52 protein-coding genes, 1 pseudogene and 1 riboswitch (1 of these 54 running past the window's edge) are annotated in these 57,671 nt (G+C 48.0%); of the genes and pseudogenes, 26 read left to right on the top strand and 27 right to left on the bottom strand.

From position 1 onward, the window contains the following. The 3 genes from pdxR to ABDZ76_RS15115 all read right to left on the bottom strand — a co-directional run. Positions 1–568, bottom strand: partial view of a MocR-like pyridoxine biosynthesis transcription factor PdxR gene (pdxR, locus tag ABDZ76_RS15125; RefSeq protein WP_343807268.1) — the 5' end (the start) only. The gene continues 872 nt to the left of window position 1, outside the view; 568 of the gene's 1,440 nt are visible here — the first part of the coding sequence; the start codon lies at positions 566–568; the stop codon falls past the left edge of the window. A gap of 73 nt (positions 569–641) precedes the next feature. Further along, positions 642–1,325: an MOSC domain-containing protein gene (locus ABDZ76_RS15120; RefSeq protein WP_343807265.1), complete on the bottom strand. Its 684-nt coding sequence runs from the start codon at positions 1,323–1,325 to the stop codon at positions 642–644. Positions 1,326–1,547: 222 nt separating this feature from the next. Then, complete coding sequence (locus ABDZ76_RS15115) at positions 1,548–2,360, bottom strand: hypothetical protein (RefSeq protein WP_343807262.1); 813 nt, start codon at positions 2,358–2,360, stop codon at positions 1,548–1,550. Positions 2,361–2,808: 448 nt separating this feature from the next. Here ABDZ76_RS15115 and ABDZ76_RS15110 point away from each other — a divergent pair, with 448 nt between their 5' ends. The 4 genes from ABDZ76_RS15110 to ABDZ76_RS15095 are packed head-to-tail and all read left to right on the top strand — an operon-like array spanning position 2,809 to position 7,532. Then, positions 2,809–3,018 (top strand): YtcA family lipoprotein, encoded by a 210-nt coding sequence (locus ABDZ76_RS15110; protein ID WP_343807259.1) that lies wholly within the window; start codon positions 2,809–2,811, stop codon positions 3,016–3,018. Between the two features lie 2 nt (positions 3,019–3,020). Next, positions 3,021–4,073 carry a multidrug transporter subunit MdtN gene (gene mdtN / locus ABDZ76_RS15105; protein ID WP_343807255.1) on the top strand — a complete coding sequence of 351 codons (1,053 nt, stop codon included), beginning with the start codon at positions 3,021–3,023 and terminating at the stop codon, positions 4,071–4,073. Next, positions 4,057–5,967: an FUSC family protein gene (locus ABDZ76_RS15100; protein WP_343807252.1), complete on the top strand. Its 1,911-nt coding sequence runs from the start codon at positions 4,057–4,059 to the stop codon at positions 5,965–5,967. The genes mdtN and ABDZ76_RS15100 overlap by 17 nt, the downstream gene beginning before the upstream one ends. Then, the gene (locus tag ABDZ76_RS15095) at positions 5,964–7,532 is read left to right on the top strand and encodes a TolC family protein (protein ID WP_343807249.1); all 1,569 of its coding nucleotides are present in this window, start codon (positions 5,964–5,966) and stop codon (positions 7,530–7,532) included. Before ABDZ76_RS15100 ends, ABDZ76_RS15095 begins: the two co-directional genes overlap by 4 nt. Positions 7,533–7,538: 6 nt before the next feature. Here the strand turns inward: ABDZ76_RS15095 and ABDZ76_RS15090 are convergent, their stop codons facing one another. The 16 genes from ABDZ76_RS15090 to ABDZ76_RS15015 form a co-directional block, all read right to left on the bottom strand. Beyond that, a complete protein-coding gene (locus ABDZ76_RS15090) occupies positions 7,539–8,732 on the bottom strand; it encodes a GTP-binding protein (protein ID WP_343807246.1) in 1,194 nt (397 codons plus the stop codon). A 104-nt stretch (positions 8,733–8,836) separates the two neighbouring features. Further along, entirely contained in the window at positions 8,837–10,075 is a 1,239-nt protein-coding gene (gene aztD, locus ABDZ76_RS15085) for a zinc metallochaperone AztD (protein ID WP_343807243.1), read from the bottom strand. A 287-nt stretch (positions 10,076–10,362) separates the two neighbouring features. Continuing rightward, positions 10,363–12,000 carry an acyl-CoA synthetase gene (locus ABDZ76_RS15080; protein ID WP_343807240.1) on the bottom strand — a complete coding sequence of 546 codons (1,638 nt, stop codon included), beginning with the start codon at positions 11,998–12,000 and terminating at the stop codon, positions 10,363–10,365. A 65-nt stretch (positions 12,001–12,065) separates the two neighbouring features. Beyond that, positions 12,066–13,061 (bottom strand): MDR family oxidoreductase, encoded by a 996-nt coding sequence (locus ABDZ76_RS15075; RefSeq protein ID WP_343807237.1) that lies wholly within the window; start codon positions 13,059–13,061, stop codon positions 12,066–12,068. 30 nt (positions 13,062–13,091) lie between these two features. Beyond that, positions 13,092–13,670: a peroxidase-related enzyme gene (locus ABDZ76_RS15070; RefSeq protein ID WP_343807234.1), complete on the bottom strand. Its 579-nt coding sequence runs from the start codon at positions 13,668–13,670 to the stop codon at positions 13,092–13,094. Between the two features lie 81 nt (positions 13,671–13,751). Continuing rightward, positions 13,752–14,756 carry a TRAP transporter substrate-binding protein gene (locus tag ABDZ76_RS15065; RefSeq protein WP_343807231.1) on the bottom strand — a complete coding sequence of 335 codons (1,005 nt, stop codon included), beginning with the start codon at positions 14,754–14,756 and terminating at the stop codon, positions 13,752–13,754. Positions 14,757–14,784: 28 nt separating this feature from the next. Then, a complete protein-coding gene (locus ABDZ76_RS15060) occupies positions 14,785–16,221 on the bottom strand; it encodes an NAD-dependent succinate-semialdehyde dehydrogenase (protein ID WP_343807229.1) in 1,437 nt (478 codons plus the stop codon). A gap of 41 nt (positions 16,222–16,262) precedes the next feature. Then, positions 16,263–17,813: an acetolactate synthase large subunit gene (locus ABDZ76_RS15055; RefSeq protein WP_343807377.1), complete on the bottom strand. Its 1,551-nt coding sequence runs from the start codon at positions 17,811–17,813 to the stop codon at positions 16,263–16,265. Positions 17,814–17,914: 101 nt separating this feature from the next. Then, on the bottom strand, positions 17,915–19,177 hold the full coding sequence (locus ABDZ76_RS15050; RefSeq protein WP_343807226.1) for a TRAP transporter large permease: 1,263 nt from the start codon (positions 19,175–19,177) through the stop codon (positions 17,915–17,917). Beyond that, positions 19,174–19,725 carry a TRAP transporter small permease gene (locus ABDZ76_RS15045; protein ID WP_343807223.1) on the bottom strand — a complete coding sequence of 184 codons (552 nt, stop codon included), beginning with the start codon at positions 19,723–19,725 and terminating at the stop codon, positions 19,174–19,176. The genes ABDZ76_RS15050 and ABDZ76_RS15045 overlap by 4 nt, the downstream gene beginning before the upstream one ends. 50 nt (positions 19,726–19,775) lie before the next feature. Further along, positions 19,776–20,435 carry an L-fuculose-phosphate aldolase gene (locus ABDZ76_RS15040; protein ID WP_343807220.1) on the bottom strand — a complete coding sequence of 220 codons (660 nt, stop codon included), beginning with the start codon at positions 20,433–20,435 and terminating at the stop codon, positions 19,776–19,778. Positions 20,436–20,492: 57 nt separating this feature from the next. Beyond that, positions 20,493–21,710, bottom strand: a complete 1,218-nt coding sequence (locus ABDZ76_RS15035) for a CaiB/BaiF CoA transferase family protein (RefSeq protein ID WP_343807217.1) — start codon at positions 21,708–21,710, stop codon at positions 20,493–20,495. Positions 21,711–21,753: 43 nt separating this feature from the next. Then, positions 21,754–22,500, bottom strand: a complete 747-nt coding sequence (locus tag ABDZ76_RS15030; RefSeq protein ID WP_343807215.1) for a CoA-transferase — start codon at positions 22,498–22,500, stop codon at positions 21,754–21,756. After that, a complete protein-coding gene (locus ABDZ76_RS15025; protein WP_343807212.1) occupies positions 22,497–23,315 on the bottom strand; it encodes a CoA transferase subunit A in 819 nt (272 codons plus the stop codon). Before ABDZ76_RS15025 ends, ABDZ76_RS15030 begins: the two co-directional genes overlap by 4 nt. Before the next feature lie 4 nt (positions 23,316–23,319). After that, on the bottom strand, positions 23,320–24,348 hold the full coding sequence (locus ABDZ76_RS15020) for a s-methyl-5-thioribose-1-phosphate isomerase (RefSeq protein WP_343807210.1): 1,029 nt from the start codon (positions 24,346–24,348) through the stop codon (positions 23,320–23,322). Positions 24,349–24,468: 120 nt separating this feature from the next. Continuing rightward, positions 24,469–25,242: a FadR/GntR family transcriptional regulator gene (locus ABDZ76_RS15015; RefSeq protein WP_343807183.1), complete on the bottom strand. Its 774-nt coding sequence runs from the start codon at positions 25,240–25,242 to the stop codon at positions 24,469–24,471. 245 nt (positions 25,243–25,487) lie between these two features. On the opposite strand from ABDZ76_RS15015, the gene mtnK reads away from it, so the two are divergent. The 3 genes from mtnK (at position 25,488) to ABDZ76_RS15000 (ending at position 28,503) form a co-directional block, all read left to right on the top strand. Then, positions 25,488–26,762 (top strand): S-methyl-5-thioribose kinase, encoded by a 1,275-nt coding sequence (gene mtnK, locus ABDZ76_RS15010; RefSeq protein ID WP_343807180.1) that lies wholly within the window; start codon positions 25,488–25,490, stop codon positions 26,760–26,762. Positions 26,763–26,940: 178 nt separating this feature from the next. Then, positions 26,941–27,549 (top strand): L,D-transpeptidase family protein, encoded by a 609-nt coding sequence (locus ABDZ76_RS15005; protein WP_343807177.1) that lies wholly within the window; start codon positions 26,941–26,943, stop codon positions 27,547–27,549. Beyond that, positions 27,550–28,503 (top strand): succinylglutamate desuccinylase/aspartoacylase family protein, encoded by a 954-nt coding sequence (locus ABDZ76_RS15000; protein ID WP_343807174.1) that lies wholly within the window; start codon positions 27,550–27,552, stop codon positions 28,501–28,503. 40 nt (positions 28,504–28,543) lie between these two features. On the opposite strand, the gene ABDZ76_RS14995 is transcribed toward ABDZ76_RS15000, so the two are convergent. Beyond that, complete coding sequence (locus tag ABDZ76_RS14995) at positions 28,544–29,689, bottom strand: calcium:cation antiporter (protein ID WP_343807171.1); 1,146 nt, start codon at positions 29,687–29,689, stop codon at positions 28,544–28,546. 546 nt (positions 29,690–30,235) lie between these two features. On the opposite strand from ABDZ76_RS14995, the gene ABDZ76_RS14990 reads away from it, so the two are divergent. Together ABDZ76_RS14990 and bioB are read left to right on the top strand one after the other, a co-directional pair. Continuing rightward, positions 30,236–30,796 carry a biotin transporter BioY gene (locus ABDZ76_RS14990; protein ID WP_343807168.1) on the top strand — a complete coding sequence of 187 codons (561 nt, stop codon included), beginning with the start codon at positions 30,236–30,238 and terminating at the stop codon, positions 30,794–30,796. Beyond that, entirely contained in the window at positions 30,793–31,770 is a 978-nt protein-coding gene (gene bioB, locus ABDZ76_RS14985; RefSeq protein WP_343807165.1) for a biotin synthase BioB, read from the top strand. Before ABDZ76_RS14990 ends, bioB begins: the two co-directional genes overlap by 4 nt. Before the next feature lie 69 nt (positions 31,771–31,839). Here the strand turns inward: bioB and ABDZ76_RS14980 are convergent, their stop codons facing one another. The 6 genes from ABDZ76_RS14980 to ABDZ76_RS14955 all read right to left on the bottom strand — a co-directional run bounded on the left by ABDZ76_RS14980 (position 31,840) and on the right by ABDZ76_RS14955 (position 37,619). Continuing rightward, positions 31,840–33,195 carry a type II toxin-antitoxin system HipA family toxin gene (locus ABDZ76_RS14980; RefSeq protein WP_343807162.1) on the bottom strand — a complete coding sequence of 452 codons (1,356 nt, stop codon included), beginning with the start codon at positions 33,193–33,195 and terminating at the stop codon, positions 31,840–31,842. After that, entirely contained in the window at positions 33,195–33,449 is a 255-nt protein-coding gene (locus ABDZ76_RS14975; protein ID WP_343807159.1) for a helix-turn-helix domain-containing protein, read from the bottom strand. Before ABDZ76_RS14975 ends, ABDZ76_RS14980 begins: the two co-directional genes overlap by 1 nt. Positions 33,450–33,546: 97 nt before the next feature. After that, complete coding sequence (locus tag ABDZ76_RS14970) at positions 33,547–34,362, bottom strand: ABC transporter permease (RefSeq protein ID WP_343807155.1); 816 nt, start codon at positions 34,360–34,362, stop codon at positions 33,547–33,549. Beyond that, the gene (locus ABDZ76_RS14965) at positions 34,359–35,279 is read right to left on the bottom strand and encodes an ABC transporter permease (RefSeq protein ID WP_343807152.1); all 921 of its coding nucleotides are present in this window, start codon (positions 35,277–35,279) and stop codon (positions 34,359–34,361) included. The genes ABDZ76_RS14970 and ABDZ76_RS14965 overlap by 4 nt, the downstream gene beginning before the upstream one ends. 9 nt (positions 35,280–35,288) lie before the next feature. Then, complete coding sequence (locus tag ABDZ76_RS14960) at positions 35,289–36,779, bottom strand: ABC transporter substrate-binding protein (RefSeq protein WP_343807149.1); 1,491 nt, start codon at positions 36,777–36,779, stop codon at positions 35,289–35,291. Between the two features lie 42 nt (positions 36,780–36,821). Continuing rightward, positions 36,822–37,619 carry a (2Fe-2S) ferredoxin domain-containing protein gene (locus tag ABDZ76_RS14955; protein WP_343807146.1) on the bottom strand — a complete coding sequence of 266 codons (798 nt, stop codon included), beginning with the start codon at positions 37,617–37,619 and terminating at the stop codon, positions 36,822–36,824. Positions 37,620–37,715: 96 nt separating this feature from the next. Beyond that, positions 37,716–37,908: riboswitch (cobalamin riboswitch) on the bottom strand. 276 nt (positions 37,909–38,184) lie between these two features. Between ABDZ76_RS14955 and repA the strand changes: the two genes are divergently transcribed. From repA to ABDZ76_RS14870, 17 genes and pseudogenes are all read left to right on the top strand, one after another. Beyond that, positions 38,185–39,366: a plasmid partitioning protein RepA gene (repA, locus tag ABDZ76_RS14950; RefSeq protein WP_343807143.1), complete on the top strand. Its 1,182-nt coding sequence runs from the start codon at positions 38,185–38,187 to the stop codon at positions 39,364–39,366. Further along, positions 39,363–40,370 carry a plasmid partitioning protein RepB gene (gene repB / locus ABDZ76_RS14945; protein ID WP_343807140.1) on the top strand — a complete coding sequence of 336 codons (1,008 nt, stop codon included), beginning with the start codon at positions 39,363–39,365 and terminating at the stop codon, positions 40,368–40,370. Before repA ends, repB begins: the two co-directional genes overlap by 4 nt. Before the next feature lie 203 nt (positions 40,371–40,573). Further along, complete coding sequence (gene repC / locus ABDZ76_RS14940; RefSeq protein ID WP_343807137.1) at positions 40,574–41,773, top strand: plasmid replication protein RepC; 1,200 nt, start codon at positions 40,574–40,576, stop codon at positions 41,771–41,773. A 370-nt stretch (positions 41,774–42,143) separates the two neighbouring features. Continuing rightward, entirely contained in the window at positions 42,144–43,526 is a 1,383-nt protein-coding gene (locus ABDZ76_RS14935) for an aldehyde dehydrogenase family protein (RefSeq protein WP_343807133.1), read from the top strand. A gap of 31 nt (positions 43,527–43,557) precedes the next feature. Then, positions 43,558–44,628, top strand: coding sequence for a TRAP transporter substrate-binding protein (locus tag ABDZ76_RS14930; RefSeq protein WP_343807130.1), 1,071 nt, complete (start codon positions 43,558–43,560; stop codon positions 44,626–44,628). Between the two features lie 72 nt (positions 44,629–44,700). Continuing rightward, entirely contained in the window at positions 44,701–45,318 is a 618-nt protein-coding gene (locus tag ABDZ76_RS14925; protein ID WP_343807127.1) for a TRAP transporter small permease, read from the top strand. After that, entirely contained in the window at positions 45,315–46,622 is a 1,308-nt protein-coding gene (locus ABDZ76_RS14920) for a TRAP transporter large permease (protein WP_343807124.1), read from the top strand. Before ABDZ76_RS14925 ends, ABDZ76_RS14920 begins: the two co-directional genes overlap by 4 nt. Continuing rightward, positions 46,619–46,855: a UxaA family hydrolase gene (locus tag ABDZ76_RS14915; protein ID WP_343807121.1), complete on the top strand. Its 237-nt coding sequence runs from the start codon at positions 46,619–46,621 to the stop codon at positions 46,853–46,855. The genes ABDZ76_RS14920 and ABDZ76_RS14915 overlap by 4 nt, the downstream gene beginning before the upstream one ends. Beyond that, positions 46,836–48,029 (top strand): UxaA family hydrolase, encoded by a 1,194-nt coding sequence (locus tag ABDZ76_RS14910; protein ID WP_343807118.1) that lies wholly within the window; start codon positions 46,836–46,838, stop codon positions 48,027–48,029. Before ABDZ76_RS14915 ends, ABDZ76_RS14910 begins: the two co-directional genes overlap by 20 nt. A gap of 57 nt (positions 48,030–48,086) precedes the next feature. Further along, positions 48,087–49,748, top strand: a complete 1,662-nt coding sequence (locus ABDZ76_RS14905; RefSeq protein WP_343807115.1) for a GMC family oxidoreductase — start codon at positions 48,087–48,089, stop codon at positions 49,746–49,748. A 151-nt stretch (positions 49,749–49,899) separates the two neighbouring features. Further along, positions 49,900–51,030, top strand: a complete 1,131-nt coding sequence (locus ABDZ76_RS14900; RefSeq protein WP_343807112.1) for a LacI family DNA-binding transcriptional regulator — start codon at positions 49,900–49,902, stop codon at positions 51,028–51,030. A 24-nt stretch (positions 51,031–51,054) separates the two neighbouring features. After that, positions 51,055–52,761 (top strand): SulP family inorganic anion transporter, encoded by a 1,707-nt coding sequence (locus tag ABDZ76_RS14895; RefSeq protein ID WP_343807109.1) that lies wholly within the window; start codon positions 51,055–51,057, stop codon positions 52,759–52,761. 236 nt (positions 52,762–52,997) lie between these two features. Continuing rightward, positions 52,998–53,183, top strand: coding sequence for a ParB N-terminal domain-containing protein (locus ABDZ76_RS14890; protein WP_343807106.1), 186 nt, complete (start codon positions 52,998–53,000; stop codon positions 53,181–53,183). Further along, the gene (locus ABDZ76_RS14885) at positions 53,180–53,284 is read left to right on the top strand and encodes a hypothetical protein (protein ID WP_343807089.1); all 105 of its coding nucleotides are present in this window, start codon (positions 53,180–53,182) and stop codon (positions 53,282–53,284) included. Before ABDZ76_RS14890 ends, ABDZ76_RS14885 begins: the two co-directional genes overlap by 4 nt. Positions 53,285–54,543: 1,259 nt before the next feature. Then, entirely contained in the window at positions 54,544–54,696 is a 153-nt protein-coding gene (locus ABDZ76_RS14880) for a hypothetical protein (protein WP_343807086.1), read from the top strand. A 250-nt stretch (positions 54,697–54,946) separates the two neighbouring features. Next, positions 54,947–55,033 (top strand): annotated as a pseudogene (locus ABDZ76_RS14875) (ParA family partition ATPase); the annotation flags it as partial. A 269-nt stretch (positions 55,034–55,302) separates the two neighbouring features. Then, complete coding sequence (locus ABDZ76_RS14870; RefSeq protein WP_343807083.1) at positions 55,303–56,382, top strand: acyltransferase family protein; 1,080 nt, start codon at positions 55,303–55,305, stop codon at positions 56,380–56,382. Between the two features lie 303 nt (positions 56,383–56,685). Here ABDZ76_RS14870 and ABDZ76_RS17690 read toward each other — a convergent pair whose 3' ends face one another. Continuing rightward, on the bottom strand, positions 56,686–56,934 hold the full coding sequence (locus ABDZ76_RS17690; RefSeq protein ID WP_374844757.1) for an IS3 family transposase: 249 nt from the start codon (positions 56,932–56,934) through the stop codon (positions 56,686–56,688). Positions 56,935–57,671 lie beyond the last annotated feature (737 nt).

Raw genomic sequence — 57,671 nt, 5'->3', positions numbered from 1 at the left:
GCGCCATCTGACTACCGCGTGAAATCAGAATATCCGGCTCTGATGCAATCAGTCCCCGCTCGGCGTTCAAATAGGTTGAAAGGTTCGAGCGCAAATATTCATTGCCATTAGCACTGTCATTAGACTGATTATCCAGAAAACTATTGCTGGTTAAAGCACGGCGAAATGCCTGCCCAAATGGCACAATCGGCAATAGTCGCGCATCCGGCGCACCATCGGAAATATTCCACAAATATTGGCGCGATTTGCGTTTAAGCGGCTTCGCACTTGCATCATTGGCCTGCGAATTTTGTGACTTTAATAAGTCCGGCAGATCATCCGCCACGAAAGTTCCGCGCGAGGCTACAGCATTGAGCCAGCCTTGCATAGTCAGCTCATGATAGGCCGCATCCACCGTGTTGCGGTTTAGTTTGAGGTTTTTGGCAAGCGAGCGTGTGCCCGGCAAAGCGTCCCCTGGTTTCAGGCGGCCGCGTTCAATTTCAGCAATGATTGTGCGTGCCAGCGCCAGAAAAATAGGCTCGCTTTCTTTGACCCTGACTTCAATTGCTAATGTTGTACCTTTTCCCATATCACCGATCAGTTCTTAAAAAATGCAGTCGACGGACATGCTGTTGGTTCGTTTTGGATGTGATTTCAGTCTGTTATGCGTCACCTTGTAGTCGTCGGCTCCAGTCTTCTACTTTACCGGAACCTAAGCGTTTGCTGGCATATTGCCGCCAGCTATCAGCCAGCGGCTCTAATGATGCCATCTGGCTTAAAAGATCATGATTGAGCGTATCGACATAAAGCACATGCCATGTTTTGTGGATCGTCCACTCAGGTGCAAGCCGGTCAGCCAGTTGGAGCGTATCACCGGCCTGTACATAGCCTTGCTGGAGTACCCGATAATACCAGCCGGTACGGCCGGTTTTTTGCAAGCGCAATGCCATATCCTTAGTGTCAAAACGGATATTGAGTTTCCAGCATGGCTGGCGGCCTTGGCTCACCTGAATGACGGCTCCACCAAGCTTGAAAATATCACCGATGGCAATTGTATCTTCGCTGATACCGCGTGTGGTCAGATTTTCACCAAAAGCGCCCGGCTGCCTTAAAATCTCTTTGTCGCCGATTTCTTCGCGCCACAGCTGATAATGATCAAAGTCATAATGATGCACAGCTTTTTCGGGGCCGCCGTGATGTTTGCGGTCACCCTGCTCATCATTGATAAAACCTTCCAGCCCCAGCCAGCACTTTTCTGCAACCGGCGCTTTACCGATAGCGCTTGGCAGGCCACGCGGGCCATAAGGCACCACAGATCCGACTAAAAGCTGATCAATCAAAATCATCTGAAAAGCCTCAATTTTCTTATTTGAGTCCAACTCTCTTATTGGCTCAATAATATATAACCGGATGAGGCAGATGATCCAGATTATTTATATCAAATAGGCCGGTTGATAAAAAACTGAATTATTTTTCGCGGGCCGGATAGACGCAATAATTTGAAAAATAAAAAAGCTGCCTTACGGTTTAGCGTAAGGCAGCTTTTTATTTGAAACAATTAACAATGATTAGAAGCGGTATGTCACGCCAAGCACAGGGCCTTTCAGCGTCGTGTCATAAATATGACCGCCGGATTTATAATCAACACGCAGATATTTATAACCGGCAGAAGCCGAAAGATGCTCAGTGAAGGTATAGTTTAGGGTTGCAAGCCCCTGCCAGGTCTTCTTGGAGCCAACATCAAAGCCACCGCCATCACCCTGCAATTGCAAAGACAGATCAGGGGTGAAATTAATAAAGGCTCTGAAACCAATTATAGGATCAACCCAGCTGAAGCTTTCTTTGTGGGATTCCGAAAAATTCTTGTAACGCAGGGTCACATCATTGGAGATATGCCAGATGCGAACACCGCCCAGCAAATCGAGCGAGACAGTCTCATCATTATAGATGCGATAACCGCCCTTTAAAGTGGCAGTAAACTGTGCGGAATCGACCGTTGCGCTTAAACCCTGAACATTGCCGATAACTGGCAATTTGCCAATATTTTCAACGTCCGTGGTGTTAATATACATCAGATCGCCGGCGAAAATGAAATCTTCATAACGGCCTCTGAAATCAACAAAACCACCAAAATTCAGATCTTTAACGATATCGCTGAAAGATTTTTCAACTTCCATGCTCGGCGCACGTTTGAACGGCGAAATATTGCCCTTCAAACCTGATGCCCACATATAAGGCGTAATTTGCAGAGACCAGTTTTTAGGCGCTGGCAGCACAATATCTTCAGCCGGCTGATTGTCGACGACAATAGCATCAGCTGCAAAAACATGTGTGCTTGAAATAGTTGCAAGCAAAGTAGCTGCAAGGAGTTTCTTCTGCATTTTGTCTCTCTCAAATCACCAATTGATTTTTTATAATAAATTCCGGCTGTTTATGGAACTCAATCTCTGCATGAATATTGTGTACAGAGATTTTTTATCGAGAATAGTTCGGATATTAATGATGAAAAGGCAATTAGCAATCGTTGGAAACTAATCATTAGCTCACCGCATGGTTAAAATGCGCAGTTTTTATTCCTGCCATATGTTCTTATCAATATATCTGGCTTTTGCCTCAATGAAGCTCGGCCACGTTTTGATATTTCGTGATTATTCTTTCTGATTATTTTGGTTGTTAAGCTTGTTCTGCAATTCTTATGTGCAGTTCCCACGCTTTGCCTCTTAGAGGGTGGACTTTAACTGAAATTGTTGGAATAAACTTTGCCAGTGCAAAAGCTCTTTATGAATAGTTTTGCCAGATGAAATCGTACAATGGCTGAAAGCGAGCATAATGGTGCAAGGCCCGACATTCTATATGGTAGGTGCATTTTTTCCCTCCTGGATGGTTTGTCTGGCCGGAGCGATTGTGATTGTGCTGATTTTACGGTTGATATTTATTCGCACCGGTCTTGATGATCTGCTCACATTTCGTCTGATGACTTACACCGCCATGGTTGTGGCGATTGCTTTTGCGCTTGCACTTCTGATTTACGGTCGTTGAAGATGGAAACAAACAGTTACGCTAAAAAATCAGTTAATGCCGTCGGCCTGATCATCTTCGTGCTGGCAGTAGCAGCCGCTTTTTTCATGACATGGATTTATATGCGCCAGTCGCATGAAAATCCTTATTCAGAAGATGCGGTCATTGGCGCTAATCTGGTCAATATTTCATCAACTGTTCCGGGGCGCATTATCGAAATTAATGTGCGCGAAAATGACCGCGTTAAAAAAGGTGATCTGTTATTTTCCATTGATCCAAAGCCTTTAAGCCTCATCGTTGAGCAGACCAGTGCTGATTTACAAATGGCACAAGCCACGATGGAAGCGCAAGGCCGCGCTTTAAAAGCAGAAACCCAAAATGCATTAATTGCCGACCAGCAAGTGGTGCGCGCCCGTACCAATCTGGATCTGGCTGAAACAACATTAAAACGCCTGGAAGCCTTAAGCCCTAAAGGCTATGTTACCAAGCAGCAGGTGGATGACGCCAGAACATTGCGCAATGATGCGCGCATTAGTTTAACCCAAGCTACACAGCAAGCTGATGCCGCCAATGCACTTGTCGGCAATCTGGACAACACCGTGGCTTTAGTACGCGCCCGTCAGGCAGCGCTGGCGCTTGCCCAGCATAATCTCGATAATAGTAAAACCTATGCCCCGCATGACGGGCTGGTGGTTGGGCTGCACAACTCCAGCGGCCAGATCATCATTTCCGGCCAATCGGTTTTCACCCTCATCGACACTTCCGAATGGTTTGCATCCGCCACCTTCCCCGAAACGGAACTTGATAATATTCGCATTGGTGACTGTGCCAGCGTGCGTATTCTGGCCAATAATAATATGGTGGTGAAAGGCAAGGTTGACAGTATCGGCTGGGGTGTCAGCTCCGAAGATATGATCAATATCCCGCGTAACCTGCCTTTTATCCCTAAGAACCTGAATTGGGTGCGCATTGCGCAGCGTTTTCCGGTGCGGATTAAACTGATTGATCCGCCAGCCGAATTGACACGCGCCGGTGCCTCCGCTGTTGTGACAGTGCATAATGGCAACGCGTGCTGAAGCCTCGCTGTCAGCGGCGATCAGACAGACATTAGCGGATCTCGCACCCTTTCCGGGACGCGCCGCCGCCACATGGCGGGTGGCTTTTGTCTGCGCGCTTGTCAGCGGCATTGCCATGCTGTTTCATATTCCCGAAGCCGCTATCAGTGTCTATCTCGTCATTTTTCTGATGAAGCCGGATGGGGCTGAAAACACGCTTGTAGCGTCCGCAGCCGTTATCGCCATCACCCTGCTTGTGGTGTTGATGATACCGCTGCTGCAATCAACCGTTGAATCCGCATTTGTGCGCATTCTGGTGATGATTGTTGCTTCTTTTATTTTCATTTTTATTGGTGCTGCCAGCAAGCTTGGCGAAGGCGGCAGCATCATCGCCCTCATTATCGCATTTTTATTGACGCTGATCAGCATGGTTCCGGTCAATGGCGTTATTTCTCTGGCACTGCGTTATGCTTGGGAAATGGCAATTTTGCCAATGTTCTGCATTGCTGTTTTCAGTTTGTTTTTCGGCCAATGGAGTGTGCGGTTGTTGCGCAAACAATTGCGCGAACGGCTCTGCCTCGCTTATCAATTATTAAGCGGTCAAAATGCTGAAACCAATGAAAAACTGGATGAGTTTTTAAGTGAAGGCAATGAAGCGGCAGAAAAAAAGCTAAAACTTAGCCAAATTTTGCATCAGACGTCCAAAGACAAAATCGCACAGATCAATGTTGATATTCCGGCTTCTTATCAGCTTGTTTATGCCTCTGCGGCTCTGGCGCATGAAGGTGAACCGCATGAGCGTTTGCAGTATGCTGAAACTATCGCCACAATGATTGATGCGCTTGATAATGGCGCGCCTTTATCTGCAAATCTGCCAGCCGATAAGACACAGACACAAAGTCCGAAAAGCTCTGCAATCAGCCAAGCCATTCATGCAATCAGCGGCATTGTAAAACCCGACTACAGCAAAAGCGGCAATGACGGCTTTTTCAAACCGGATGCTTTTACCAATCCGATCTACCAGCAATTTGCGCTCAAAACCACGCTCGCCGCGATTTTGTGTTACATGTTCTATGCAGCGCTTAATTGGGACGGCATCCACACTGCGATGGTCACCTGTTATGTGGCGTCGCTTGGCACTGCCGGTGACACGGTACATAAGCTTGCGCTGCGTATCACCGGTTGTCTGATCGGCGCTTTGATGGGGGTAATTTCCATCGTCTATTTGCTGCCGCATCTGGAAACCGTCGGTGGCTTGATGCTGCTGGTTTTTGCTGCCACTTGGGTAGCAGGCTGGGTTGCCGCCGGTAGCCGTAAAATTTCATATGCGGGTGTGCAAATTGGTCTGGCTTATACATTGAGCGTCTTGCAAGGTTTTGGCCCTACCACCGATCTTGATACCGCACGCGACCGCGTCATCGGTATTCTCATCGGCAATGTGGCGGTTTATCTGGTGTCGGTTTTCTTATGGCCAAAACCGGTCAGCCAGACAGCCCGTGATAATCTGATTAAAGCAACCCACAAACTGGCTGATCTGGCGCTTGTACCGGCAAGTGAGCGCGCGCAAAATGTTGCACAAGTAGCTCAGATCGAGCGCATTTTGGCCGATATACGCTATTGCTATTATTTGCTGCCTTTCGAGCCGCATCATCTGCGCCCCTCACCGCAAATGGCAGAGGCCGGAAATCAATATATCAAGGCGCTCGCTGAAATTACTAAAGGCGTTTATTTTAGCAAAACAGCAATGCCGGAAGTGGCCGGTCGTTTGAAACGGTTGGCAAATCATCTTGAGACCTATAATTTGAACAATGCAAAGCCGACACCACCGGCAGAAACCGTCGGTCATTATCCGAACCAGCATGTAGCGGCACAGCTTAGCAATCTGGAAATTTTAGTAACAGGCAGCAGTTTATGACCGGCAGACGTTTTTCAACTTTTCCATACTTGCCGGTTTGTGCATTATTTTCGCTTGGCATAACACTTAGCGGCTGCGCAACCGATGCGCTGGAACTGGCACCAAGCGCGCCGGACAAGCCTTGGGTTGCGGGCGAAAAAGACGCAAAAAACAAAACCGTGGCAACGGATGCCACGGCCAAAAGCGGCGCGGCTGATTTTGGTGTGGCTTCAAATCCGGAACTGGCGCTGATCAGCACACCGGTTGAGGTGGATAATCGCCGCTCTTATGATCTTCCGGCTTTGATTGATCTGGCACAGCGCAGCAACCCTACCACCCGCAATGCGTGGGAGCGCGCCAAACAGGCAGCGCTCGCCGTTGGCATGACGGAAGCCGTTTCGCTGCCGATGATTTCAGCCAATGTGATCGGCGGTTATCAAAAATCCAAACGCCCTGTTGATGTGCCGATTGTCGGTGACAAAGACATCGACAGCACCGTTAAAGGTGTCGTACCCGCATTGGCGCTCAAATGGCTGGTATTTGATTTTGGCCAGCGTGCCGCCTTGCGTGATGCCGCGCGTGAAGTTTCCTTTGCGGCTAATGTCACCTTTAACGCCTTGCATCAAAAGGTTATTTTTGATGTCACGCGCCGTTATTATGAACATTCGGCGGCCGTCACCGGCCATCAGATTGCCCAGCAAACATTGCGAAATTCCAAAGCAGTGCTTGCTGCCGTTCAGGCAAAGCTCAATGAAGGACGCGCCACAACAATTGAGCTGGCTCTTGCCCGCCAGCAAGTGGCACAAGCAGAATTACGCATTGTACGTGCCAATGGCCAAGAGCAAAATACCTATCAATTGCTGCTCGCCGGTATGGGTGTAAACGCAACGCTTGATCTGAAAATCAAGGGCGCGCTTGACCGCAAAATTCCAAGCCGCTTTGATGGTGTGACGCAGGAAGTGATCGAAGCAGCCCTGTCGCGTCGCCCCGATATTCAGGCAGGCTATGCCGCCATGCAGGCCAGTCAGGCTGGCATCCGCGTGGCACAAGCCGAATTTATGCCGAAGGTCTTTATCGCGGCTACCTTGTCAAAACCATCGGGCGATTTCAATATTGGTGCATTGCCGGATCTCAACAGCCAATCCTCGTCAAAAGGTGTGATTGTCGGCGCATCCATGCCGATTTTTGACGGCGGTTTGCGGGCAGCACAGCTTAAAAATGCGCAAAGCGTTGCCAATGTTGCCTCCGAAACATTCCGCAAGATGCAGCTTGATGCCGTGGCAGAAATTGTGCTGGCCTCCAATGCGCTGAAAACCGCGCTTGCCGCCAATAATGCCGCCAACACTTTGGTGCAAACTTCGAATGTCGCATTTGATGCGTCATTGGAAGCTTATAAAAACGGGCTTGGCACAATCACTATGGTCAATGAAACCAATAATGCCCTGCTGGATGCACGGCTTGCTCAAGCCGATGCAAAAGCAGCGGCTTTCATCGCCGCTGCCAATCTTGCATTCTTTGCCGGTGCGCTCACCTCATCCGATCAGGCGACCAATCTTTCGCAATTGCCCGGCGTTGCCACACCCTGACAAAGGCTAATTCCAATTGCTGAATGAGTCAGACAGATCACGCCAAAGTTCAGGTGTGAAACTGTCTGTCTCCAGCAAACAGGCATCCAGTGCCGCACTGATTTTTGCTTCATCCATCGGATCGGTGCCGATAAAAACAATTTCCTGCCGCCGGTCACCCCATACGGGATGCAAGTAAGGCTGCATTAATTGCTCAAATGCCGGATCATTTGGCCAGCGCTCCCGCGGCACACTTGCCCACCAAAGCCCCAATTTCGATGTACGCACCAATGCACCCGCCTGACTGATTTCACCCACCCGATTGGGTTGTGTCGCCAGCCAGAAAAAACCTTTGGCACGCACCACGCCCGCCCAAGGCTCATTGATAAAAGCCTGAAACAGCATCGGATCAAAAGGCCGCTTGGCACGATAGACAAAAGAACGGATGCCATATTCTTCCGTTTCCGGAATATGGTCTTTAAAGCCATGCAGTTCTTTAAACCATAGCGGGTTTTGCTCAGCCTTGGCAAAATCAAACAGGCCGGTTCCCAGCACATCTTTGACTGCAACACGGCCGAAATCCGTCTCAATCATACGCGCATCAGGATTAAGAGCGACAATAATTTTACGTGCTGCATCCAATTGCTGAGGTGAAGCAAGCCCCGCTTTATTGAGCACAATCACATTGGCAAATTCGATCTGCTCAACCAGCAGATCAACCAAAGTACGCTCATCCCCCTCGCCTGCCGTTTCGCCACGATCACTTAAAAAATCGGCAGAGCTGTAATCTTTCAAAAGATTGGCAGCATCAACCACCGTCACCATAGTGTCGAGTTCTGCCACATCAGAAAGACTAAAACCGTTTTCATCACGAAAATCAAACGTAGCCGCAACAGGCAAAGGCTCTGCAATGCCGGTAGATTCAATCAGCAGATAATCAAACCGGTTTTGTTCAGCCAGAGAACGCACTTCAGTTAAAAGATCATCACGCAAAGTGCAGCAAATACAGCCATTGGTCATTTCCACCAATTGCTCCTGCGTACGGGAGAGATTGGCCTCGCCATTGCGCACAAGGGAAGCATCAATATTCACTTCGCTCATATCATTGACAATGAGCGCAATGCGGATGCCTTCCCGATTGGCTAAAATATGGTTGAGCAAAGTGGTTTTTCCGGCGCCTAAAAAGCCGGAAAGGACAGTTACGGGTAATTTTTTGGCCATTTCAAATCTTCAATCTGTCAAAGACAAACATGCTTGATGCAAAAGCAAGATTGCGCGCTCACCACCGGGATCAGCCGTGGTGAGCGCAAATTTTCATTGTATAATCAGTGCGATGCGCCGGAGCCGCCCACTGCCACGATGGAAAAAGGCATGCCCTCCACGGCAATAGTGCGGGTTTCTTTCAAGCTTTCCGGATCAACCACACGCACTAAAGAATGGCGAGGATCAGTGATGGCAATTTCACCATCGGCTACCGCCAGACGCGGACGCGGATCACGCCAATGGCCGTCTTTGCTGTATGGTTCCGTCACTTTCGCGGAGCGTGAAATTACACCCTTCAACACATCCAGCACATGAAGATTGCCATCTTCTGTCAGGATATAAGCGTTTTTCGGGTTAGCCGGATCAAGAATAAAATCCACTCGACGTGTTGGCAATTCCACCAGACGGTAAGGATTTGCATCTTCCGGATCAATCAGCACCAGCTTGTCTTCGCCGTAATTACCGAGGAAAAACTGCATGGTTTTACCACCCAGCAATGTGCCGGTATAGCCAGCCGGAAAATCTTTCGGATAGGCAAGCATCTGTAATTGCGGCGCATCTGAACCGTTTGGCTTGGCAATCAGTACACCTTCTTTACAGCCGAAAGCCGCGAGACGCGCAGACATTGCCTCACCATGCAGATCGGTGCATTTTTCTATACCGCCAACCTGCTGGTTGTTTTCATCCAAAATCCGCACCCCCACGCGCGGTGGCAGTGCATCCGGTTTTGTTTCCACTTCTGTATCAGGCACCGACATTAAAATATGGCGACCCATTGTAACGGCAACACCGTGATGCGGTTTGAGCGTATCCAGCTCTCGCACATCTGCCTTATCTTCCAGCAATGCGGCTTCATTGATAATCTCGGCTTTGCCGCCACGATCATAAAATAAAATTGCATGATCGCCATGCGGCACAACATGGAATGGCCGCTTACCTTCAAAAGTGACGCCCGACAATTTAACATCAGACACATCCAGATCACGATGGTCACCGTGATCGGAAAACTTAATGCCGGACTGGATAATATTGACAAAATCATCATCTGATTGTGTGGCATAGATGATCTGTCCTGAAGCGCTTGCCGTCAGGCTGGCAGGGCCTTTGGTTTCAAAACTGCCCAGCTCTTTACCAGTGCTGAAATCAATCGCGCGGACAACCGGCTTGGTATGATCAGCAATGAACAAACGCCATGCTTCATTAGTGTCATGGCTTTCATGTGCCTGCGCATGAGGAGCGGCAAAAAGAATAACGGATGCTGCTGCTGCCAGCAGATGTTTGCGAATGAGGGGCACGCCCATATGCGGGTTCTCCATAATTTATTGTCACAGATCGTCATCGATCAAACCTTAATGATACGTGCTAACATTACATATTTATTGATAAACCACGCCTCCAGACACGATTTTCCGATCACATAAACAGATTTAACTGCCGATGTGCCATCAATATATAATGTTATTACGTTACATTTAACGGCGTTACAATATTACATCAGGCATTGTTGTCAAGGCAGAATTACTCTTGCAAAAACGAAAAAGCCCGCGTTGAAAAACGCGAGCTTTCATCTAACTAAAATTGCTTTTCTTTATTGCTGCGCAATAAAAGCGCGTAGCTGGAATTTTTGAATTTTGCCGGTAGAGGTTTTTGGAATCTCCATAAAGAAAATTTCTTTCGGCCGTTTAAACGGTGCCAGCAATTCAGCCATATGGCTTAAAAGTTCAGCTTCCGTCGCGCTCACACCTGCTTTTAGTTCAACAAAAGCAACCGGCACTTCGCCCCATTTTTCATGAGGCTTGGCCACCACACCACAAAGGCTGATGGCTGGATGTTTATAGAGTGCTTCTTCCACTTCCACGGAAGAAATATTCTCGCCGCCGGAGATAATAATATCTTTCGAGCGGTCTTTCAGCTGCACATAGCCATCCTTATGCATCACACCCAGATCACCGGTATGATACCAGCCACCTTTAAAGGCCTCTTGTGTCGCTTTAGGGTTTTTCAAATAACCCTTCATCACTACATTGCCGCGCAACATGATCTCGCCCAATGTTTCGCCATCTGCCGGCACAACTTCCATTGTTTCAGGATCACGCACTGACAAAGCATCCAACACTGGTGAGCGCACACCCTGACGCGCTTTCAAACTGGCACGCTCCGGCGACGTCAGATGATCCCAATCCTGATGCCATTCGTTTACGACACTTGGCCCATAGGTTTCAGTTAAGCCATAAATGTGGGTGACGTTAAAACCAGCCTCGCTCATGCGGGTCAGCACGGTTTCCGGCGGTGGAGCCGCAGCAGTGTTGAAAATAACCGTATGGTCAAAGCGGGTTCGTTCCTCATCCTTGGCATTGATGAGAATGGACATCACCACCGGAGCGCCACATAAATGCGTCACTTTATAAGTGGCAATCGCTTCATAAATCGGCTTTGCCCGCACCCAACGCAAACAAATATGCGTGCCCGCCTGCAACGCAATCGTCCACGGAAATGACCAGCCATTGCAATGGAACATCGGCAATGTCCAAAGATAAACCGGATGCCGTGGCATATTGGTGTTAAGCGTATTGCCAAAACACATCAGCGCTGCACCACGATGATGATAGACAACGCCTTTCGGGTCGCCGGTCGTGCCGGAACTATAGTTTAACGACAGCGCATCCCATTCATCATCCGGCTGCAACCAGATGAAATCCGGATCCCCTGCACTGACAAAAGCCTCATAATCGAGCGTGCCGATTTTTGCCCCTTTTGGCTGCGGCGCATCCTCAGGATATTCCGTATCATCATAATCGATGACAATTGGCTTAATCTTCGCCAAAGACAAAGCCTTTGCCGTGACATCGGCAAATTCGCGATCAACGATGAGGATTTTTGTTTCCGCATGGTCGAGCTGAAAAGCAATAGAGGCGGCATCAAGTCTGGTATTGATTGAGTGCAGCACCGCCTTTGCCATTGGCACACCGTAATGTGCCTCCAGCATTGGCGGCGTGTTGGAGAGCATGACCGAAACCGTATCGCCTTTGCCCAATCCTTGATGATTGAGCGCAGCCGCTAACTGTTTGCAGCGTTTCCAGAAACTGCGATAAGTGTGTTTAATATTGCCATGCACCACGGCGAGCTGATCCGGAAAGGTCGTTGCCGCCCGTTCAAGATAGCCGATCGGGCTCAGAGGCTGATAATTGGCAGCACACTTATCCAAATTCATTTCAAACGCGTTCATTCATACTCTCCCCGGCCTCCCCAGGCCCGCACAAGCCATGCTCCCGATCAGATTGAGATTATAAACTAACCATCAATTTTGATCACTACACGTCCTTGCGTTTTACCGGCCAAAATATCATCAGCCAAACGCGGCAGCGCAGACATTGGTTCAACCGTTGTCATATCGGCCAAGAGCTTATGATCGAGGCTTTCCGCCAGCAGCTTCCACGCGCGTTCACGTTTATTGGCCGGAGCCATCACGGAATCCACACCCAAAAGTGCTACATTGCGCAGGATATGCGGCAGAACCGTTGCCGGTAAATCGGCACCACCGGCAAGGCCGCAGGCTGCAACACCGCCACCATAAACGGTTTGTGCCAAGACATTGGCAAGAGTTGTGGAGCCAACGGAATCCACCGCACCGCCCCAACGCTCTTTCTGCAAAGGCCCTGCTTTTTCTGAAAGTGACGCACGATCAACAAAAGCAGAAGCACCAAGCTTGCTCAAATAATCATGGCTTTCAGGACGGCCTGTTGAAGCAGTCACATTATAGCCACGCGCAGCAAGAAGTGCGACCGATACCGAACCCACACCACCGGCAGCGCCGGTTACCAGCACTTCACGGCCTTGCTTTTCAATCATGCCCCAGTCTTCCAAAGCATTGACGCACAAAGCAGCAGTATAACCGGCAGTGCCGATCGCCATCGCCTGTTCCGGTGTGAACGCATCCGGCAAACGGGTCAGATGTTCCGGCTTGATACGCTGAAAGCGCGAATAACCGCCCCATTCTGTTTCCGACAGACCCCAGCCATTGACCACAACGCGGTCACCGGTTTTCCAGAGGTCAGAACGGCTTTCCACCACGGTTCCTGCCAGATCAATGCCACCAACCATAGGCAGACGACGTGCAATGCGTCCCTTACCGGAAATTGCCAAACCATCTTTATAATTGAGGCTGGAATGGGAAATTTCTACCAGCACATCGTGATCGGGCAGGTCGTTAAGGCTCAATGTTTTGATGCTGGCGCGCGGCTTGCCATCAACATCCTCAATAACCATCGCATTGAATGAATTTGTCATATCGTACTCTTCCGTCTTAATGCTACAGGCTTATTTCTGGGTGCGGCCAAGCATGTAAAATTCGTCATTCGGGCGCATGCTGGTGACATTGGCAATACGGTTTGACATGCCAAAGAATGCGGTAATCGCGGTCATGTCCCAGATGTCTTCTTCGGTGAAGCCATGAGATTTCAGTGTATCGAAATCATCTTCCCCTACTTCATAAGCGCGTGCCGACACTTTCGAAGCAAATTCGAGCATCGCTTTCTGGCGCGGCGTAATATCGGCTTTGCGGAAATTCAGTGCAACCTGATCGGCAATCAGCGGGTTTTTCGCACGGATACGCAAAATCGCCCCATGAGCAACAACGCAATATTGGCACTGATTGACGGTGCTGGTGGCAACCACAATCATCTCACGCTCAGCAATGGTGAGATTACTAGGGCGTTCCATCAAAGCATCATGATAAGCCATAAACGCTCTGAATTCATCAGGACGATGTGCTAGCACCAAAAACACATTCGGGATAAAACCGGATTTATCGCTCACATCTTTGATGCGTGCAGCAATATCTTCCGGCAGATCTTTTAATTCAGGCACAGGAAAGCGGCTGATAGGCTTATCAGTCATAACAGGCTCCATAAATGGCTCGTTTAAAGGCTTTAAGACCCATGTTTGCGGGTGGAATAACCACCCGCAAATGAGGGCTATTTACTTATTCTTCTCGGCATATTGGCGCTTGCCGTCCTGCACCGCTTCATAAAGCGTGGTGGCAGCAGCAGGCAGATCTTTCAAAAGGGCTGAATGAGTATCACCCACCTTGTCAGCCCAGACTTTTTGCTGCTCTTCGCTCAATGTTACAAACTTGCCGCCATCAGCTTCAAACTTGCTGACCTGTGCCTTTTCATCATCATCCTGACGCTGGCGCATTTCATCAGTTGAAGGCATCGAGCTTTTCAGCAGTGCCTGAATTTCGGCAGGCAAACCGTCATAGAAGCGCTTATTGACGAAGAAAATCTGCTCATGATGATATTGATGGGTCTGCGTATAGGTTTTAGCAAACTGCGCCGCAGGCGTGGTGACATAGAAGGTAAATGGCAGATCGCCGCCTTCAACCATGCCCTGCTCCAAACCGGTGAAGAAATCCGGCAATGAGAGCTGTACGCCGTTCACACCGACATTTTGCCAGAAAGCACGCGCCGATGCTGCCGGTGGAATGCGGAAACGCTGACCGGCAATATCATCCGGTGTCGAGCAAGTGGTTTTACAGAACATGTTTGACCAGCCTGCATCACCAAGACCGATCACCACCAGTCCGTTTTCTTCAAAGATTTTTTCCAGAGCCGGACGCACGACATTGTCAGTTGCCCAACGGCGCTGCGCGTCATTGTCCCACAAATAAGGCATCGAAAGTACAGCAGCCGGCGGAATAGAAACAGCCGAACCGGCAAGACCGGTAGTGCCGATTTCCAAGCGACCACGGATTACCTGCTGGGTCATTTCCTGATCATTGGCAACCAGCTGATATTCAATTTTATAATCATCACCGGCTTGCTTGTTGAAGTTGGTGATGAAGGTCTGGATAATGCCATCCATCATCGAGCCCGGTCGCAGCGAACCTGCAATACGCATGGTTTCTGCGGCCTGCACAGTGCCGCTGAACGACACTGTGGCTGCAAGCGCCGAGAACACGGCCAGAGTTGTTAGTTTTTTCATGCTAGTCCCTCCCAAACTATTATGGTTTTTATTCAAATTGCGTGATGAATTTAGTGATCAGATAGCCGTCGAAAGCTTCCGAACCGCCTTCGCTGCCATAGCCACTATCTTTAATGCCCCCGAACGGTGTTTCCGGCAGTGCAAGGCCTAAGTGATTGATTGTCACCATGCCGCTTTCCAATCCGTCCGACACTTGCGTGACGGTCTTGCTGGATTGGGTGAAGACATAAGACGCCAGACCAAATGGCAGGCTGTTGGCACGGCGCAGCACATCATCGGTATCTTTAAATGAGGTCACCGCTGCAATCGGGCCAAACGGCTCTTCGGTCATCAATCGTGAATCTTCCGGCGGGTTAAACACCACTGTCGGCGCATAGAAATGGCCGCGATTGCCGATGCGCTCGCCGCCGCACATGATCTTGGAACCATTGCCGCGTGCTTCCTGCACAAAACCATCAATCGCTTCAACGCGACGCGCATTGACCAATGGCCCCATCTGGCTGTCGGCATCCAGACCATTCCCAACTTTTACCTTGGCAATATTGGCGCTGAAGCGTTCCAAAAACTGCTCCTGCACTTTTTCATGCACATAAAACCTTGTCGGTGAAACACAAACCTGACCGGCATTTCTGACCTTTGAAGCAGCCATAATATCGGCAGCGCGTTCCACATCCGCATCAGGGAAAATCAGCACCGGCGCATGGCCGCCAAGTTCCATTGTCGAGCGCTTCATATGGAGTGATGCTAAGGAAGCCAGCTGCTTGCCAACCGGCACCGAACCGGTGAAGCTCACTTTAGCGGTGATCGGCGAGGCAATCAGATAGCTGGAAATTTCTGCCGGTACACCCCAGACCAGATTGAGACAACCATCCGGCAGACCTGCATCCTGCATAGCGCGCGCCAGCGCCACCACTGCACTTGGTGTTTCTTCAGGGCCTTTGAGAATAAGCGTACAACCGGAACCAATGGCGGCTGCAATTTTGCGGATTGCCTGATTGGCCGGAAAATTCCACGGCGTGAAAGCCACACAAACGCCGATCGGCTCACGCACAACAAGCTGACGTACATTTTCAGCACGAGCCGGAATGACACGACCATAAATGCGGCGGCCTTCTTCTGCATGCCAGTCAAGCAAATCGGCACAAGCCATGATCTCGCCACGCGCTTCCACAAATGGCTTGCCCTGATCAAGTGTCATATTACGGGCAATTTCATCAGCACGTTCACGGATCAGATCACCGGCACGGCGCATGATTTTGGAGCGCTCCATCGGCGAGCTTTTCTTCCAGCTGCGGAATGCTTTCTGCGCCGCATCCAAAGCCGCATCCAGATCATCGCGGGTCGCATGCGGCAGACGTGCCAGCACCTGTTCGTCAGCAGGGTTGAAAACATCTTCACCCTTGCGACCACCTTCTTCACCAATCCAACGGCCATTGATCAGAAGTTGCAGTTTTTCAGAATACATTTTCATCTCCACTCAATTTCAAGAGCATTTCCAGCAAAAAATCAGATAAAGGCTTCAATCAGGAACGGGCCTTTGCGCGAACAAGCATGAGCAAACAGATCGGCAAATTCCTCAGCCGTGGAAGCGCGTGCACCTTCCACACCCATGCCTTTGGCAAGGCTCACCCAATCCAATGTCGGGTTCACCAGATCAAGCATATGCGTTGCATTGCGTCCGGCAACACCGGCACCAACATTTTTCAACTCATGATGCAGGATCGCATAACGCTGATTGGCAAAAATAACGGTGACAATATCCAGCTCTTCACGCGCGTGCGACCACAGCGCCTGAAGCGTATACATGCCGCTGCCATCAGCTTGCAAAGCCACCACTTTGCGATCTGGGCAGGCAATTGCCGCACCCGTTGCCAATGGCAAACCGATACCGATTGCACCACCGGTTAATTGCAGAAAATCATGCGGTGCCGATGAATGGGTGAAGTTAAAAAAATCACGCCCTGAACTGATGGATTCGTCCACCACAACCGCATTTTCCGGCATCAACGCACCAATAACGGTGGCGATCTTGTTAGAATTTAACTGACCTGTCGGCAAAATAGCTTTTTCACGCTTGTTGAGCGTTACCGGTGCATTGGCAGGAATGCCCAATTCATCTGCCAGCCATTGCAGTGCATGGATCAGATCGCATGTATTATCCGCATAAGGAATAACCGTTGCTTCCGGCTTTAAAAATGTGCTCGGCTTGCCCGGATAAGCAAAAAACGCCACCGGTTCTTTCGCGCCAATCAGGATCATCTGATCGACATCGGCAAGATCGGCTGTTGCATCTTCTGCTCGATATTTAACACGGTCAATCGCCACACGGCCAGCACCGCGCTGCATACGGCCATTGGATTGCTGGGCAAGAATGCGCACACCTGTGCTTTCCGCAATGCGGCCTGCAATTACCAAGCCTTCTTCACGCAGTGCCATGCCGGAAAGCAACAACATTGTGCGCTTACCATTGCGGATAGCACTTGCTGCTTCGCGCACCGCTTCCTCGCTCACCTGCTGAGGTTTTGGTTTGGCACGTGGTGTCACCTTGCCATTCTGCACTTCATTCCATGCCGCATCGGCAGGCAAAATGAGTGTCGCAATTTGGCCGGGCTTAGCACTTGCCACTTCAATCGCATCACTGGCATCATTGATCACATCATCAGAGGATTTGGTGGTGCGCACCCATGCCGAAACCGGCTTGGCAATACCTTCAATGTCACTGGTCAGCGGTGCGTCATATTGCAAATGGTAGGTCGCGTGATCACCGACAATATTGACCATCGGTGTAAAAGCACGTCGTGCATTGTGCAAATTCGCAATACCATTGCCAAGGCCGGAGCCCAAATGAAGCAGCGTTGCCGCAGGCTTATCGGCCATGCGGGCATAGCCGTCTGCCGCGCCCGTCACCACGCCTTCAAACAGGCCGAGAACGCAGCGCATTTCCGGTTTCCGGTCGAGAGCTGCCACAAAATGCATTTCCGATGTACCCGGATTTGCAAAACAGACATCAATCTCATGCGCAAGCAGCGTATCGCAAAGGGCGTCAGCACCGTTCATTTTCATCTTTTGTCCTAACTTACCAAGGCAGATATTTCTTACTGTTTAAGTGACATGCCGCAAAGCACATGCGACATGTCCGGTTGAGAAACGCGATCCGCTTACGGGACAAACATGAACACGAGTTGCGGAACAAAGGTTGTAATAAGCAACGGGATCAGCATCAGCAGCACAAAAGGCCAGACCCCGCGCACAATGGTGGTAAAGCTTTCTTTAAAGACACTCATCGCCACGAATAGATTGATACCGACAGGCGGGGTGATGTAGCCAATCTCAAGATTGACTGTAGTGATCACACCCACATGCACCGGATCAAAACCATGTGCCTGCATCAATGGAAGCAGCAATGGCGAGAGGATCAGAATGGCTGAACCCACATCCATGAAGCAACCGGCAATCAGCAAGATCACGTTCATTGTCAGACCAGCCGTTACCGGATTGGTGATCCACTGGCTGAGCCACTCAACCAGCATTTTCGGAATGCCTTCATAGTCGAGAATGGTGTTGAAACTACCTGCAATCGCCAAAAGCGGCAGCAGGGTTCCGAACAAACGCACGGACTCGCCCAACATAGCGGTAAAGTCTTTCATTGTCAGATCGCGATAGATCAGACCTTCAACCGCCAAGGCATAAACAAGCGATACAACAGCGGCTTCCGTTGCGGTGAAATAGCCAGTGTAAATACCGCCAAGCAACAGAACCGGCAAGAACATGGCAGGCCCGCCGCGTCGCATAGCAGTCAGCAAGCGACGGAAAGAGAATTGACCGCGTGCTCTGATCGGCGCAACAATCACACAATAAACAACGAAGAAAACTGTCATCAACAGGCCGGGACCAATGCCGCCCATGAACAATTTTACAATCGAAGTATCAGTGATAATGCCATAAAGCATCATCGGAATAGATGGCGGAATGAGAATGCCAAGCGTACCGCCAGAGCACAAAAGCCCCAAAGCCAAATGCTTGGAATAGCCTTCACGCAACAAAGCCGGATACATAATTGAGCCGATAGCTGCCAGTGTCACAATGGACGAGCCGGAGATAGCTGCAAAAACCGCACAAGCCAGAATGGTTGCAACCGCCAAACCGCCACGAATATTGGCGGTCAGCTCAATCATAATATCAATGAGGCGCTGTGCAATCACACCGCGGCTCATAATATTACCAGCCAGAATAAACATCGGAATTGGCAACAGCACGTCACGATCGACGGTGAACCATAAATCCTGAATGAAAAATTCGACCGATGAATTGCGCGCCACAAACTGGTGAACACACATGACCGCAAAGGCCAGCACAAGCACCATTGGCTGACGCAAAACTACGAGTAAGAGACTGCTCGCTGTAATCAGAAAACCGGTCATATGTCACCTCCGCCGTCCCGTGGACGCAGAGCCGGAACCACTACAAACATCAAAAATTTGATCGCTGCAAAACCAAAGGCAAAAATCAGCACGCTCTGAATGGCCCAGATATTCACGGGCAGCGTCATATCGCGCTCGCCGATCGAATAAGTGCTGTAGATGAAAAGATAGCTCGCATAAGCAAGACCGAGGCACAAAAGGCAGGACAGAAAATCTGCCAAACGCGCGGCAAGGGCATCAAATTTTTCTGGCACCAATTTGTCGAGCACTGTCGGGCGCAAATGGCCACCATGCGAAATTACGTAAGAAAAGCCCATGATACCGGCAACAGCCATGCAATAAACGGCCACGCGCTGCGCACCAAAAACACCTTGCCCCAGCACTTCACGGCCAAAAATGTCGACCACAAGCGCCACAGTGCCTGCAATAAAGAAGACGTAACAAACGACAGTTTCGATTTTGACGATCAGATTATAAAGGCAGCGTAATACAGGTGAAACCTGCCCGCTTGCCTCGCTCACTGATGATAGATTTTCTGTTTTTTCCATCGCTCAATCTCATATTTTGCGGAAAATATATTGGCTATATTTTGCGCGGCTCACATTTTGCGTGGTTGCTGTCCGTAGGTGCGGAATTTTTGCAAAACAGTAGTGATCTCTTCGTCACTCAACACCGGCGGTTCGCCGAGCGGCAGGCAAAGCAGATATTGCGTTGCCAGTTCTTCTACTGTCACTGCCAATGCCAAGGCACGGGCAATCGAAACATGCCCCGCCAGCACACCGTGATGTGCCATCAGGCAGGCACGGCGGCCTTCCATCGCGATGAGAAGTTCATCAGCCAGTTCTTGCGTGCCGAAGGTTGCATAACCGGAGCAGCGGATGTCTTTGCCGCCGGCAGCTGCAATCATATAATGGATGGCAGGAATGGACTTCTTCATCACCGACAAAGCGGATGCATGGGTGGAATGGGTGTGAACCAGAGCATTGAGATCGTCGCGCGCTTGTAAAACGTCACGATGAAAACGCCATTCGCTGCTTGGCAGAATGTCGCCTTCAAAATTCCCTTCCCAGTCCAGCTGCACAATATGTTCAGGTTTCAACTGTTCATAAGGAATGCCAGTGGGCGAAATCAGCAAACCATTGCCGTTGCGCACACTGATATTGCCTGACGTTCCCCGATTGATGCCAAGCTTGTTCATATTGCAACAAGCATCAATCAGTTCTTGTCTGAGTGCTCTCTCCTCCGGCGAAAATGACATTTTCGCACCCCCCTTTAGTGTCTGTGTTTGAAACGCGCTTAAACTCCCGCGCGCGTTTCAGGTGGTAATCTCGCGTGGCAAAACAGCAGCGTAGTCTTTTAACTCCAGCCCTGCTTCAGCCAATAATTCTTCCGTATGTTCAGCAAAAGCTGGTGGTTTCATCCGGTAGCTTGCCGGTGTGCGTGACAATTTCACCGGACTGCCCGTACCACGATAATCCTCAATATCAACAATCATGCCGCGCGCATGAGTGTGCGGATCATTGACAACTTCATCAATGCTGCGCACGGCACCGCATGGCACACCGGATGTCACCAAGGTTTCAGCAATCACCGCACATTCATGGTCAACCAATGCGGCTTCCAACTCGACCTTCAAGGCATCACGATTTTTATTGCGCTCCGCATTGCTGACAAAACGCGGATCCTCTGCCACATGCGAAATATTTAAAATTTTGCACAAAGTGGCGAACTGGCGATTATTGCCAACGGCCAAAAACAGAGCACCGGTTTTGGTGGCATAAGTGTCGTAAGGCGAAATATTCGGATGCGCATTGCCGGAAGGCTTTGCCACTTTGCCGTTGAGATAAAAATTCGGCAAATGCGGATGCAGTAATGAAACACCACAATCATAAAGTGCCGCTTCAACAAACTGGCCTTTGCCGCTTGTGTTGCGCTCTTGCAATGCCAGCAAAACGCCAATCGCAGCATTAAGACCCGTCACCATATCAACAACCGGCAGTCCAACGCGCAATGGTTCGCCGCCACGCTCGCCATTCACACTCATAATACCGCTGAGCGCCTGAATGGCCGCGTCATAGCCCGGACGTCCACCATAAGGACCATCCGCTCCAAAGCCCGAAACACGGCAATGCACTAAACGCGGGAAGCGTTGCGCCAGCATCTCCTGCCCGATGCCCCATTTTTCCAATGTGCCGACTTTAAAATTTTCAACGAAAACATCAGCCGTTTCAAGCATGTGCAAGAGCAGTTCACGTCCCGCTTCTTGCGAGAAATCAACCGACATGCCTTTTTTGTTGCGGTTCAGCCCCAGAAAATAACTGGCCGCATCGCCCAGAAACGGCGGCCCCCAGCCACGGGTTTCATCACCCTGCGGCGGCTCGATTTTAATCACTTCCGCGCCGTGGTCAGCCAGAATTTGCGTGCAGTAAGGCGCACCTAAAACACGGCTGACATCAATCACCCGCAAGCCTGCCAACGCACCCTGCGCGTGGTTTTGGTGTTGCCCTTGATTATGATTGTCCGAATTTGTCATTATGCCCCCTCACATTTCTTTCAAAATCGCCGAACCAAAACCGCTATTGAAGATCAGCGGTCATCAATTCTGCAAATTGCGGATAGGTTTCAGCCAGCTCCTCCAGCACCTCCCCGCGTAACAATTTCAAAGTCTCGGTGTCAGGATCAGGCGTTGCGCCCAAATCATCAGCCACATCAAAAGCAAAGCCGGTCGCTTCACGAATATTATCCAATGTTTGCCCCGGATGGATGCTTTTGAGCACGAAGCACGCTTTCTTTTTATCAAAATGAAACAAGGCACGGCTGGTCAGCAATGCATGCGGCCCGCCATTACGCTCGACATTCGGCGCGGATGTGCCCGGCGCACTGATAAAATCCACCTTCTCCACCAGCACACGCGGGCTATGCTCCTCCCGAAACAAAATGACGCGCGGCACCTGAAAATAGAGAAAGCTGGAGCCAAAAGATCCAGGCCAGCGCACTTTGCTCTGCGGATATTCGCCCACACCCACCAGATTAATATTGCCTTGGCCGTCAATCTGCCCGCCGCCCAAGAAAAACGCATCAATGCGTCCCTGCGCTGCGCAATCAAACAATTCCACACTGCCATTAGTGAAGAAATTATGTTTGACCGAACCAAGAATAGAAATGCGAACAGGCAGATTACCGGCCGCTTTTTCACGCGCACGCAACAACATGGAAGCTGCCGCCGGAATGGGAGATGACGCCCCCACCGCCACATGGCGCACTCCTTGCAAAAGACCAGCAATGGTTACAATCAAACGCTCACGATCAGTTACGGGTTTCATGCGCCTTGCTCCTGCATCCATGAAGCAGTTGCCAGATAATCGGCAAAGCCTTCTTCTGTCTGTGCGGCCTTGGCGTAAACAGCTATTTCTTGAGCATCCGCCGGATATTCACCCCAAACACCATAAGGTGTGGCACCATTTGGCACATGGGCGACAGCATCCACATAAAGCGCCGGCAAAACACCAGCCGCTATCACTTCATCATCAAGCAGATTATCCTGGCTAATTTTTTCAACCGTAATCAATGTGTGTTTGGCCGCATAAGCCATCGTTGCCAATTCACGCCGCCGTCCAATCCAGATATTGCCGTATTTGTCGGCCAGCGGCGCATGAAAGAGCGCATAATCCGGCTGAATGGCAGGGATCAGTACAAGCGGATCATTTTCCCCGAACGGATTGTCGATCAGTTTCCAATCCTTGCGGTTCTTAAAAACGTCAGAGCCAATAAGTCCACGGATCGGTAAAAACGGCACGCCTTTTTGTGCAGCGATCAATCCCGCATGAATGGCCGGACATGTGGCATCCATCAGTTTAATCGAGCCTTGTTTAACCGCACGGTTGAAACATGGCGCCCCGCCTGCCTCACCAAGACTGACAGCACTGGTTTCCACGCAAGCAACCAGACCTGCACCCACCAACATATCCACCTGCATGCCGCCGGTCGGCACACAAATAAGATGCAAACCACCAATATTTTGACGGATGATTTCGGCAGTGCCCGCCATTGAAACACCAGCATAATCCACCGGCACTGCCAGTTTTGCTCCGCTCGGGATACGCGCAACCAGTTCTGACAGATTAACACGCTCTGTCATGGCTTTATGCCTTATCCGTATTGAAATAATTGCCTAAATCAAAAGCGGAGAAAATACCGCGACTGGTGACAACGCCCGACACCAAATGCGGCGGTGTCACGTCAAAAGCCGGATACCAGCCCTTAGCTAATGGAGAAGCAGTGCGCAGGCCTAAGCAATGCAAGCTTTCCTGCGGGTCGCGATCTTCCATCGGCACATCAGCAGCCGTTTTTGCTGATTTATCCGGTGTCTGCACCATGGCGAAATAAGGCAGGCCAAAATGATTAGCCGAAAGCGCATGTTGCAAAGTACCAACCTTGTTGATGACATGGCCGGACATCGAAACACGATCAGCAGCGGTCATCAAACGGCTGATTTTACCAAGGCTCATAGCATGGGCGCCCATATTGTCGGTAATAACCGTTACCTCAATGCCCATTTCAGCCAGACTATGAGCGGTCAAACGAGCACCCTGCAAATAGGGGCGCGTTTCCGAGCAATAAAACTGAAATTTTTTGCCCATCCGCAGGGCAGCGGCGGCAGTTTCAACAATGGTGGATTCTGCCCAGCAATGGGTCAAAACCGTATCACCATCCTCAATCACACGGCCACCATATTCACCCAAATTACGTGCGGTCTGGCGCTTGGCAGCCCAGATTTCCTGCACACGAGCTTCAAAGTCACTCAAAAACCGATCACCATCCAGCACAAGGCTTTTCGCATCTTTCAAAAGCTGCGCAATGACGTGGGCAATGTGATTATTGGTGGCGCGGGTCGCAACCAAGCGCGCCCCGTCTTTTTGCATTGAACCCAAACGCTCACTAGCAGACTTCAATTTCGCAGCTTCACGCGCTGCCAATACCATACCCGCACTGGCCGCATAAAAAGGGCCGCCGCTTTGTGTCACCATCTCCTCGATGGCAACCGCAACATCTTCAACTGTCTTGCAGGTGACAAATGTTGTTTCAAACGGGAAAACGCGTCGGTCGAGAATACGGACGCAATCCGGCTCAAGCAAAACGCTTTCGCGCATAATGGTAGGCATGGTGATCATTTGCATAATTTCCTCCAAGCAGGCTCATATCGCTCCCAATATGTTATTTGCCCGCTTGAAAGATATTATCATATCAAAATTTAATAATTGCAATATTTAAATTTTTTATACCAAAAAAGACTATTTTACAGCCTCATGACTGGAGCGCCAGTCCTGTGCTTCCGCATATTTAACCCGTAAATAGTCCATTAATTCAATAAAGGCCTCTTCGGCAGCACGATTATTCCGGCTATAGATCGCCATCAGAATACGACGATGCAGTCCGCAAATAATCATCCGGTCGCGGAATTTGAACATCACCATATTGGCAGGTGGAATCAATACTTCCAGCAATCCTTGCAGGAAGAAGCTATAAACACCATTGCCGGTGGCAGCCGCAATTGCCTGATGAAAACCAACATCAGCCGCGCAAAATTCCACGTCGCTGATCGAGGCATCTTCTTGCTGTAACAGCAATTTTTCCATATTGATCAGGTCTTCATCGGTGCGTCTTTGCACGGCATAAGACAAGCAAATAAGCCCGGTATCGTGGCGAAATTCAGCAATATCAACCAGAGAAAACGAGCCGAGACTGCTCAGCAACATCATGATGCCGACCATGTTTTCGCGCGCTTGTTCAAAGCTTGGGCGATTGACGAAAGTACCACCTCCAGGCCCGCGCTTGGAGCGCACCAAATGCTGGGCAGCCAAACGCTTCAGCACTTCACGGATGGTTGGCCCCGAAACACCATAATGCTCCGCCAGCTCCTCTTCCGTCAGCAAGCGTTCACCGATTTTGAGATCACCGTTCAAGATACTATCACGGATGTCATCAGCGATCTGGCGCGTGATATTGCGCGGTGTTGTCGTATCCGCAGAATTTTCAACCGTCAGGTCGTTTTTCAAATCACTCATAGCTACCTTCTTCACTCCCACCCTTGCAGCATGCCGTAATCTGCGCTCTATAACAATAGATATTGACAGCGAAATTCTAAATTGTGATATGATAATTAAACGAATGCGTAGAATAATATGATCTGATTAATGGGAGAATAGTCAGATCATGCTCATTTTGCCCCTGTTTTGAGAAAACCATTTGGAGGAAACTCAAACACATCTGCAAAATGTCTGACAGAATCTCTTCCGGAAACTGAGGCATTATGACGGACGCAGCCAACCAGCCATTGGCGAAAGCTTTTAATGAAGAGACGCTAAAGCGTTACATCGCATCGCAGCCCCATCTTCATCAAATATTCGGCAATGATTTAAGCGATGTGCGCGTTGATGAAATTGGCGACGGCAATTTAAACTTTGTTTTCTTCGTCACCAATAAGCAAGCGGCACTCGCTTTCAAACAGGCGCTGCCATATTCACGCATGTCAGGCGGTGCACGCGCCTTAACCTGCGAGCGACTGGCATTTGAAACCGCAGCTTTGCGCGAATTTGCACGCCTTGCACCGGATTACATTCCGCATATCCATCATTTTGACACCGAGCAGTCTTTGATGGTGATGGAGTTTTTGTCCCCCCATATCATCATGCGCAAAGGCATGATTGATGGCGTGGAATATCCAAAATTTGCCGATCATATTTCAACATATCTGGCCAAATGTCTTTATGGCACCTCGGATTTTGCACTCGATCCGTCAAAAAAGCGCGAAATGGTGGCCTATTTCGCCCGTAATGTTGAATTATGCGAGATTACCGAACGCTTGATTTTCAACGAGCCATTTATGGCTTCCGACAGCAATCGCTGGACAAGCCCGGCTTTGGACGAAACAGTCCATGCCATCCAAAATAATCTGGCGCTGAAATTACGCGTGGCCGATCTCAAATACAAATTTCTCACCCGCTCTGAAGCTCTGCTTCATGCCGATCTTCATTCCGGCTCAATCATGCTGACTGAGGATGAAACCAAAGTCATTGATCCTGAATTTGCGGTTTTCGGGCCGATGGCGTTTGATATCGGCATTCTGATCGGCAATTTGCTGATCAATTATTATGCACAGGAAGCCTATGCAACAGCGGAGAATGACCGCGCCGCTTATCGCCTTTCTGTGCTGAAAATGATCGAAGATATCTGGTCAGGTTTCATAGAAAAATTCAGCCATCTTTGGCACGAAGGCCGGACAGGGGGCGCTTATAGTGATCAAGGTTTTGCGCAAACCAATGGCGCAACTGTTACAGCGCTTGACACCGTGCTGCATGATTATCTCGACAATCTTTTGCAGGACAGTATCGGCTATGCTGCCACAGAAATGATCCGCCGCACCGTTGGCCGCGCCCATGTCATTGATGTTGATATGATTAAAGATGATGAAAATCGTGCGGGCATTGAGAAAAAAATCCTGCAATTTGCAGCACAAATCCTGCAAAGCCCGAAGAAATATAAATCTATTGCTGAATTTCTGGAGCCTGCAAAACAGGCAAAATAGATCATCTTTGAAGCAAAACTAATGAGAAGCCGGCGGCGTCAAAATTTTTCTGATGCAACCGGCTTTTTGCCTTTTAAAAGTCGCCATCATCTCGTTCTCTTACATTATTGGTTTTTTAGTCAAACCATGTAATTGTCTCATCAGTTTAGTTGCCCTTTAACGTGTAAGATTTGCTTTGATGACAACGCACTCAGAAAACGCCTCCACGCTCTCGCAACCGGTTATTATTGTGCGCACCGGACAGGACGCACAAAATCCTCATATCGGCATTTTAACCATCGGCGACTGGAGCGTGAAATGCTCCACCGGCCGCAATGGTCTGGTAAATGCTGCTGATAAGCGCGAAGGGGACGCCAAAACGCCGATTGGCCGCTATCCGCTGCGTTATGGATTTTATGATCCTACAGTTTTCAGTGATGCTTTCCGCAGCTTTGATTTTCCGTTTTTGCCAAAGCCGGAAAATTATCGCTGGAGCGAAGATTCGAACAGTGAATTTTACAATCAACTCGTTTTTGAAACCGATGAAAACCAGCCTTCGCGCCGTGGTGAAAGACTGTTTGATGTCTTTATTCCGGTCGGCTGGAATGATGCCGTGCCGGTTAAAGGTACAGGTTCTGCAATTTTCATCCATGCGGCGCGCCCTGATTATAGCGGCACAGCCGGTTGTGTGGTTGTAGCGCATGAGCATTTGGAAGAACTTGCCCGCCGTTTGAAGCCAGGCATGATGATTGATATTCAATCAGCAAGTGCCACAAATGATAATCTTGGCGATAAGACGGGCAAATAAATGCAAAGCAATCTCACTTCGATCGAAACAGTCAGTTTTTACGGACTGCATAAAGGCCCGCGCCTGATTGTTACCGGCTCCGTGCATGGCAATGAGCCCGCTGGCCCCTTGGCAATTGCTCGTCTCATGGAAGAATTCCGCTCCGGCAAACGGCAATTATTGCGCGGTCAGGTGACATTCGTGCCGGTCGTTAATGGGCTGGCGCGTCATAATAATACTCGTATCGGCGACCGTAATCTCAATCGCAACTTAGCCGAAAGCGCCATTCCGCAGGATAATGAAGACCGTGTGGCCAATGTCCTGTGCCCGCTTTTTCGTAGTGCTGATGTGCTGATTGACCTCCATTCATTTAATTCACAAGGCCACGCTTTTGCGCTTATCGGCCCGCATGACAATGATGGTGAACTTGAGCCTTTCAAATATGCGAAAGCTGAAGAAAAACTGGTCAAATCCTTCGGCCTGCCGATGGTCGTTTATGGCTGGCTTCCTGCCCATGAAAAAGCGCTCGAAATGAAGCGCCAAGCGGGTGTGACCGAAGATCTTGCCTCATTGCATGGTGTCGGAACCACTGAATATATGCGCTTTTCCGGCGGCTATGCCATTACGGTTGAGTGTGGCCAGCACCTTGACCCCCAAGGGCCGCAGGTCGGTTATGATTGTGTCGTCAACGGCATGCTGACACTGGGAATGATTAAAGGCATACAGCCAAAAGTGCCCGCCCCGCGCACTTTAGAAATCTGCGATCCGATTTTAAGCCAGCATCCTGATGATCGTCTGGTCAAACATTTTACCGCCGGTGAAGCGGTCAAAGCAGGCGAGATTATCGGCAAACGTGCTGACGGGCGTGATATTGTCATGCCTTATGACGGCGCCATTATCTTTGCCTCGCTTTCAGCCGATTTGCATGAGGAGCTTTGTTTCCTCTGCAAAGACAGCGATCGCTTAAAAAGCTAATATTAAAAAGGCAGCATTTTCAAATGCTGCCTTTTTTATTTTATGCAGTGAGCAATGTCAGCGTGTAAACCGCGAACAGCACCAGATGCAAAAGCCCCTGAATAGCGGTGGTTTTCTGCCCCAGATAGGTAAAAGCGCTCAAACCGATCGTCAGTGCAAAAAGCACGGTTTCAATGGCTGAAATACCAAAGATCACGGTTTTTCCGGTCAATAGGCCAATTGCCAGCACCGCCGGAACCGTCAGGCCGACCGTCGAAACAAATGCCCCAAGACATAGATTAACCGCGCGCTGCGTTTCATTATTCAGCGCTGCTTTAACCGCCGTGATAGATTCCGGCGTGAAAACAATGATAGCAATCAACAAACCGCCAAGCGCAATCGGCGCGCCGGTTGTTGCCACGCCATAATCAATGATGATTGCCAGATATTTGGACAACAAAACAATCGGCACCATGAAAGCGACAAGCTTGATGGCATGGCCAATGTTTTTGCGCATATCAAGCCGCACTTTTTCAACCTGTTCGCCCTCAGCGCTTTCAACGCGGGCAATCGACATCGCCCCCATTGGCGGCTGCTGAAAGTGCGTTTTATATTGCCCCATCTGGAAATATAGAAAACTCGCATAAATCAGGATCGTTAGGCTGGCGATAACCACTGCCTGTATGGCAGAAAAGCCACCTAAATTTTGCAGCAATGTATTGGGCAGCAAAAATGCCATGCCTGCCAGCACGATAATCATCGACACATAAGACAATGCGCCTTGAGCATTATACTCCTGCTCGCCATGGCGCAATGCTCCGGCCAGCAAACAAAGGCCGGTGACCAAATTCATGATGATCATCATCACCGCAAAAATTGAATCACGCCCGATAGTTGGCGCCTCACCCGGCCCCAACAGCACCGAAACAATCAAAATCACTTCGATTAAGACGATCGATAAGGTCAGGATAAGCGTCCCGTAAGGCTCGCCCAATTGTTGCGCCAATTCATCCGCTTCATGCACCACACCAAAAGATGCGGCCAAAATCGTCGTAAACAAAATTGCAAAGCCGATGAGTGCCGTGCCAAGCGACATTTCTGCACTGAACCAATTTGAGCCAAACAGTAAAAATACAGCCACCACGCACCAGATGGTGATGAGTTTGAAAGCGGTGACAAGCTGGGGGGAATGTGTCAGTCGGGACATTTTTAAACAACCACTTTTGGGGTCGTCCCCGCCTGAATTACACTGTTCGGGTCGTCCCGAATGCGGCTTCATAAAAAAGCAGTGATCTCTTATCTCATCGAGATAATGTACATGCCGGATTAATCGTCCGGCTTGCTTTTGCCTTATATATAAAAATCACCGCAGTTTCAAACAAGGTTTTGCAGGCTTAATCTCTTTCTTATGTCGATCAATTTCCCCCTTCGCCGATCTGCGAATGAATGCTGCATCTTCGCGTTTATTCTGCGACTCAAATTATAGATAAAATTGTAAAACTGTTTCTAAAAAATCTGCTCGCCTCCCATTTAAAATCGTAGAAATCAGGAAATATATGCCCTTCCTCTAAATTCCTCTAATTTCAATCGGCTAAAATTTCAAATTTTACATAATAATTATAATGACTTATTTAAATTATCTATAATTATTACCAGCAATCCTTCTCACTTAAAAAATAATAGATTATTTAGCTTGCATTTTTAAAGTTCGATCACTTATTATAGATAATTCAGAATAATCGGAGATTATAATATGCTGGTAACGGCAAAACAAAGCCTCGCTCCTTCCACTTTGGTCAAAAAATTTGGCCTTGTGCTGTGCGCAGCAACTCTCATTACCATCGCTGCAAAGGTGCAAATCCCATTCTGGCCGGTTCCAATGACCTTACACACATTGGCAGTCCTGACATTATCGGTCGCTCTCGGGCCACGTCTCGGTTTTGCGGCAATGGCCACTTATCTCGCCGCTGGCCTAAGCGGTTTACCGGTTTTTTCCGGCTCACCTGAGCGTGGCATCGGTTTTGCCTATGCGATGGGGCCAACGGGCGGCTATTTGATCGGTTATTTGCTCGCCAGCTGGCTGACACCAACTTTGGCTGCTTCAGGCAATCTCCTGCGCACAGGTGCTGCCATGCTGATCGGGTTGGCTGTGACCTATATTTGCGGCCTGCTCTGGCTGACAGCATTTGTACCCGCCAGCAATCTGGTGGCCACCGGTCTCACCCCATTCTTATTTGGCGATCTGGTTAAAGTCGCTTTAAGCGTTGCGCTTATTTGTGGCTGGCAAAGCTTTGCTAAGGGAAGAAACCCATGATCCGCACCGACTGGAGCATGGAAGAAGCGCGTATTATTCACGCGCTGCCCTTCCCCGATCTCATGCACCGTGCACAAGACATTCATCGTCACTATTTCGACCCTACAGTGATTGAAACAGCAAGCCTTTTATCAATTAAAACCGGTGGTTGCCCGGAAGATTGCGGCTATTGCTCACAAAGCGCCCACCATGACACCGGCGTCAAAGCCACCAAGCTGATGGATGTCGATGATGTGCTAAAGGCCGCGCGGCGTGCCAAAACATCAGGTGCGCAACGCTTTTGCATGGGTGCTGCATGGCGTAGCCCGAAAAACCGTGACATGGACAAGCTTTGCGCCATGGTCAAAGGTGTGCGCGAAATGGGTTTGGAAACCTGTATGACGCTTGGCATGTTATCGCCGGAACAAGTTGCGCAACTCAAAGCCGCAGGGCTCGATTTTTATAATCATAATATTGATACATCGCCTGAATATTACCGCGAAATTGCAACCACCCGAACCATGGAAGACCGCTTGGAAACAGTGGAGCATGTGCGCAAAGGCGGTATTAAAGTCTGTTGCGGCGGCATTTTGGGTATGGGCGAAAAGCTCGAAGACCGCATTTCCATGCTTGTGACACTGGCCACATTGCCCGCCCACCCCGATAGCGTGCCGATTAATCTCTGGAACGAGATCGACAAAACACCGGTTCAGCAGCGTGCGCAACCAGTTGATCCCTTTGCACTGGTAAGAACCATCGCTTTAGCGCGCATTTTAATGCCGCAAAGTGTGGTGCGCCTTTCCGCCGGCCGCACGGGCATGAGTGAAGAATTGCAGGCTTTATGCTTTTTAGCCGGTGCCAATTCTATTTTTGTCGGCGATGTTTTGCTCACCACCGGCAATCCGGCTGCCTGGCAGGACCAATCCATGATTGATCGCCTTGGCATGCGCTTCGCACCAGCCAATATGGCACAGTGCACAGAAGCAGCTGAATAGAATTTAAACGGCAATCGTCAATGATTTCAAGCTTTTAAGATTGCCGTTTATACTTATAAACCCAAAGAACTAAAGCTCTTGGCAATATTGCTCAATCAGTTTTCGTTTTTCATCGGCAGAAGCTTTGACCAGTTCATGCAATGAAAACGGAAAATCATCCGGCAAAACTTGCACGACATTTTCAAATGCTTGATCAAAATGGGCAACTATATATTCAAACGCATCCCGCACCACATTTTTGGCAATACCGGCTTTGGTGGCGCTTTGCATAAAATGGCGCGGCTGAATTTCGTGACACAGATAATGCTTGTTCTGCCCCACCGACATTGCAAGCTTCATCTGTCTGCGATTGATTTCTTTTTGCGCCAGATTTGGCAATACCGTCAAAATATCATAAAAAGGCGTCATTTTAAAACCACCGCCTGGCAGCATAAAAATACTGAAATTTTTCGCATGTCCGTCGGTAGCGCCAATCATCCAAAACAAAATCTGCGCAATCATAAACCGCGTTTGATCGCTTTGCGGGTCATCTCCCGCTTTTAAAAGGTTAAGCACCTGCACAATGCCAGGGCCACCATCAGCCTGATATTTAAGGCTAGGCGGGCAGGATAGAGCCTGACACATGTCTTCCTGCGGCAGTCGCAACAAGCGCTCCCCTCTTCTCCCCTCCCCTCCCCTCTTATTTTGGGCATTTTCCCGCCAGACGCGGTCGAAGCGCTCAATCACCAAGGCTTTTGTCTGACCAAAAATCTGCATTTCCACATTGGCAACCAGCAGCCCAAAGGCTTTGAACAGGCTCATGCAGTAAAATTCATTTTCAACACTATTGGTCAGATCAATGCCATTGGGCAAAGTGCCAATCTGCGTCTTAAAAATATGTGTCGTCGGTGTCGTGCCAAAAGGTTTCAGCCATTGGCCCTGATATTGCAAAAGAGCCGTTTTCTCCTGTGCGCCAGCCACAGAAATGCGAAAATCACTATCCCGCCCCAGCCCCAAAGGTGCCAAGGCCAGATTGTTTAAAATGGCTTCAATCTGATTATCATCCACCACCTCGCCTTCGATCTTATGCTCAAGGCTATGATCGTCTTCATCATCCAAAAACTGCAAGGCACCGACACAATCACGGCCAATGGCTTGCAAGAGCCCGTAGGCATCAGCACTGCGCGCGCCGGTTTTCTCGGCAACCAAACGACGCAAATGCGGTGAATCCGGCAAGAGATTGTCAAAAACCGCACTCACCACCTCCCCCCGATAAGCATCTTCGCGCAAAGGCAGCGACAACGAAATCGGAAAGCTGTTGGGACGCTCAAGCCATGAGACATCATATTGAAACTCAATGGCATTGCTTGGAAATTTCCGCAAAAACCCAACCAAGCGATTGTTTAACAGCACCTGTAACGGGCGATATTGCGCGCGCCTTGCCATTAATCCAGCCAATCTTCCAGATCACTGAGGCTTGACTGGCTGCGGGTGCCGATGTTCATATCCAGATCAAGCGCCACCAAAACACTGAGCAAATTATCCAGCCGAATGGCCGGATTACCGCTTTCCAGCAGTGAAATACTCGCTTGGCGCAACCCTGCCCGCTCGCCAAGCTCTGCCTGACTAAGCCCCTGCTTTTTACGGGCGCGGCGAATAAGATTGCCTATCTGCTCTGGACTGCGGGCTAATTGTTTCATAGGGTTTTTATAGTCTATAGACTATAAACAGGCAATATACGATTGAGCGTATAATTTCAAAATATACGGATTGCCGTATAATCTTATTTTATTCTATTTAACGTATAGATTGTTCTGCCTTCAAGCTGCTTTCAGCCTCAGTTTCCGGATCAAAAATCCAGTTAAGCAGACCTGTTGTCACCGCAATCGCCATGCCAGGCCAGATCATCAGCATCGGATAATCAAAGATAAACATCCGATATTCAAACAACATCGAGCCCCAATCAGGCTTGGAAGGGTCAGCACCCAGACCAATAAAAGCCAGTGAAGCATAAGCTACCACCGCCATGCCAGCCTGACTGCCAACATATGTCAGCATCACCGGCAAACTATTGGGCAAAATATGCCGTAATATCAGCCTTATGTGCCCTACTCCCAACGCATGTGCTGCCTGCACAAACGGACGCCCTAAAATGCGCCGCGTGAGTGTATGCGCCAGCAAAGCATGCGGCCCAACACCTGCAAGCCCCAGTGCCAAACTCGCGCTTAAAGGTGTAAGGCCAAAAATGGCGGCTGCTGTCAGAGCGATAATCAATGTCGGGATCACAATTGACATTTCGCACAGGCGCAAAATGGCCGATCCGCGCCAGTCATTTAAAACGGCAGCCATTGTGCCAAACAATGCCCCGCCCGAAAAACCAACGAGCATCACACAGACAATCACACTCCCCGTGCGCCAGCCGCCCACCATAATGCGCGAAAGTAAATCGCGCCCCAGATGATCTGTGCCAAGCCAATGGGAGAATGACGATGAGGCATAACGATTGCCCAGATCAACCATGTCGGGATCATAAGGCTGCCAGAAAAATCCGAGCACGAAAAACAGACTTAACAGACCGAGCAGACAATAAGGGATAAGACGTGATATTCTCATGCGGCACGCGGATCCAAACGGCTTAATATCGTGAGGATTATTGCATTGAGCACCATCATCCACAGAGCTACCACCATCACATAAGCAATCAAAACCATATGATCGCGCGCCGAAATACTCTGTACCAAAAACTGGCTGATGCCGGGCAAGTTAAACAAAATCTCCATCGTTGCTGTGCTGCCGATCACCCATCCCGCTTCCGATCGCACAGCACTCAACATCGCATAAAGGGCTGAGCGATGGCCGTGATGCCAGCAAGCCTGGCGTATGGATAGGCCTTTAGCCAGTGCCGTGGTGAAATAAGCCTGTTCACGCGTATGCAATAAATCGCGGCGATAAACCCGCGTCAGCACACCAAGCGAATGCAGGCTGATGATAATAATCGGCAAAATATAAGCGCTGTAACTGCCAGAAAACGGACGCAGTATTTTAAAATAAACGCCGAAGAACCATAACAAAATAAGCGCTAACCAGAAGCCCGGCATTGTCTGCACAAAGATCGATAAAAAGCGGCTGGCACGATCAATGACGCCTTTGGGCTTCAGAGCTGCAAAAAAGCCAAACGGAATAGCCAGTAAAATTGCCAGTGTCAGACCGCTTAAACCAAGCGCTAATGACACGGGCAGGCGGCGCAAAAATTCAGTTAAAACCGGCTCGCCTGTGCGAAAAGAGCGCCCCCAATCGCCACTGACAAAACCTTTCAGCCATACCAGATAACGCTCCCACAATGGCAGGTCGAGCCCCCATTGTGTGCGCAGTGCTGCCACCGTTTCATCAGTGGCAGCAAGATTCCATGCACGAATGGCAATCATCACCGGATCGGCAGGCATTGAAGCTATAATGCAAAATGCCAATAGCGATATGAGCAAAAGGCTCAAAGCGCTGCGCGTCACACGTTGAATGATTGCCTGCATCATAATGCTATTTTACTCGCCCATATCCGCGCGCAGCACATGATAATCCGAGCCCCATGGCTGGTAATTTTCCAACCGCTTGGAAAGGCCAACCGTCCAAACCGGAGAAACAAGGAAGGAGGCCGGAACATCTTCAAACAGTTTTTCCTGCGCCAGACGTGCAATGTCTACACGTTTTGCCATATCGGTTTCACTGGCAAAACCATCAATGATCGTGTCAAACGCGCTACTTGCATAACGACTGAAATTAAGCGATGCACCAGTGCGCAACATCGAATTGAGGAAGAAAGCCGGATCACCTGTTGGTGCGGTATGCTGTGCCCATAAGAAGACATCAAAATCGCCTTCAGCACCATATTCATTACCATTTTCAACGATTTTTGTTTCTACCTGCGCACCCATCGCCATCAGCGCTGATTTCATCACCGGAATCATGGTCACAAAATCGGCACGCTGCGAGTAGGTAGCAACCAGCAAGGACAATGGCTTGCCGTCTTTTTCACGAATACCAGACGCGTTCTTCACCCAACCGGCATTATCGAGAATTTTCTCAGCCTCGGCTAAGTCTGTGACACGCGGCTCTTTCATCGCAAACGGGAAATAAGCGGCATAAGCGCCAGTGGCAATATTGCCGGCATTGATCGACTGAATAAGTTGTGTGCGGTCAAGTGCCAGATCAATGGCGCGGCGCACCTGCACATCTTGCAGGGCAGGGCGGCTTGTATTGAGGAAAGCAAAATACTGATAGCCGACATCAAAAGATTTTAACACCAGATCAGAATTGTTTTTCAAACGCGGCAGAGTTTCGGATGGCAGGCCAAAGGCCAGATCCAGCTCGCCGGATTCAAACGCCAATGCCAGACTTTGACTGTCGCCGAATTTTTGCAAATGAACAGGTGAGCGTTTTTCTGCACCTTCAAAATGCGGATTGGCAATCAGTTCAAGCGATGTATCAGCCTTAAAAGCGCTGATCGCATATGGACCTGTATAGACCGCCTCGCCCTTGTCGTTAAGCTTATAAACAATGAGCGGCCATTCGGCAAAAAGCGCCTGAATGAGTGCCACCGGTTTTTCGGTGTTGACCATCAGTGTCAAATCATCCGGCGTTTCAAACTTAATCAGACCACCGGTTGCGTGCGCCGCTTTATTGAGTGCAAATGTATTATCAAAACCGGAAGCAATCGCTTTCGCCGTCACGGGCGTACCATCTGAAAATGAGCGATCTTTTTTGAGCGTGATTTTCCAGTTAAGATCATCAATGCGCTCGGCCGTCTGCGCCAGTTCCGGCACCAGTTCACCAGCCTGATTAACCGTGTACAGATTTTCACCAACACCATGACTTGCCAGCGCCCAGCCGTTAGAGCCTTTCGCCGGATCAAGTCCATTGGTCATAAAGCTTTGCCCGATGCGCAAAATTTCAGCGCTGTGCGCAATTGAGGCAACACCCACCAATCCCGATACAACAATGAGGGAAGCCAGCCATTTCTTTAAAATTGGACGCATGATAATCTCCGTTGAGGATGCGACATAAGACACTTAGAAATTTTAAACTTTGCGCAAGCGCTGCTTTTTACCGCTAGCGCTATAGGCATAATCTTCCACCGGCTGACCACCCAGCAGATGCTCAGTGATGATGCGATCAATCGCTTTTTCAGTGACACCGCCATACCAAGTCCCATCAGGAAAAACCTGCACGACCGGCGCCAGATTGCACGGGCCCAGACAGCTGGTTTGCGCACTCATCATACCGTCTCCGACGATGCGTAATTTTTGCCGCTCCTGCTCATTGCGCAAGTGGCACCAAATCGCATCAGCCCCTGCCGCCTGACAGGCACGACCTTCACACACCAACATGCGATATTTTTGCGCCGGTATCAGCGAACCTTCATTAAACGGTTTTTCCAGCGGGGGGAGGGGAATGGATTGTACTGTCTGCTGCAACAGGTTTTTGAGAAGCTCCGCCCAATGCGGGCTTTTATCAAGCGTCGCGCCCAGCTTAATTTCCGGCCATGATTTGTCACTTTCCTGCTGCCAGCGGCGCAGCGCTTTAGTGATCCATAGCTGAAAGCTCGGCTCCATCGGCAAGACAAGCGGCAGCACCAAAATCTGATCAAATGACTGCTCTGTAAGTTCCAGCAAAGCCTGTTTGAAAGACGGGCGCCCTTGCTCACTAAAGGCATAGATAATGTGAGCCTGCGGATATTGCACGGCTGCAAGCTCGGCAAGCTTTTGCATATCCTGATGAGGCGCTGCGGCAAAGGCAGATTTAGCAAGCAAGATCACAGCCTCTCGTGTGGCTGCTGCCACAGGCACTTGATCTTCTAAAGCTCCAAACTGATCCATATTGACCTCCACCTCAAATCCAAATGAGGCGGAAAGAAAATGCGCATATGGTTTAATAACACCCATTGGCGCATTCTTGCGGCACACCCCGACCACAGAATTCATCGCGTCAGGGCAGGTCTCCTGGCTCACGGGTCAGTGCTTTCAAGCCGCCTTCCCGACAGTTTCCTGTCAGTGACATATTAGCTTTCAGCTCGCCGTTCACAGTTGCGGGTCAGCTCCGGTCTTGCACCGGATTCCCTCTTAAGCTTCCGGCGTCAACCGGAAGACCATGACGGTGCAAAACTATAGTGAGGCGTTGATAAGTCAAGCGGGATTGAGGCACTTTCCAAACTGTTCCCAACAGGGAACTATCAAGCACTGAGATACGAATTGAAGCGTCAATTTTAAAAGTTCCCAGCTGGGAACTCGTGTAAAAATGGGCATTTGCACTTAACTACAGAATCGGACATATTGAAGCTACGCTAAATTGTCGTATTTCGGAAAGTTTGCGTATTTTGAAGGTCGTTAACTGCTTGTTAACCATATGTGGTCTAGAGCAATATACGGTTTAAGGAGAAATCGGTTGTCTCGTCATTTAAGCAGTTTGCATTTTATGAACACCTTTTCGAGCAAGCTCGACAAGGCGCTGAATAATTTATCCCTTGCACAATATCCGCCGGATGCTTTCCGCACCATGCGCAAATTCACCTCCACTGAGGTCGCAGGCTTATTGGGCGTGACCGAAGCTTACATTCGTCAGGTCTCGTTAAAAGGGCAGGGGCCTGAACCGGAAACACTGGCCAATGGTCGCCGTCTTTATACACTGGAACAAGTGTTGGAGCTGCGGATGTATCTGGCCGAAAACGGCCGCAAAAAATGGATTAATCCGCGCCGCGTTGAAGGCGAGGAATGCCAGATCATTGCCGTCACCAACTTTAAGGGCGGCTCGTCCAAAACATCCACCACCATTCATTTAGGTCATTGGTTGGCTTTGCGCGGCTATCGTGTGCTGGCCGTTGATATGGATCCGCAGGCATCTTTAACCTCGCTGCATGGTGCTTTGCCTGATTTTGATTATCGCGACGGGGATACGCTCTATTCCTCCATCCGCTTTGATGATCCGATCCCAACACAGCAGATTGTACGCAAAACCCATATTGCCGGTTTTGATGTTATCTGTGCCGGTTTGGAACTGACCGAGTTTGAAACCTCCGTAGCGCTTGAAATGCGTAAAAGCGGTGGCACCGGTTTCTTGCTGCGTGTTTCGCAAGCGCTTGAACAAGTGGCCGATGATTATGATGTTATCCTGCTGGACTGTGCGCCATCACTCAACTTCCTCACGCTTTCATCGCTGACGGCTGCAACCGGCGTTCTCATTCCGGTGCCGGCGCAAATGCTGGATGTGGATTCCACCGCCAAGTTTTTGGAGCTTGCTGCATCTTACATGCAAATCCTTGATGAAGCCGGGGCAGGGGCACAATGGGACTTTGCTAAATTCCTGATTACCAAATTTGAAGCCAATGATCATCCGCAAGCCAATATGCAGGCTTTGATGCGTCAGGTCTTTGGTGAAGATTTGCTGCTTAATGCCGTTTCCAAATCAACTGCTGTTTCTGATGCTCTTACTTGGAAGCAAAGCCTTTATGAAGTGCAGCGCGCGCGTTTCTCTGCACCTAAAACCTATGACCGCGCAATTGAATCCATCAATGCTGCAAATGCAGAAATTGAAAACCTCATTGTAACTGCATGGGGACGTGAATTATGAGCCGTAAAGATTCAAGAGGCATGTTTGCTGCCGTTCTCGGCAAATTGGATGAAGAAGCGACAACCGAACAAGCAACCGCGCGTTCGGCTTCGCCACATCTGATGAAAGTCGCTGCCGGTGTACGCCATATGCAAGAACGCAGCGAGCTGGCCGAACGTTTATTGAAAAACGCCGATCAGATTGTCGAGCTGGAGCCGGAACTTATTCTGCCCTCCACAATTGATGATCGCTTTGACAGCGCTTATGATGATGCCGCCATTGCTGAAATTGTTGCCTCCATTGAAGAGCGCGGCCAGATCGTTCCGGGTCTTGTGCGTCCGCTTGAAAATGAACCAGGCAAATTTCAGATCGTTTATGGCCGTAGACGTTTGGCAGCCGCCAAACAATTGGGCATCAAATTTAAAACTGCCATTCGCAGTTTAAGCGATGAAGAAGCGGTAATCTTTCAGGGTGAGGAAAACACCGCCCGTGAAGATCTCTCCTTCATTGAAAAATGTCTGTTTGCTGTGGCGCAGGAAGAGGCCGGTTTCAAGCGTGAAACCATTTGTGCTTCCCTTTCTACCGGCAAGTCACATATTTCCGAAATGATCCGCATTGGGCAATCCCTGCCAAAGTCAGTTCTTTATGCGATTGGCAAAGCGCCCGGCATTGGTCGCGGTCGTTGGGAAGAATTTGCCAAATTATGGCAACAAAATACACCAGATCACGCCATCGAAACCCTGCTTTCGCATACTGATTTTAAAGCATTAAGCTCTGATGAGCGCTTTCTCAAAATCCTGAGCAAGCTAACCTCTCGTCAAAAAGCACAGGCTCAGCCTACACAAAAGCCGAAAAACTTATCCAACAGCACCCAATGGAATGCTATAGATAGGGCAGTGAATGTGTCGGTGAAGAGGAGCCAGAAGAAAACGACATTATCGATTGAAGCTGCTGACAGTACAAAATTCGCTGATTTTATTACCAATCAGCTGGATGAGTTATACGCAGCCTTCAAGAGACAATAGGGCGGTGAAAATCGTCCGATGATAAAAATTTAACCAGGAGCGCAACCGCAAAAGAAAAAGGCCACCAAAACGTTTCCGTCATGGAAGCCCTTCTCAAACCTTAAGCACGTTTAGAATCGCATTTCCATGAATCCCTGTCAAGCCTTTGGAACGTCTTTTGGGCGAACAAATTTCTTTTGCCTGAATTTAGAGGGTGAAGAACCATGGATGTGCAGTTTGCAACGACCCCTTTCGGGGGGCGAACGATATCGCTTGACCTTTTGTCAGCGCAACATCTTGCCCGTAAATCCGATATAAAAGATAAAAAAGCTGATAAATGGCAGCTTTATAAAGCCCTTTGTGAAGGTCGTTCGCACTTCAATGTCAGCGATCGTTCCTTAGCTGTGCTCAGCGCTCTCTTGTCTTTTTATCCTGAAACAGTGCTGAATGAAGAAAGCGGTCTTGTTGTCTTTCCTTCCAACAAGCAATTGTCACTACGTGCCCATGGCATGCCTGACACAACCTTGCGTCGTCATTTAGCCGCGCTGATTAGTGCCGGTCTTATCATTCGTCGTGATAGCCCCAACGGCAAGCGCTATGCCCATAAAGACAAACAGGGTGCTGTACAGGAAGCCTTTGGCTTTTCGCTCGCTCCGCTGCTCGTGCGTTATGATGAAATTATTCAGGCAGCAGACCAAGTTGCGCAAGCTAATCTCAAACTAAAACGCACCAGAGAACGCATTACCCTTCAGCGTCGTGACATTGCTAAACTTATCGATGTGGCTCTCACTGAGCAAATGTCAGGTGATTGGACTGTGCTTTATGCAGGTTTTAGAGCCATTGTTGATGCTCTGCCGCGCCGTGCCACACTCAATCAGCTTGAAACCATTTTAGCTGCACTCAATGCTTTACGTACGGAAGTTGATAAAACACTGAAATTAAATGAAAATACCAAGAAAATGAGCGGCAATGACTGCCAAAATGAGCGGCAGCATAATGAATCTAATACTAATTATTTATTTGAATCTGAACCAGCTTTAGAAAAGATTGAAACAGATTTTTCGGCCAATGTTGAAGTTCAAACAAAACATCCGTCTCTCACGCTCAGTCTTGTTTTAAAAGCCTGTCCCGAAATTACAGATTATGCAATCAACGGAATTGAAAACTGGCGCGATCTGATAATCACGACAGCACAATTGCGTCGCTATCTTGATATTTCCACCTCAGCCTATCAGGATGCGCTTGATCAGCTGGGACAAGAAAATACAGCGATTGCAATTGCTTGTATTTTACAACGTTCCAACCATATCCAGTCAGCTGGCGGCTATTTGCGAACGCTTACAAATAAAGCACGGGCAGGGGAGTTGTCTATTCCGGCAATGGTTATGGCCAGCCTTAAAACAATCAATAAGTATAAATTATAGATCATATTTCGTATGATAATTTTTATGATTAATACTATATCTGTAACAGAGGTGCTTTAGTGTAAGTCTCATTGCAAAATTTAGACAGTATTGAAACGCTGCATTGTAAATAAGAATGAACATTGATGCGTTCTTGACTTATATGAAATGCTATCAAGCTGCTGACGAAAATTGAGAACAAATTAATGCTCACAAGGGACAACCTCTGCGGCTCAAGATGCGCATGAAACAATTATAACAACACGTTGCGCTACTTCATGCTTGCTGTGCAGTCCATCTTTAAAACTTAATGCTATTATCATTTAACGAATTAAATTGACTAATGTAAACGCTTACATTAAATATGTAATCGCTTACATGGGGAATCATAATGATTGCAATAAACGTTTATAATCCGGCGAAGCCTTCAGAAGTTGTCTGGACAGGAAATGAAACTGGGATAGAAACCATTCCAACAATGCTCAGTAAAGCAAAAGCTGCACAAAAAAGCTTTGCGCATCTTTCTGGGCGTCAACGGTATACAATCATTAGTAATTTTCTTGATGCTTTAGAAAAACGCAGCAGCGATATCGCGGAAAGAATGATTTTAGAACAGGGTAAACTTGCAGGGGAGGCTGCAGGTGAAGTTGCCAAGTCGTTGACAGAAGCGCGCTGGATGCTCGGCCGTTGCCTTGAGCAGGTGGGTGAAGTGATGGCATCAATGCGCCCCGATGTTAAGGCGATGAAACTCCGGCGCCCGCGTGGAGTTATTCTAGCAATTACCCCGTGGAATTTTCCAATTTTAACGCCACTACGCAAAGTTATTCCAGCTTTAGTTTTCGGTAATGCTATCGTCTTAAAGCCATCAAGTGATGCTCCGGGGGCCGCCACTATTCTTTATGACGTGGCTTGCGAAACATTACCAGCTCATCTTGTCACAATACTTTATGGTGGCAGCAAAGTGGCTAATGCCGCAATTTTATCAGAAGATATTGCGGCAGTGACTTTTACTGGCTCGACTGATGTAGGTAAGCTAGTGATGGCCAGTGCAGCTCAGGGTTTGAAAGAAGTTTCCTTAGAACTCGGTGGAAAAAACGCTGTTATTGTGCACGATCCGGAAAATCTTGATGCTGCATTAGAGCATATCGTGCGATCGGCATTTGCCAATGCAGGACAGCGCTGTACTGCGGTTAGTCGTGTTCTGGCGCATGAAAAAATACGTCATGACGTTATTGAGGGACTGAAGCGCAGAATTGCGACATTGCGACCAGGTGCTGGTCATGATGCACGCTCAACCTTGGCTCCCTTATCAACCAAAGGGCAATTCGAAAAAGTCGCCTCAGTCGTTTCAGATCTCCAGCCAGCTCAAGCTTCTATTTTGATCGGTGGCAAGCCTGCTAAAAATGACAATGGCGGCTATTTTTTCGAACCGACATTGGTGGAAGTTCATGAAAAAGATTGTTTCCTGAATACGGAAGAGGTTTTTGGTCCTTTGTTGGGTCTTGAGTTTTACCAAGATGTGCAGGAGGCAATCGAGCGTGTGAATGATACGCCTTACGGCCTTTCTGCATCCGTTTTTGCATCATCTTTAAGTGTTGTACGTGCGTTTGAAGAAGGTATCGAAACAGGAATGCTGCACATAAACCATGGTACTTTTCCGGATGAAAATATGCCGTTTGGTGGTTGGAAAGCCTCTGGTATCGGTGCAGCAAGTGTGGGGGCAGAAGCTGCACAATTTTTCACGCGTGTGCAGGCTGTTTATGAAGGATTATAAGGTCTAAAAATAATTTTAGTGGGAGGAATGAATGAAAATTTTACGGACAATGGCAGCAGCTTCTTTGCTGACTGCTTTGATGGCTGGGACGGCTGTTAATGCTGCTGAGAACCCGATCGATTGGCGCAGTGTACAACATGCTAAAGTAGACAAGCAACAAGTCATGCGCATCGGTCATTCGGTAAATATGGAATGGTCATCACATACGGCCGTTTTAAAGCGTTTTGCTGAGCTGGTTGCTGTCTATTCAGGTAATGAAATTCGTGCAGAACTCTATCCCGGTTCACAGCTTGGTGGTGAAGTGGAGATGTTACAGCAAGCGCGTCAGGGTGCTTTGCAAGTGTCTTTACCGGCGATCAATAATTTGGCAACTTTAGCGCCGATCACCAATATATTTGTGCTGCCATATATTGCGACCAGCACTGCTGAAGTGAATAAGCTTCAAGACGAGCTGACACCACTGATTAATGATACGGTTGTTAAGCAAGCAGGAATTCGCATTGTCGGCTGGGAAAACAGTGGATGGCGTGTATTTTTCTATAAAGGCAAAAAAGCTTTCGAAAAGCCTGAAGATCTCGCTGCATTGAAATTGCGTGTACCGCCTAATGCGATCATGAATGCGACATATAAAGCGTGGGGTGGTAATGCAACACCACTGGCATGGAACGAACTCTATAGCGCTTTGGAACAAGGTGTCGTTGATGGTGGTGACAGCCCAATTACTGATGTGATTGGTATGAATTTCCATGAAGTCATTAATAAAGTAACACCACTTCATTACACGATCTTGAGTCACCCGATTGTGGTGAGTGAACGTTGGTTTCAGGGCTTGAGTGAAAAACAGCAAAAGGCTGTTCTACGTGCTGGACAAGAGGCAACAGACTATATTCGTTGGTGGCAGCCTATGGACGAACAAGGCTGGTGGGATCGGGCGCAAAAAGCTGGCGTTGAAGTATTGCCTTTAGCTGACGAAACACTCTGGATGGAAACTGCCCGTCAGGTCTGGCCGCAGTTTTATGACGCCATTGCACCGAATGGTGAAGGTGAAGCGCTCGTTAATAAAACGCAGCAAATTCTCGAGGATTTCCGTAAGTCTCAATGACAATTCGGAGCGGATTGGATTTTAAAATCCATCCGCTCCGGATCAAGGGTTCTTACTTAACAAGAAATTCCAGTGATTGTGCAGTATTTTTCAGGGTCATGTTTGTGCGTGGCCTTGAGATTTCCGGCTGCAGCTATCTTGAAAGAAACGATCATGACACATGCCTCTTCGGTGCGGCGGGTTGTGCTGCTTAGCCTTTCCCGTGTGCAGGTGTTGATATGCCATGCGCTATTAACATTGATGATTTTGGCAATTACTGCGCAAATTGTTGGTCGCAGTATTGGATTTAGTATTGATGTAACCGAAGAGGTTGCGCGGTTTAGTTTTATTGCCGTGGTTTTTGTGGCCGCTGGATATACGTCAATGCACGGGGATCATCTGGCGATCACTTTTGCACTTGATAAAGCTGGTGAAGGCACGTTTCTGCGCAAACTATTAAATACACTAATCTTTGTATTCACAGTCGGCTTTGATGCAGTGTTTTTATACCTTTGCATTTATGGTCTGCTGGATGGTTTTGCATGGCCGAATGTCAGTCCTGTTTTGGGTATGAATGTCGCCTATCTTTATTTGGCGCCGGTTATTGGTTTTTCATGTTCCATTGTTGCGCGTTTGTTGACTTTTGCACCTATTCAAAAATCAACAATTGATGATGATGTGCATGCAGCAGAGCAGGAGGCAGGCCTATGAGCATGCTTAATCTGCTATTGATTTTTGGCTTGCCTGTACTTTTGCTCATCGGTGTGCCGATCTATGCCGCTCTCGGGGTGGTTGGTCTGGGTGCAGTTTACTTACAGGGCACACCAATTCTTTTTTCTGCGCAAAGCGTCTTGAACGGGGTCGACAACTTTCCATTGCTTGCCATTCCTGCATTTGTTCTTGCTGGTAAAATTCTTGAAAAAAGCGGTGTCGTTCAAGATCTCTTAAAGGTATTTCAAGTCACGCTGGGCAATTTACCAGGCGGTTTGGGCGTTGTAACAATTGTTACATGTATGTTCTTTGCGGCTATTTCCGGCTCCGGTCCGGGTACCGTGGCAGCGGTTGGCGGATTGATGATACCTGCCATGTTGCGCGCCGGATATTCACCAGGTTATGCAGGTGCAGTGTCTGCCTCAGGTGGGACACTTGGTGTGTTAATTCCACCATCAAACCCGATGATTGTTTATGCGATTATCGCGAATGTTTCTGTCTCGAAATTATTTATTGCTGGTGCATTGCCCGGTTTGCTCTTTGGTATTGGCTTGGCTTTTACCGCTTATCTGACAGCACGTTTCCGTGAAAAAGAAGCACTGAAAATCGGACGTGAGATGACAGGATCTGGTGTTCCGATGTCTCGCCAGCTCGGTAGAGCGCTTTGGGGGGCAAAGTGGGGACTGATGATGCCGATCATTGTGCTCGGCGGTATTTATAGTGGTCTGTTTACGCCTGTTGAAGCATCAATCATTGCAGTGCTTTATTCGTTGTTTGTGGCGGTTATTGTTTATCGAGGCTTATCAATAAAAAGCTTAGGTGAAGCATATTCAGAGACGCATCTTTTATCTGGTGCACTCATGCTGATCGTTGGTGTTTCAACCTTGTTCGCACGCGTGATTACACTTGAGCAGGTGCCACAGCAATTAGCTGAACTTATTCAGGTGATCGCACCAAATGCTTTGATCCTATTGTTGCTGATTAATTTGCTCTTGCTGTTTTTAGGCGCGTTTCTTGAAACCATGGCGGCGATTATCATTTTGTCTCCTATTCTGGTGCCGATTGTAAAAGCCTATGGGATCGACCCGATCCACTTCGGTATCATTTTGATCATCAATGTGCAGATCGCGTTCCTGACACCACCATTAGGGGTCAATCTTTTCGTTGCAGCTAATGTAGCCAAAACACCGGTTGAAAAAATTGTTCGAGCAATTCTGCCATTCCTTCTGGTGCTGCTCATTATGCTTGCTGTCGCGACACTTGTGCCGGGTCTAAGCCTCTGGTTACCGGAGTTACTATCATGACAACAGATACTTATAAAAACGTCGCCGGCGTTGTGATTGCACATGATGACGACAATGTCGCAAGCATTTTGTCAGATGCTGCCAGTAAGATTATGGGCGTTCCCTTCGGACATAAGATAGCGCTGAAACCCATAGTTAAGGGAGCGGAAATCTATAAATATGGCGTTGTGATTGCGCATGCCACAGCGGATATTGAACAAGGAGAGCACGTTCATGTTCACAACTGTGCCTGAGATGCCTGAAACAATCATGGGCTATCTTCGCAGTGACGGCCGTGCCGGATTGCGTAATCATTTAGTGGTTCTTTCAACTGTTGCACTGACAAACCGATGGGCAGAGTTGATTGTGGCAGGTTTTTCGTCAACCGCAGGGGATGCACCTGTTCTGATTTCAGGAGATTATTGGCGAGGCCTTCGCGGCGCTGATGTTCAGTTACAGCATGACACGTTAGCTGCGATGATGGCACATCCCAATACCGGTGCTTGCTTGGTGCTGGTGCATGACACTGTTTCTGCAAATAAGTGGCGTGAGGCAGCGCAAAAGCTTGATCGTCCTGTAACTGTTCTTGCCTTGATGGATATGAGTGGAATGCAGCATGCCGTCGGGCAAGGAAAGTCTGCACTTTCTGCTTTGGAAATTGCGCGTCAGCAGTTTGTTCAAACGCCATGTGGCTGGTCAAAATTTACCATCGGTCTGGAGTGTGGAGGGTCAGACCCAACAAGTGGTGTAGCGGGTAATCCTGCTGTCGGTATATTTGTTGACATGATGCTGGCAGCCGGCGGCACAATTATTGTCTCTGAAACGGCGGAGTTTTTAGGCGCGGAAGCTGTCGTTCAAAAACGGACACCGGGCGCACAAAACTGGGCTCGTATAAATGGTTACTTTGAAGCATGTGAGCGTCGTTTTTCAGAGGATGGTGAATCCTATCGCGGTGTTAATCCTACTGCCGAGAATATTGAAGGTGGGCTTTCAACACTAACTGAAAAATCGATGGGGGCTGTTTGCAAAACGGGTTCTGCACCTTTCGCAGGTGGTTTGGATTTTGGTGAGAAAGTGACCGGAGCCGGGCTTTGGTTTATGGACACCCCGTTTTTTAGTCCGGCCTCTTTGAATGGTATGGTCGCCGGCGGTGCAGTCGCCGTTTTGTTTGTGATTGGTGTTTTTAATCCTTGCGGGCATGAGCTGGCACCAACCTTAAAGATTTGTGCCAATGCGCGTACAACAGACCGTTGGTCAGATGCAGTTGATGTGAATTTAAGCTCTGTCATTACGGGTCACATGTCGCTTGAGGAAGCCGGACAGCATATTAGCGATGCACTACGTCAGGTGTCACTTGGCCAGCAAACTGCCGCTGAAAAACATGGCGAGCGCTCCACAATAATCCCTTATGGCCAATGGCCGCTTTAATCACTGGAAACCTGTGCGGTTTAAAGCCGGTTCCGGTTGTAAAAGGACGAATTGAGTATGTTGAAGCAAGTGAATGATGGCGCAGAGATTTTCGATGAGATTGTGACCGTCAATTACGTTGTGATTGGATCCGGTTCATCTGGTAGCGTTGTTGCAGCACGTTTGAGCGAAGATCCGAAAGTGCGGGTTTTACTATTAGAGGCTGGCGGTGCGGATCGTTCTTTTTGGACAAGGGTGCCGATCGGATACGGTAAAACCGTTTATGATCCAAACTTGACCTGGCAATATAGTACACAACCACAGGCCGGGCTTGATGGGAAAGTAGTGCAATGGCCACGCGGGCGTATTGTTGGTGGTAGCAGTGCGATTAATGGCCTTGTTTATACGCGCGGTCAGCCCGAGGACTATGACGAATGGGAAGCCTTAGGCAATAAAGGGTGGGCATTTCGCGATGTATTACCGTTTTTTAAACTGTCAGAAAAAAACGAGATGGGTGGTGATGCCTATCACGGAGCTGATGGACCTTTAACGGTTAGCAATTTACGCGTCAAAAATGCATTATGTCACGAATATACCCGTTCTGCTATCAATGCGGGTATTCCTTTCAATAAGGATTTTAACGGAGCTACACAAGAAGGTGTGGGGCCATATCAGCTGACAGTATCAGGGCGATTACGGATGTCGGTTGCTCGTGCTTATCTGACATCAGCTGTACGCCGCCGTGATAACTTTGATCTTTGGACGCATTGTTATGCTGAGCGCGTAATTGTTAAAAATGGTCAGTGTGTTGGAGTGGCTGTTCAGCGCGACGGTCGAAAAATTCTGGTAAAGTGTGAGGGTGGCGACGTTATTTTAAGTGCTGGTGCGCTTGAAAGTCCGGCACTTTTACAGCGCTCTGGTATTGGTGCGTCAACAGATCTTCATGCTGCAGGCATTGACGTTGTACATGAGAGTGTTGGCGTTGGCTACAACTTGCAGGATCATTTGCAAAGCCGTGTGATTTTTAAATGTAACGGCAAAGATAGCCTTAACGATATTATGCGCAATCCTTTACGCATTGGTTTCATTGGTCTCGATTGGATATTGAGAGGGCGGGGGCCTTTGACATCTGCTGCTGGTCAAGTAGGGCTTTTTGCAAATGTTATGGAAGGAAAAGGGCGCCCTGATACTCAGTTCCACATAATGCCATGGAGTGCACAAAAACCGGGTGAACCTTTACATGATTATTCTGGTTTTACAGTTTCTGTTTGCCAATTGCGCCCCTTTAGTCGTGGTAGTCTTGTCCCAGTTCGTAATGAAAAAGGAGAGCTGAGTTTGCGTGTTGATCCTTGTTATTTACAGGATGAACGTGATCGTGAAATTTTGCGAAAAGGTATGCATCTGGCACTTAATATTGCCAAAGAAAGGCCGTTTGCTGATCGTGTTATTGATGAGCCAACTGGGTTCAGACAGGCGGAAAAACAAGGGCAAAGTGCGTTTGATGCAATAATGCACCGCAATGCGTCGACGATTTTTCATCCGGTTGGTACATGTCGGATGGGTAATGAAGCTGATCCTGCATCAGTTGTTGGCGCAGATTTACGCGTACATGGTATTCGTAACTTACGGGTGGTAGATGTCTCTGTAATGCCGACACTTGTTTCAGGCAACACAAATGCTCCTGCAATCATGATTGCAGAAAAAGCGGTGGCTATGATTAAAGAGCAATGTCAGCGGTGATAACTGCTGACATCAATCAAAAAAGAAGATTGCTTATAAAGGCTTTACCATATTGTTTTTATTGAGATCAGTGTGATTGTAACAGAAGTATTATCTCCAATCATGTATCTTAACTTTATAAGCAGACGACACATAAAATCAGGGGGCTTTGATGCGTGAGCGCGCAGCAACTATTCAGGATGTAGCACAACGGGCAGGGGTCTCAACGGCGTCTGTTTCGCGCTATGTGCATGCGCCTCAAAGCGTTTCTCCGGCGACAGGACAGCGTATTGAGGATGCGATTGTCAGTTTGAATTATATACCAAACTTTGCGGCACGATCGCTGACCGGAGCCTCTAGCCAAGCTGTTTATTTAATTGTTCCTAATCTTTCCAACCCCGTTTTTGCGGAGGCATTTAACGCCACACGAGAAATCTTGCGCGCTCAAGGGCATAGCTTGTTTGTGTCAGAAAGTAATTTTTCTGCTGAAATAGAAAGCCAGCTCATAGAAACTTTAGTTCAACGTCGCGCTGAAGCTGTAATTTTGCTTGGTTGCCAGCACGATCCGCGGGCTATTGAGCTTTTACAATCTCGCAATGTCGTTGTTGTTGAGACATGGTCAATCTCACAAGACAGTACATTTCTAAATGTGGGTTTTGATAACCGTGCTGCTGGTTATGCTATCGCCAACCATTTGTTGGAAAAGGGATGTAAGAAAATTTGTTTCATCGCTCCTGACCTGAAAGGTAGCGATCGAATGACCCATCGTTATGAAGGCTTTTGTGATGCTTTGCGTAATCATAATATTCCGCTTGAAGACGGAAATTATTATGAGGCATCAGGTCTACACTTCGGCGAAGGTGCGCGCATTTTTGAGCACATCATCAGTGATGCACCGGACATTGATGGCTGTGTTTTTGCCAGTGATGTGTTGGCAGCAGGTGCTATTTTGGCGGCGTCTCATTTAAATATCAGAATACCTCAGGACATGCGGGTTGTCGGCATCGATAATATGGAAATTTCCAGATTGGTGAAGCCAATGCTCACAACGGTTCAAATAGAGGGAGAGCGGTTGGGTGAGTGGGTTGGACGTTTAATCCTGCAGCGTCTTGGCCAACTACCTGAAGCTGACCAAAAGCAATTAGAACAGTCTATCTCCAGTGCAAAAACTCATGAGCAGCAAAACGCCGTTATACTTGATAGCGGTGATGTTTTACGTTTTTCGGGGCCTGAACGCTCAGCAGCTGCAATTCGTCAAGTTGAGCTAGGTTTTCGATTGATTGAGCGTGACAGCAGCCGTTAATAGGCAAAAGAAAAGCTATTCATTATGAAGAAAATTACATCTTATTTGCCTATTCTGGAATGGAGCAAAGGCTATAACCGTTTGACATTAACGAGCGATCTAATCGCTGCCGTTATTGTAACAATCATGTTGATCCCTCAATCATTAGCCTATGCAATGTTGGCAGGCTTGCCGCCTGAAATTGGTTTATATGCGTCTATTTTGCCTCTGATTGCTTATGCTATTTTTGGAACTAGCCGGACTTTGGCTGTTGGGCCTGTTGCGGTCGTGTCTTTGATGACTGCCTCGGCGATTTCGCAGTATGGCGGAACAGATGCTCTGACTGCTGCTGTCACACTTGCACTTTTATCCGGGTTTATTTTGTTGCTGATGGGTATCTTGAAGCTTGGCTTTATAGCTAATTTTCTCAGTCAGCCTGTCATTTCCGGTTTCATTACTGCATCAGGCCTATTGATTGCTGCTAGCCAGCTGAAAAATATTTTCGGCGTTTCTATCCATGGCGATACCATGATCGACATTATGTCCGGTTTATGGTCACAAATCCATGCAGTTAACTGGATTACTCTGGCTCTTGGTGCCGGTTCTGTTGTTTTTTTATATTTTTCACGGTTACGTTTGAAGTCATGCCTGCAGGCTATTGGTGTTAATGGACGCAGTGCAGATATACTTACGCGCGCCGCACCAATTTTAACTGTGGCAATAACCATTTGGCTAACCACAGCATTTGATTTAGGTAATGAAGGCGTATCTTTGGTTGGCGCTATTCCGCAAGGACTACCAGCACCTAAACTCCCTATGGTTGATTTCGAACTCATTAAGATTTTAATCGCACCAGCTTTTTTGATTAGCCTTATCGGGTTTGTTGAATCTGTTTCAGTAGCTGAAACGTTAGCTGCGAAGCGCCGTCAGCGTATTGTGCCTGATCAGGAACTTATCGGCTTGGGTGCCGCTAATATTGCCTCGGCAATATCATCGGGTTATCCGGTCACCGGCGGTTTTGCACGTTCCGTTGTTAACTATGATGCAGGTGCTGAGACGCCTGCTGCCAGCATATTTACTGCTCTTGGTATTGCTGTAGCGACATTACTTTTAACACCTTTGCTGGCAAATTTACCGCAAGCCACTTTGTCTGCAACGATAATCGTCGCGGTTTTGTCACTGGTCGATTTCAGATCCGTGGCTCGTGTTTATAAATATTCAAAGTCAGACTTTTCAGCCATGGCAGCAACTATTTTAGTGACTTTAGGATTTGGCGTTGAGCCTGGCGTGGTGTCAGGTGTTTTATTATCATTGATCTTGCATCTATACCGAACCAGTAAGCCGCATATGGCAGTCATAGGGCAAATACCAGACACTGAGCATTTTCGTAATATAGAACGTCACGACGTACTAACTGATGATAGCATTTTATCATTGCGGATTGATGAGAGCCTTTATTTTGCCAACAGACGTTTTTTAGAAAACCGTATTGAAGAATTAGTTGCAAAAAATGCTTCTATAAAACATCTGGTTTTAGTGTGTCCTGCAGTAAATCTGATTGATGCGAGTGCAGTGGAGAGTTTGGAAATGATCAGTCACCGACTTAATAATTTAGGTATTCAGTTGCATTTATCAGAGGTCAAAGGCCCAGTCATGGATCGTTTGCAAAGAACAGATTTTTTGAAAAACTTTAAAGGCAGCGTGTTTTTGAGGCAGTATGAAGCAGTAATGACTTTGCAAAAGAAAGCATAAACGTGAGCCGTATGATGGCCTTATATCATAATAATCAGAATGTTAGATTATACTAAAATGACGTTAGTATTAATTTTCGAGCAGCCTATCTAACTTAAGTCTGAAATTTTTTATATAAGATCAGATTAACCAGTCCAAAGCGTTGGGGAGTATGAAGAACTTAAAATTGCGATCAGGGATAACGGGCAGATAGTCCATTTTTAGTGCGTCCACATCTAGCAATCAGTGGATGTTACATGGTTGTGTTCGGTCATCGCGGTACGCTCGTTGCGCGTGAACTCGGCATAAAAGTTAAGGCTGTTGTGAAGCAGCTTGATGATGTTTCTTCGGCGGTTGCTCAAGGACAGAAAATTCATCGCGCTCTAATCTATTTTTTAGTGAGCGCGCATATTTCGTCAAGAACTTACTGGATAGGGGGGTGACCAAAGAGGTCATTAAAGCAGTAATCAGCGTTGACGATGCTATGCTTTCCAAGATGTTAAGCGTTGCTGAAATTATACCTAATGAGTTTATGACTGTTTAGGGGCTAGCTAAAAAATCGGCCGTGATAAATGGCTGAGTCAGCCCGGGGGACATTTGCGGGCGCTGATTGAAAAGGCACGGGTAGGAGAGTATTCTGTGTGGTTGATTTTAATGGCAGCGGCAAATTGTATATCTTGTGGCGACAGTGCGAACTGATGAGTGCAATAGCAGGTGATGAAAATACTGTCTGCGACATCACACAAAGGCTTCGGACAGAAGATTCCAAACCATGGATTGGCTTTCTATAAAAGAGGTTGCACTCTTATTCGCCGATAGCTACTTTGCCTGGTGGGTGCTGGTGCTCACGCGATCGAGCAGTTTGTCGGTTCTGTTTTTCGTTATCATGACGACATTGATTTTCTGATCCTAAGTCGAGGTGCCGCTGTCGCACGAAATTTATTAGGTAACTGGGATATGTGGATGGCAGTTCCATTTTGATAATTGCGCCCTTGGCATAGAAAAGAGATTCTTCTCGATTCCGTGTCGGACGTATGGTGTCGAAAACATGCCGACGATCCTTGATGCTTCCAGTTAATGCTGGACGAAGCAGATGGTCCGAGATAGAAATCGCGTTGTTCGTCGGAAGTTTCGATGCCTGTCATTTTCTCGGCTGTTACAATCAAGAAGGTGTTCCCTTTCTCTCGCCAGAGGTCCAATTGTTCTGCAAGGCAAAGTCTCCCCGACCCCACGATGGCACGTCAGCGCAAGCTTGTTCTGCCCTGGCCCGAAGATGAAATGGAATTTGCGGCAATCACTGTAGCGGAGCCTACAATTGAACCGATAGCACCACCAGCTTTTCGCGTTGAGAGATTCTGCGGATCGGCTCAAGCTTATCTACTGGGATGGAACGGGTAACCAGCACGCTTACAGCAATCGTTAATGGGCATAAATATAGTCATATCAACCAACTCTTTCCGTGGAAATTTCTGGGGGAGGTGGCGGCTTAAAACCCCAGTTAGGATTTTAAAAGTCATATGCCAAGAAGTTGGTAAATACTTAGCTGCTTATATCATTATAATGACGGCGCATTGTCGTGATTGTCATATCAGCGTATGATTTACGCAATTCACTAAAGATTCGACGGAAGTTGATTACGGCCACAAAAAAACGGAACGGGGCCGGATCTTCGGATCGGGACTAACAGGATTGGCATCCTGCTATTTATTCAAAAATCGAATGAGTTTCATCTAGTTTTTTGTGTTTATTTTTTGGGGAAACAAAAAACGTGATGATACATACTCTATCTTTGGGGTTACAGCCATGCAGCACCAAGCCATAAGGCTTATGGGTCAGATGGAGATTATTGCCCAAGTTGATCACGTTTTTGAGTTGGTTAGCAAGCTTATATCTATGCCTGAGGATCTCGATCCGGTTAGCGGTGCGCTTTATGAAACCGTGCTGGAACGTCGTTAGCAACTTATCAACGCCAAAGAAGAGAAGGCGCTACCGCTTCCCTTCTATTTTACAATGCCGTCAAAAAAGCAATGTCCCCAGAGACCTTCAGTAAAAATAAAGAAAACAAATAGCCTATTATATATCCAAAATACAGCCCTACGGATAAATTACAACCGTTTGCACAAAGTAATGTGTCTTTTGAATAGAGATTGATGGCAAACCCGTGCCTAATCAAGCTGCGATTTTGCCAACTCGAAGAACGTTAAGCATGAATCTTGCCACAAACTTGCCCCCTAATGGTGTGCGAGTGTTGTTGATTGATGCAGATCCGCAAGGCAGTGCTTTAGATTGGGCGACAGATCCACTAAGGTTATGTCCATATCATTATTGATTGCTCTCACGGGCGGTAAAGAGGAGAACTGGTAGCTTTTTATTGTTTCTTTATTAATGACTAATTAACAACGTAAATTAATTAATTATAATAGTTGTATCAAATAGGTATTAGTAAAGTATTCAGAGGGAATAGCCTTTAGTTCAATTTTTTTCGTGAATTATGCGGTTTTACTAATGATGGATGCGCAGACTTTCAGTTGTTTTGAGTGATTTATTCCAGAATGGGTCGTCATGTTCGGTATTCAAAAATTATCAAATAGAGAAAATAGCTTTGATTTTTTGAGACTAATGGCAGCGTTAGCGGTCCTCGTGTCGCATCATTTTCCTTTATCTGGAGAACCTGAACCGATAATTCCAATATTTAATGACACGCTCGGTGGGATTGCCGTTGAAATATTTTTTATTATGAGCGGTTTCTTGATTTATAATTCGCTCATACGGAACTCAAATTGGGCGCCTTTCTTTTCCGCTCGAATTCTCAGACTTATGCCTAATCTATTGGTAGCGTTGGTGTTTACTTCAATACTTATGTTGTTTTGGTTTGGTAATTTTTCAAATATAAGTGCGTATATAAATTATATAACACGAAACTGTTTTATGTTTTTTAATGGTGTAGTTTATCAAATTCCGGGCGTACTTGAAGGTAGGCCAAACGAATCCGTAAATGGTTCCTTATGGACGCTTCCATATGAATTTTGGATGTATACAGTTCTTTTTGGTGTGTTCTACTTTAAACCTATACTTCGTGTAGTTTTATGTATCGCATTGATTGCTTTGTTTGGCTATTTGGCGATTAATGGAAAATGGGATGAGACGTTTCAATTTTTCAATGTTCACCCTAGCACAGCAGCGACGGGTAAGTTAGGTTTGCAGTTTTTTTCGGGAGTTATTATAGCGATATTATGGCCATATTTCTTTGAAAGAAAACGTGTAGATTACCATCTAGTAGTTACGGCTCTGGGGCTGGTTATGACTATATATATGGTGCCGGGTGTTTTGTTTTCGATCGCGGTAGCCATGTTAATAATATACATCGCAATGTTAAAGGCTTTTTCCTTTTTCTCCAAGGTGGGGGACTGCTCCTACGGAGTTTATATATTTGCCTTCCCTGTTCAGCAGATATCGATATTGGCAATCGATGGATTTTATCTTTCTATGGTGACATCCGTATTCGTTACCATACTGATGGGGTATTGTAGTTGGCATTTATACGAGAAGCGAATGATGCTCCTTCGCTTCTCATTAGCACGGGTATTGATGTTACCTTTTAGTGCTTTCCATGGGGTACGAAAAACCCTATCGCTTGATTGAAAGGTGATCCGAAGCTGAACTGTATGATTATTAGAGCAGCGTAAATTCGCACTAAACACCGTCCCGCCCGGGATGCCGTCTTCGGGCAACCAATCTGACGACAGATCCGTTCAAGGGTTTGCACGACATTCTCACCACGCTAATTATACCGAGGATCCGTTGCTGGAGAATACCAGAGATGTGTAACGACGATGGTCAAAATACGTAGTTTCTTATCCGTTGCCAGTTGGTCATGGACAAAATCTATCGCCCAGACCTGATTGCTGTGCGTGATCTCCTGTCGATCTTGCCTGAGTTTTGCTTTCATCTGACGCTACGGGGGTAATTAAGCAATTGTAGACCTAATTCATTGTAAAGACTGCGTGTTCGTTTCATATTTATCTCCCAGCTTTCACGCCACAGCAAGACATGGACGCGACGATAGCCATAGCGCACATGGGCCCTGCAAATCTCCTTAATCCGAAGGTTTAAGGCTGTTTGCTCGCCACGTTTGTGCTTATTAGGTGCATAGAGAGCGTTCGATCCGTAATGTAGAACACGTCTTTCAAACACGCTGCACTTTATTAATAAGCGCACGGCGACGAGCAGGCCTAAGAGCTTTTTTGATAAAACGTCCTGCAATATTGCTTTATCCAGGATGAGATCCGCGACAAGCCGTTTAAGTTTGGCATTTCCTCTTCAAGCTGACGAAGCCGTTTTACCTCTGAGGGCATCAGTCCGGTAAAGCGTTTACGCCAGCCGTAAAAGGTCGATTCAACAATACCTGTCTGCGGCAAACTTCCTCAATTGGCGTGCATCTTCAGTCTGCTTCAAAATGAAGGCAATTTGTGCATCTGAAAATTTATCCGCTTTCATGAAATTCTCCTTCTTCCGTGAAGGGTGTTATAAATGGAACATCCCAGCTGAAAATGGTCCGGTTTTAAGCGAGCATGTTATGAAAAGCTAAGTTTCCCCTGAAAAATGGAGGAGTATTGGGTTTACGTCAGAGCGTAAGAGCAGGGAGATATACGAAATATATGCCTCTTCTTTGTGGAGATTGACTGCGCCTTTGCGTGCGTTGAAGCGATTATTCTCTTAGTTTAATGATACCCTCCATTTATTTTTTGTTTATGTATGAAAACAATAAAAGGGGTTGGAATTATTTGTTAATGTACCGCTGAATTTGACCTGAGCCCCAACACTCCTCCATTTTTCAGGAGAGTCTTGGGTTATACTATTGGCCTTAAGCGGCCTGTTTTTCTAGAGCCATTTTTATGGCGAACTCATTCGGTGTGACATTGCCGAGTGAA

It is taken from the genome of Paenochrobactrum glaciei (assembly GCF_039522165.1).
GTDB lineage: Bacteria > Pseudomonadota > Alphaproteobacteria > Rhizobiales > Rhizobiaceae > Paenochrobactrum > Paenochrobactrum glaciei.
Note: the sequence above shows the minus strand (reverse complement) of the source record. Positions and strands in the feature narration are given on the sequence as shown.

What these genes read in the sequence shown, in the direction of transcription:
- bioB (WP_343807165.1), top strand. Translation starts at nt 30,793, where the DNA reads ATGATCCGCACCGACTGGAGCATGGAAGAAGCGCGTATTATTCACGCG.
- ABDZ76_RS14880 (WP_343807086.1), top strand. Translation starts at nt 54,544, where the DNA reads ATGCAGCACCAAGCCATAAGGCTTATGGGTCAGATGGAGATTATTGCC.
- ABDZ76_RS15115 (WP_343807262.1), bottom strand. Translation starts at nt 2,360, where the DNA reads ATGCAGAAGAAACTCCTTGCAGCTACTTTGCTTGCAACTATTTCAAGC.
- repC (WP_343807137.1), top strand. Translation starts at nt 40,574, where the DNA reads ATGGATGTGCAGTTTGCAACGACCCCTTTCGGGGGGCGAACGATATCG.
- ABDZ76_RS15095 (WP_343807249.1), top strand. Translation starts at nt 5,964, where the DNA reads ATGACCGGCAGACGTTTTTCAACTTTTCCATACTTGCCGGTTTGTGCA.
- ABDZ76_RS15060 (WP_343807229.1), bottom strand. Translation starts at nt 16,221, where the DNA reads ATGTATTCTGAAAAACTGCAACTTCTGATCAATGGCCGTTGGATTGGT.
- ABDZ76_RS14975 (WP_343807159.1), bottom strand. Translation starts at nt 33,449, where the DNA reads ATGAAACAATTAGCCCGCAGTCCAGAGCAGATAGGCAATCTTATTCGC.
- ABDZ76_RS14900 (WP_343807112.1), top strand. Translation starts at nt 49,900, where the DNA reads ATGCGTGAGCGCGCAGCAACTATTCAGGATGTAGCACAACGGGCAGGG.
- ABDZ76_RS15100 (WP_343807252.1), top strand. Translation starts at nt 4,057, where the DNA reads ATGGCAACGCGTGCTGAAGCCTCGCTGTCAGCGGCGATCAGACAGACA.
- ABDZ76_RS15035 (WP_343807217.1), bottom strand. Translation starts at nt 21,710, where the DNA reads ATGACAAATTCGGACAATCATAATCAAGGGCAACACCAAAACCACGCG.
- ABDZ76_RS15045 (WP_343807223.1), bottom strand. Translation starts at nt 19,725, where the DNA reads ATGGAAAAAACAGAAAATCTATCATCAGTGAGCGAGGCAAGCGGGCAG.
- mdtN (WP_343807255.1), top strand. Translation starts at nt 3,021, where the DNA reads ATGGAAACAAACAGTTACGCTAAAAAATCAGTTAATGCCGTCGGCCTG.
- ABDZ76_RS14920 (WP_343807124.1), top strand. Translation starts at nt 45,315, where the DNA reads ATGAGCATGCTTAATCTGCTATTGATTTTTGGCTTGCCTGTACTTTTG.
- ABDZ76_RS14870 (WP_343807083.1), top strand. Translation starts at nt 55,303, where the DNA reads ATGTTCGGTATTCAAAAATTATCAAATAGAGAAAATAGCTTTGATTTT.
- ABDZ76_RS15020 (WP_343807210.1), bottom strand. Translation starts at nt 24,348, where the DNA reads ATGATCACCATGCCTACCATTATGCGCGAAAGCGTTTTGCTTGAGCCG.
- ABDZ76_RS15065 (WP_343807231.1), bottom strand. Translation starts at nt 14,756, where the DNA reads ATGAAAAAACTAACAACTCTGGCCGTGTTCTCGGCGCTTGCAGCCACA.
- ABDZ76_RS14965 (WP_343807152.1), bottom strand. Translation starts at nt 35,279, where the DNA reads ATGATGCAGGCAATCATTCAACGTGTGACGCGCAGCGCTTTGAGCCTT.
- ABDZ76_RS14955 (WP_343807146.1), bottom strand. Translation starts at nt 37,619, where the DNA reads ATGGATCAGTTTGGAGCTTTAGAAGATCAAGTGCCTGTGGCAGCAGCC.
- ABDZ76_RS14980 (WP_343807162.1), bottom strand. Translation starts at nt 33,195, where the DNA reads ATGGCAAGGCGCGCGCAATATCGCCCGTTACAGGTGCTGTTAAACAAT.
- ABDZ76_RS15005 (WP_343807177.1), top strand. Translation starts at nt 26,941, where the DNA reads ATGACAACGCACTCAGAAAACGCCTCCACGCTCTCGCAACCGGTTATT.
- ABDZ76_RS15090 (WP_343807246.1), bottom strand. Translation starts at nt 8,732, where the DNA reads ATGGCCAAAAAATTACCCGTAACTGTCCTTTCCGGCTTTTTAGGCGCC.
- ABDZ76_RS15025 (WP_343807212.1), bottom strand. Translation starts at nt 23,315, where the DNA reads ATGACAGAGCGTGTTAATCTGTCAGAACTGGTTGCGCGTATCCCGAGC.
- ABDZ76_RS15050 (WP_343807226.1), bottom strand. Translation starts at nt 19,177, where the DNA reads ATGACCGGTTTTCTGATTACAGCGAGCAGTCTCTTACTCGTAGTTTTG.
- ABDZ76_RS15015 (WP_343807183.1), bottom strand. Translation starts at nt 25,242, where the DNA reads ATGAGTGATTTGAAAAACGACCTGACGGTTGAAAATTCTGCGGATACG.
- ABDZ76_RS14995 (WP_343807171.1), bottom strand. Translation starts at nt 29,689, where the DNA reads ATGTCCCGACTGACACATTCCCCCCAGCTTGTCACCGCTTTCAAACTC.
- ABDZ76_RS15110 (WP_343807259.1), top strand. Translation starts at nt 2,809, where the DNA reads ATGGTGCAAGGCCCGACATTCTATATGGTAGGTGCATTTTTTCCCTCC.
- ABDZ76_RS15000 (WP_343807174.1), top strand. Translation starts at nt 27,550, where the DNA reads ATGCAAAGCAATCTCACTTCGATCGAAACAGTCAGTTTTTACGGACTG.
- ABDZ76_RS15055 (WP_343807377.1), bottom strand. Translation starts at nt 17,813, where the DNA reads ATGAACGGTGCTGACGCCCTTTGCGATACGCTGCTTGCGCATGAGATT.
- ABDZ76_RS15075 (WP_343807237.1), bottom strand. Translation starts at nt 13,061, where the DNA reads ATGACAAATTCATTCAATGCGATGGTTATTGAGGATGTTGATGGCAAG.
- ABDZ76_RS14910 (WP_343807118.1), top strand. Translation starts at nt 46,836, where the DNA reads ATGTTCACAACTGTGCCTGAGATGCCTGAAACAATCATGGGCTATCTT.
- ABDZ76_RS15040 (WP_343807220.1), bottom strand. Translation starts at nt 20,435, where the DNA reads ATGTCATTTTCGCCGGAGGAGAGAGCACTCAGACAAGAACTGATTGAT.
- repB (WP_343807140.1), top strand. Translation starts at nt 39,363, where the DNA reads ATGAGCCGTAAAGATTCAAGAGGCATGTTTGCTGCCGTTCTCGGCAAA.
- ABDZ76_RS14890 (WP_343807106.1), top strand. Translation starts at nt 52,998, where the DNA reads ATGGTTGTGTTCGGTCATCGCGGTACGCTCGTTGCGCGTGAACTCGGC.
- ABDZ76_RS14915 (WP_343807121.1), top strand. Translation starts at nt 46,619, where the DNA reads ATGACAACAGATACTTATAAAAACGTCGCCGGCGTTGTGATTGCACAT.
- aztD (WP_343807243.1), bottom strand. Translation starts at nt 10,075, where the DNA reads ATGGGCGTGCCCCTCATTCGCAAACATCTGCTGGCAGCAGCAGCATCC.
- ABDZ76_RS14960 (WP_343807149.1), bottom strand. Translation starts at nt 36,779, where the DNA reads ATGCGTCCAATTTTAAAGAAATGGCTGGCTTCCCTCATTGTTGTATCG.
- ABDZ76_RS14935 (WP_343807133.1), top strand. Translation starts at nt 42,144, where the DNA reads ATGATTGCAATAAACGTTTATAATCCGGCGAAGCCTTCAGAAGTTGTC.
- ABDZ76_RS15120 (WP_343807265.1), bottom strand. Translation starts at nt 1,325, where the DNA reads ATGATTTTGATTGATCAGCTTTTAGTCGGATCTGTGGTGCCTTATGGC.
- ABDZ76_RS14895 (WP_343807109.1), top strand. Translation starts at nt 51,055, where the DNA reads ATGAAGAAAATTACATCTTATTTGCCTATTCTGGAATGGAGCAAAGGC.
- ABDZ76_RS14970 (WP_343807155.1), bottom strand. Translation starts at nt 34,362, where the DNA reads ATGAGAATATCACGTCTTATCCCTTATTGTCTGCTCGGTCTGTTAAGT.
- ABDZ76_RS15070 (WP_343807234.1), bottom strand. Translation starts at nt 13,670, where the DNA reads ATGACTGATAAGCCTATCAGCCGCTTTCCTGTGCCTGAATTAAAAGAT.
- ABDZ76_RS15080 (WP_343807240.1), bottom strand. Translation starts at nt 12,000, where the DNA reads ATGAACGCGTTTGAAATGAATTTGGATAAGTGTGCTGCCAATTATCAG.
- ABDZ76_RS14905 (WP_343807115.1), top strand. Translation starts at nt 48,087, where the DNA reads ATGTTGAAGCAAGTGAATGATGGCGCAGAGATTTTCGATGAGATTGTG.
- ABDZ76_RS15030 (WP_343807215.1), bottom strand. Translation starts at nt 22,500, where the DNA reads ATGAAACCCGTAACTGATCGTGAGCGTTTGATTGTAACCATTGCTGGT.
- ABDZ76_RS14930 (WP_343807130.1), top strand. Translation starts at nt 43,558, where the DNA reads ATGAAAATTTTACGGACAATGGCAGCAGCTTCTTTGCTGACTGCTTTG.
- mtnK (WP_343807180.1), top strand. Translation starts at nt 25,488, where the DNA reads ATGACGGACGCAGCCAACCAGCCATTGGCGAAAGCTTTTAATGAAGAG.
- ABDZ76_RS14990 (WP_343807168.1), top strand. Translation starts at nt 30,236, where the DNA reads ATGCTGGTAACGGCAAAACAAAGCCTCGCTCCTTCCACTTTGGTCAAA.